Origin of the sequence: Sphingomonas sp. DC5200-1, assembly GCF_049897245.1 — a bacterium.
Lineage (GTDB): Bacteria > Pseudomonadota > Alphaproteobacteria > Sphingomonadales > Sphingomonadaceae > Sphingomonas > Sphingomonas aquatilis.
In genome coordinates, this window is record NZ_JAFCVW010000016.1 from 1 (window position 1) to 50,725 (window position 50,725).

General features: G+C 65.0%; 50 protein-coding genes, 2 tRNA genes and 1 pseudogene. 19 read left to right on the top strand and 34 right to left on the bottom strand.

Translation table 11 applies throughout. The annotated features are described in order from the left end of the window. Positions 1-218 precede the first annotated feature (218 nt). The 7 genes from ACP7A3_RS19590 to ACP7A3_RS19620 form a co-directional block, all read right to left on the bottom strand. On the bottom strand, positions 219-404 hold the full coding sequence (locus ACP7A3_RS19590; protein WP_426256973.1) for a hypothetical protein: 186 nt from the start codon (positions 402-404) through the stop codon (positions 219-221). Beyond that, on the bottom strand, positions 401-970 hold the full coding sequence (locus ACP7A3_RS19595) for a recombinase family protein (protein WP_426256972.1): 570 nt from the start codon (positions 968-970) through the stop codon (positions 401-403). Before ACP7A3_RS19595 ends, ACP7A3_RS19590 begins: the two co-directional genes overlap by 4 nt. Positions 971-1,201: 231 nt before the next feature. Then, complete coding sequence (locus ACP7A3_RS19600; RefSeq protein WP_426256971.1) at positions 1,202-2,833, bottom strand: DUF6119 family protein; 1,632 nt, start codon at positions 2,831-2,833, stop codon at positions 1,202-1,204. 41 nt (positions 2,834-2,874) lie between these two features. Next, positions 2,875-3,618 carry a M48 family metallopeptidase gene (locus ACP7A3_RS19605; RefSeq protein WP_426256970.1) on the bottom strand — a complete coding sequence of 248 codons (744 nt, stop codon included), beginning with the start codon at positions 3,616-3,618 and terminating at the stop codon, positions 2,875-2,877. Next, positions 3,615-6,659 carry a type I restriction endonuclease subunit R gene (locus ACP7A3_RS19610; RefSeq protein WP_426256969.1) on the bottom strand — a complete coding sequence of 1,015 codons (3,045 nt, stop codon included), beginning with the start codon at positions 6,657-6,659 and terminating at the stop codon, positions 3,615-3,617. The genes ACP7A3_RS19605 and ACP7A3_RS19610 overlap by 4 nt, the downstream gene beginning before the upstream one ends. After that, the gene (locus tag ACP7A3_RS19615) at positions 6,656-7,741 is read right to left on the bottom strand and encodes a restriction endonuclease subunit S (RefSeq protein ID WP_426256968.1); all 1,086 of its coding nucleotides are present in this window, start codon (positions 7,739-7,741) and stop codon (positions 6,656-6,658) included. Before ACP7A3_RS19615 ends, ACP7A3_RS19610 begins: the two co-directional genes overlap by 4 nt. Before the next feature lie 10 nt (positions 7,742-7,751). Further along, positions 7,752-9,251 carry an N-6 DNA methylase gene (locus ACP7A3_RS19620; RefSeq protein ID WP_426256967.1) on the bottom strand — a complete coding sequence of 500 codons (1,500 nt, stop codon included), beginning with the start codon at positions 9,249-9,251 and terminating at the stop codon, positions 7,752-7,754. 558 nt (positions 9,252-9,809) lie between these two features. Between ACP7A3_RS19620 and ACP7A3_RS19625 the strand changes: the two genes are divergently transcribed. After that, complete coding sequence (locus ACP7A3_RS19625) at positions 9,810-10,442, top strand: hypothetical protein (RefSeq protein ID WP_426256966.1); 633 nt, start codon at positions 9,810-9,812, stop codon at positions 10,440-10,442. Positions 10,443-10,580: 138 nt separating this feature from the next. On the opposite strand, the gene ACP7A3_RS19630 is transcribed toward ACP7A3_RS19625, so the two are convergent. The 3 genes from ACP7A3_RS19630 to ACP7A3_RS19640 form a co-directional block, all read right to left on the bottom strand. After that, positions 10,581-12,281, bottom strand: coding sequence for a site-specific integrase (locus ACP7A3_RS19630; RefSeq protein ID WP_426256965.1), 1,701 nt, complete (start codon positions 12,279-12,281; stop codon positions 10,581-10,583). A gap of 174 nt (positions 12,282-12,455) precedes the next feature. Continuing rightward, positions 12,456-12,531 (bottom strand) — tRNA-Ala (locus tag ACP7A3_RS19635). A 119-nt stretch (positions 12,532-12,650) separates the two neighbouring features. After that, the gene (locus tag ACP7A3_RS19640; protein WP_017978348.1) at positions 12,651-12,971 is read right to left on the bottom strand and encodes a TIGR02300 family protein; all 321 of its coding nucleotides are present in this window, start codon (positions 12,969-12,971) and stop codon (positions 12,651-12,653) included. A gap of 111 nt (positions 12,972-13,082) precedes the next feature. Here ACP7A3_RS19640 and aroA point away from each other — a divergent pair, with 111 nt between their 5' ends. Both aroA and ACP7A3_RS19650 read left to right on the top strand, forming a co-directional pair. Further along, the gene (gene aroA, locus ACP7A3_RS19645; protein ID WP_426256964.1) at positions 13,083-14,438 is read left to right on the top strand and encodes a 3-phosphoshikimate 1-carboxyvinyltransferase; all 1,356 of its coding nucleotides are present in this window, start codon (positions 13,083-13,085) and stop codon (positions 14,436-14,438) included. After that, on the top strand, positions 14,435-15,064 hold the full coding sequence (locus tag ACP7A3_RS19650; protein ID WP_426256963.1) for a (d)CMP kinase: 630 nt from the start codon (positions 14,435-14,437) through the stop codon (positions 15,062-15,064). The genes aroA and ACP7A3_RS19650 overlap by 4 nt, the downstream gene beginning before the upstream one ends. 26 nt (positions 15,065-15,090) lie before the next feature. On the opposite strand, the gene ACP7A3_RS19655 is transcribed toward ACP7A3_RS19650, so the two are convergent. Beyond that, positions 15,091-17,637: a TonB-dependent receptor gene (locus ACP7A3_RS19655; RefSeq protein ID WP_426256962.1), complete on the bottom strand. Its 2,547-nt coding sequence runs from the start codon at positions 17,635-17,637 to the stop codon at positions 15,091-15,093. Between the two features lie 146 nt (positions 17,638-17,783). Between ACP7A3_RS19655 and ACP7A3_RS19660 the strand changes: the two genes are divergently transcribed. The 6 genes from ACP7A3_RS19660 to ACP7A3_RS19685 all read left to right on the top strand — a co-directional run bounded on the left by ACP7A3_RS19660 (position 17,784) and on the right by ACP7A3_RS19685 (position 23,122). Beyond that, positions 17,784-18,434 (top strand): hypothetical protein, encoded by a 651-nt coding sequence (locus ACP7A3_RS19660; protein ID WP_426256961.1) that lies wholly within the window; start codon positions 17,784-17,786, stop codon positions 18,432-18,434. 464 nt (positions 18,435-18,898) lie between these two features. Continuing rightward, positions 18,899-20,617, top strand: coding sequence for a 30S ribosomal protein S1 (rpsA, locus tag ACP7A3_RS19665; RefSeq protein ID WP_020486448.1), 1,719 nt, complete (start codon positions 18,899-18,901; stop codon positions 20,615-20,617). A 145-nt stretch (positions 20,618-20,762) separates the two neighbouring features. Then, on the top strand, positions 20,763-21,041 hold the full coding sequence (locus ACP7A3_RS19670) for an integration host factor subunit beta (RefSeq protein WP_192929980.1): 279 nt from the start codon (positions 20,763-20,765) through the stop codon (positions 21,039-21,041). A 109-nt stretch (positions 21,042-21,150) separates the two neighbouring features. Beyond that, positions 21,151-21,234 (top strand) — tRNA-Leu (locus tag ACP7A3_RS19675). Between the two features lie 17 nt (positions 21,235-21,251). Beyond that, a complete protein-coding gene (locus ACP7A3_RS19680; RefSeq protein ID WP_426256960.1) occupies positions 21,252-22,679 on the top strand; it encodes an ABC transporter substrate-binding protein in 1,428 nt (475 codons plus the stop codon). Positions 22,680-22,717: 38 nt separating this feature from the next. Beyond that, positions 22,718-23,122, top strand: a complete 405-nt coding sequence (locus ACP7A3_RS19685; protein ID WP_426256959.1) for a DUF4112 domain-containing protein — start codon at positions 22,718-22,720, stop codon at positions 23,120-23,122. A gap of 39 nt (positions 23,123-23,161) precedes the next feature. Here the strand turns inward: ACP7A3_RS19685 and ACP7A3_RS19690 are convergent, their stop codons facing one another. The 3 genes from ACP7A3_RS19690 to nadC form a co-directional block, all read right to left on the bottom strand. Further along, a complete protein-coding gene (locus tag ACP7A3_RS19690; protein WP_426256958.1) occupies positions 23,162-23,875 on the bottom strand; it encodes a ribonuclease T2 family protein in 714 nt (237 codons plus the stop codon). Next, a complete protein-coding gene (locus tag ACP7A3_RS19695; RefSeq protein ID WP_017978339.1) occupies positions 23,872-24,318 on the bottom strand; it encodes a hypothetical protein in 447 nt (148 codons plus the stop codon). The genes ACP7A3_RS19690 and ACP7A3_RS19695 overlap by 4 nt, the downstream gene beginning before the upstream one ends. A 68-nt stretch (positions 24,319-24,386) precedes the next feature. Then, on the bottom strand, positions 24,387-25,232 hold the full coding sequence (nadC, locus tag ACP7A3_RS19700; protein ID WP_426256957.1) for a carboxylating nicotinate-nucleotide diphosphorylase: 846 nt from the start codon (positions 25,230-25,232) through the stop codon (positions 24,387-24,389). A 73-nt stretch (positions 25,233-25,305) separates the two neighbouring features. Here nadC and ACP7A3_RS19705 point away from each other — a divergent pair, with 73 nt between their 5' ends. Then, a complete protein-coding gene (locus ACP7A3_RS19705) occupies positions 25,306-25,455 on the top strand; it encodes a hypothetical protein (RefSeq protein ID WP_167509710.1) in 150 nt (49 codons plus the stop codon). A gap of 4 nt (positions 25,456-25,459) precedes the next feature. Here the strand turns inward: ACP7A3_RS19705 and nadA are convergent, their stop codons facing one another. From nadA to ACP7A3_RS19745, 8 genes are all read right to left on the bottom strand, one after another. Then, complete coding sequence (gene nadA / locus ACP7A3_RS19710; RefSeq protein ID WP_294316079.1) at positions 25,460-26,473, bottom strand: quinolinate synthase NadA; 1,014 nt, start codon at positions 26,471-26,473, stop codon at positions 25,460-25,462. A 45-nt stretch (positions 26,474-26,518) separates the two neighbouring features. After that, positions 26,519-27,253: a DUF4230 domain-containing protein gene (locus ACP7A3_RS19715; protein ID WP_018251083.1), complete on the bottom strand. Its 735-nt coding sequence runs from the start codon at positions 27,251-27,253 to the stop codon at positions 26,519-26,521. Then, entirely contained in the window at positions 27,235-28,092 is an 858-nt protein-coding gene (locus tag ACP7A3_RS19720) for an MBL fold metallo-hydrolase (RefSeq protein ID WP_426256956.1), read from the bottom strand. The genes ACP7A3_RS19715 and ACP7A3_RS19720 overlap by 19 nt, the downstream gene beginning before the upstream one ends. Positions 28,093-28,191: 99 nt before the next feature. After that, positions 28,192-29,841, bottom strand: a complete 1,650-nt coding sequence (locus tag ACP7A3_RS19725; protein WP_426256955.1) for a M56 family metallopeptidase — start codon at positions 29,839-29,841, stop codon at positions 28,192-28,194. Then, positions 29,838-30,206, bottom strand: a complete 369-nt coding sequence (locus ACP7A3_RS19730; RefSeq protein ID WP_017978332.1) for a BlaI/MecI/CopY family transcriptional regulator — start codon at positions 30,204-30,206, stop codon at positions 29,838-29,840. Before ACP7A3_RS19730 ends, ACP7A3_RS19725 begins: the two co-directional genes overlap by 4 nt. A 438-nt stretch (positions 30,207-30,644) precedes the next feature. Further along, on the bottom strand, positions 30,645-30,971 hold the full coding sequence (gene grxD / locus ACP7A3_RS19735; protein ID WP_426256954.1) for a Grx4 family monothiol glutaredoxin: 327 nt from the start codon (positions 30,969-30,971) through the stop codon (positions 30,645-30,647). Between the two features lie 11 nt (positions 30,972-30,982). Next, positions 30,983-31,213 (bottom strand): BolA family protein, encoded by a 231-nt coding sequence (locus tag ACP7A3_RS19740; protein WP_020486447.1) that lies wholly within the window; start codon positions 31,211-31,213, stop codon positions 30,983-30,985. A gap of 8 nt (positions 31,214-31,221) precedes the next feature. After that, on the bottom strand, positions 31,222-31,545 hold the full coding sequence (locus ACP7A3_RS19745; RefSeq protein ID WP_426256953.1) for a DUF1476 domain-containing protein: 324 nt from the start codon (positions 31,543-31,545) through the stop codon (positions 31,222-31,224). A gap of 213 nt (positions 31,546-31,758) precedes the next feature. Between ACP7A3_RS19745 and ACP7A3_RS19750 the strand changes: the two genes are divergently transcribed. Continuing rightward, positions 31,759-31,902, top strand: a complete 144-nt coding sequence (locus ACP7A3_RS19750; RefSeq protein WP_017978328.1) for a hypothetical protein — start codon at positions 31,759-31,761, stop codon at positions 31,900-31,902. Between the two features lie 22 nt (positions 31,903-31,924). Here ACP7A3_RS19750 and ACP7A3_RS19755 read toward each other — a convergent pair whose 3' ends face one another. The 12 genes and pseudogenes from ACP7A3_RS19755 to ACP7A3_RS19810 form a co-directional block, all read right to left on the bottom strand. Next, entirely contained in the window at positions 31,925-32,923 is a 999-nt protein-coding gene (locus ACP7A3_RS19755) for an NADPH:quinone oxidoreductase family protein (protein WP_426256952.1), read from the bottom strand. Beyond that, positions 32,886-33,515, bottom strand: a complete 630-nt coding sequence (gene leuD / locus ACP7A3_RS19760; protein WP_426256951.1) for a 3-isopropylmalate dehydratase small subunit — start codon at positions 33,513-33,515, stop codon at positions 32,886-32,888. The genes ACP7A3_RS19755 and leuD overlap by 38 nt, the downstream gene beginning before the upstream one ends. A 112-nt stretch (positions 33,516-33,627) precedes the next feature. Next, the gene (gene leuC / locus ACP7A3_RS19765) at positions 33,628-35,064 is read right to left on the bottom strand and encodes a 3-isopropylmalate dehydratase large subunit (protein WP_426256950.1); all 1,437 of its coding nucleotides are present in this window, start codon (positions 35,062-35,064) and stop codon (positions 33,628-33,630) included. Between the two features lie 72 nt (positions 35,065-35,136). Next, a pseudogene (locus ACP7A3_RS19770) lies at positions 35,137-35,821 on the bottom strand (glutathione S-transferase family protein). Next, entirely contained in the window at positions 35,818-36,705 is an 888-nt protein-coding gene (locus ACP7A3_RS19775) for an alpha/beta hydrolase (RefSeq protein ID WP_426256949.1), read from the bottom strand. The pseudogene ACP7A3_RS19770 and the gene ACP7A3_RS19775 overlap by 4 nt, the downstream one beginning before the upstream one ends. A gap of 38 nt (positions 36,706-36,743) precedes the next feature. Continuing rightward, entirely contained in the window at positions 36,744-37,385 is a 642-nt protein-coding gene (locus ACP7A3_RS19780; RefSeq protein WP_426256948.1) for a CoA transferase subunit B, read from the bottom strand. Then, on the bottom strand, positions 37,385-37,702 hold the full coding sequence (locus tag ACP7A3_RS19785; RefSeq protein ID WP_020486446.1) for a DUF5076 domain-containing protein: 318 nt from the start codon (positions 37,700-37,702) through the stop codon (positions 37,385-37,387). Before ACP7A3_RS19785 ends, ACP7A3_RS19780 begins: the two co-directional genes overlap by 1 nt. Continuing rightward, positions 37,699-38,643, bottom strand: a complete 945-nt coding sequence (locus ACP7A3_RS19790; RefSeq protein ID WP_426256947.1) for an HAD family acid phosphatase — start codon at positions 38,641-38,643, stop codon at positions 37,699-37,701. Before ACP7A3_RS19790 ends, ACP7A3_RS19785 begins: the two co-directional genes overlap by 4 nt. Then, positions 38,640-39,347 carry a CoA transferase subunit A gene (locus ACP7A3_RS19795; protein ID WP_078462295.1) on the bottom strand — a complete coding sequence of 236 codons (708 nt, stop codon included), beginning with the start codon at positions 39,345-39,347 and terminating at the stop codon, positions 38,640-38,642. Before ACP7A3_RS19795 ends, ACP7A3_RS19790 begins: the two co-directional genes overlap by 4 nt. 184 nt (positions 39,348-39,531) lie before the next feature. Continuing rightward, the gene (gene ppdK / locus ACP7A3_RS19800; protein ID WP_426256946.1) at positions 39,532-42,189 is read right to left on the bottom strand and encodes a pyruvate, phosphate dikinase; all 2,658 of its coding nucleotides are present in this window, start codon (positions 42,187-42,189) and stop codon (positions 39,532-39,534) included. Positions 42,190-42,293: 104 nt separating this feature from the next. After that, positions 42,294-44,657: a glycine--tRNA ligase subunit beta gene (glyS, locus tag ACP7A3_RS19805; protein WP_426256945.1), complete on the bottom strand. Its 2,364-nt coding sequence runs from the start codon at positions 44,655-44,657 to the stop codon at positions 42,294-42,296. 247 nt (positions 44,658-44,904) lie between these two features. After that, positions 44,905-45,774: a glycine--tRNA ligase subunit alpha gene (locus tag ACP7A3_RS19810; protein WP_017978314.1), complete on the bottom strand. Its 870-nt coding sequence runs from the start codon at positions 45,772-45,774 to the stop codon at positions 44,905-44,907. Between the two features lie 96 nt (positions 45,775-45,870). Here ACP7A3_RS19810 and ACP7A3_RS19815 point away from each other — a divergent pair, with 96 nt between their 5' ends. The 8 genes from ACP7A3_RS19815 to ACP7A3_RS19850 all read left to right on the top strand — a co-directional run bounded on the left by ACP7A3_RS19815 (position 45,871) and on the right by ACP7A3_RS19850 (position 50,653). Further along, positions 45,871-46,782 (top strand): TraB/GumN family protein, encoded by a 912-nt coding sequence (locus tag ACP7A3_RS19815; RefSeq protein WP_426256943.1) that lies wholly within the window; start codon positions 45,871-45,873, stop codon positions 46,780-46,782. A gap of 240 nt (positions 46,783-47,022) precedes the next feature. Beyond that, positions 47,023-47,685 (top strand): 50S ribosomal protein L25/general stress protein Ctc, encoded by a 663-nt coding sequence (locus ACP7A3_RS19820; protein WP_017978312.1) that lies wholly within the window; start codon positions 47,023-47,025, stop codon positions 47,683-47,685. Between the two features lie 216 nt (positions 47,686-47,901). After that, complete coding sequence (gene pth / locus ACP7A3_RS19825; protein WP_426256942.1) at positions 47,902-48,471, top strand: aminoacyl-tRNA hydrolase; 570 nt, start codon at positions 47,902-47,904, stop codon at positions 48,469-48,471. After that, the gene (locus ACP7A3_RS19830; RefSeq protein ID WP_017978310.1) at positions 48,468-49,070 is read left to right on the top strand and encodes a TIGR02466 family protein; all 603 of its coding nucleotides are present in this window, start codon (positions 48,468-48,470) and stop codon (positions 49,068-49,070) included. The genes pth and ACP7A3_RS19830 overlap by 4 nt, the downstream gene beginning before the upstream one ends. A gap of 63 nt (positions 49,071-49,133) precedes the next feature. Further along, a complete protein-coding gene (locus ACP7A3_RS19835; protein WP_426256941.1) occupies positions 49,134-49,460 on the top strand; it encodes a 5'-nucleotidase in 327 nt (108 codons plus the stop codon). A 110-nt stretch (positions 49,461-49,570) separates the two neighbouring features. Further along, positions 49,571-49,723, top strand: a complete 153-nt coding sequence (locus ACP7A3_RS19840; RefSeq protein ID WP_426256974.1) for a hypothetical protein — start codon at positions 49,571-49,573, stop codon at positions 49,721-49,723. Between the two features lie 96 nt (positions 49,724-49,819). Next, entirely contained in the window at positions 49,820-50,128 is a 309-nt protein-coding gene (locus ACP7A3_RS19845) for a glycine zipper 2TM domain-containing protein (RefSeq protein ID WP_018251088.1), read from the top strand. 90 nt (positions 50,129-50,218) lie between these two features. Continuing rightward, complete coding sequence (locus tag ACP7A3_RS19850; protein WP_426256940.1) at positions 50,219-50,653, top strand: OsmC family protein; 435 nt, start codon at positions 50,219-50,221, stop codon at positions 50,651-50,653. The last annotated feature ends 72 nt before the right edge of the window (positions 50,654-50,725 follow it).

A 50,725-nucleotide genomic window follows, 5' to 3' on the forward strand; every position in this document is an offset into this window, starting at 1 on the left:
GAACGAAATAACAACAGACGTAGCCAGCACGGCCCTGTCTCCGGGGGGGCGACATCATCTCGGAACGAAGGGGCGCAATCATCTCGGAAACGAGGGGCGGCTTCATCGGAATCGGCACCATGGCGCAAAAGACATCCTGCCCTGCGCCAGGGCTGTCCGGATCACCTTACCGGCAGCGCGCCGCTCGGAAGCGGTGAACCCATTATAGCTGTTGCCGCTCATGACATGAGGGCGACGCGGGCGTCGGCGAGCTGACGCTCCAGCCGGTCGATACCGGCGCGCGAGATCGACAGCGGCGTTAAGCCCTCTGGCGACAAGCCGGGACACTGTCCTTCTATTGCGATGGCGTGCATGTTCTCCAGCGCGGTCGAGTTTCCGGCAAATATCGCCTCGGCAGCGCTCATGCCATCATCTGCCTATCGGACAGGATGCGGTAAACCGAAGCGCGCGAGACATTCAGTTCGTCCGCGATTGCGCTTGCGCCCATCCCCCTGTCGCGCAGCTCGCGCATCTGGGATGCCTTGGCCTGCGCGGTCGGGGCACGCCCTCGATAACGGCCCTCTGCCTTTGCCTTTGCAATGCCCTCGCGCTGGCGCTGGAGCATAATCCCCCTCTCGAACTCCGCAACGGCAGCGAACATGGTGAGCAGCATCCTGCCGCTTGGCGATCTGGTATCCATCTCCGACCCGCCGAAGTCGAGCACGCGAAGCGCGACCCCCTTGCGCTCCAACGTGCCGACGATGGAAAGCAGGTCCGTCGTGGACCGCGCCAGCCGATCAAGGCGGCTGACCACCAGCGCGTCGCCCTCCCGCACAAACTCAAGCGCCAAGTCGAGATGATCGCGTGCGGCGACCGACGACACCTGCTCCGAGAACACCTTGGTGCAACCCGTTGCAACAAGCTGGCGCTGTTGCGCCTGCAATCCGGCAAGCTGCTCAGTCGTGCTGGTCCGGGCGTATCCGATCAACATGGCAATCCTCACTACTTACAGGAGGATAGCCGCCTGTGCGCCGCAGTCCACAGTTACGTCATTGTTTTCTCTAGATTATCACTGACCTCCAGAACCGGAGAGACAGCATCTCACTGGCCCGTTACCGACCCATGTGAGGCAGCGAATAACGTCGGCCGCGGTGTCTCACATGGGCAAGGTCATGCGCGACAGGATATCTGTTTATTCAGGCAGTACTAGGTCCAGCGAACCCTACTGCTTCTCGATCAGATGAAGCTCCACAGGAAATCCCATGCGGCTGATCCGTTCAGCGGCGGCACGCAGTGCGACCTTGCTAAAGAACGGCAGTCCTAGCTGGCCACTGGCCGCGTAGGGATGCCTCATCACGCCGAACACAACGGTGTAATCCGATGGGGTAGGCTTCACACGGCCATCAGGCAGAAGGCTGACAAACCCCTGCTTATTGAACTTCTGCTCGCGCTTTCGTGCTTCCTTCCGAAAACCCTTGCGGAACACATCGTCGGAGACAAATGCTTCGGCTGATACAAGTCCTTGGTTCCAAAGATGGCTCAACGGTGCAGAGGAGTGGCCATCCTTCAAATGGATGATTTGCTTCCCAGTAGAAAGAAAATCACAAGGCTCAAGGGCAGCGTTGCCCGCGCCCTTAGGCGAAACCTTTGTCTGATCCATCGAGATAAGATGCGGTTGCCCCTCTAGCTCCGCAATCAACGCTCGTTCATTCGCGGCAATGGTCACCAGGTGGAAAGCAGGCTTGACCAACGCAGCATAGGCATCTTCGACCTCTTTGTGATAGCTCTTGCTAACGAGATACCACTGCCCGTCGAACAGCACGTATATGTTGTTCCGCAACGTGACTTCATGAATGAAACAACTGTAGATTTTTCTCTTTTGGCTACAGTCCCCTTCACCGTCCGCAATAACCCTGATTTCGTGACTGCCTCTCAACGCCGACATGTCTACAATCTGATTGAAATCGCCTTTCTGTAGCTCCGCGACATAATCCTCGATTGCAAGTTCACCGTAGCCCGTCTTTGCACCGGGCGAGAGGCCAGTTCCGTAGTATCCAATCTCTAATCCCGCATCCGGTGACAGAATGTCAGGTATTGCGAGGTGCAGGTCTGATGGCTTCCCAGCCACAAGCGCAGCGAGGTCTGCGAACGCTAGCCCATCCAGTTCCTCGGCGAGCACACGCTCTCCGACCGGCTGAACATAGTCTATGAAAGCGAAATCCGATTTGTAGTCAGCCGCCTCATACAACTTCAGGGCCTTCTCGCAGTGCTCGCGCAGCTTGTCTGGATCGACCACTGCCCGGAGGTGAAGGGCGTCCTTCCCAGCCAATGCCTTGGCGAACTCGCCGCTAGTTGGCGTCCCGGATGCTAACCGGAGCAGATTGCGAGAAGCGTCGAGATCAAACGCGCTCAAATCACTGTCCCGGCTCGCTTGAACGCGCCGCTGCATAACGGTCGTGTCGAGACTGGCGCTATCCAGCGTGCGCAACTTCGCACGCGAGACGCTATTCAGCACAACACGTAAACCGAACCCACGCTGTATAGCGTCGTCATTCAGCGCATGGTGCCCCTGCCCAAAGCACAGCGCAAATAATCTTCGGCTCTTCGCCTTGCCGACATCGACCAGCATGACGGCAGAGCAGCTCTGCGTGCGGAGATTGACTGATCCCGGCACCGTGTAGTGCGACAGGAACTTGGTCCATTCCGGCGGCGAGGCGGGGCTTTGCCCGACGAACAATCGACCCGTCGTGCTTTCCACCTCTTCGAGATCGTGATCGTCCTTAAGCGCCGTTTCAACAGTCGCGCCTTTTCGTAACAACCGCAGCGCAAGGCTTACCGTCGGCGTTTTGGCCACCGAGACAACTCCCCCCTGTATGTGGGCACGCCGATCAGCAATCAGCCCGTCCTGTCTAGAAATTCTGCCCCGAGTTGATGTTGATGTCTATCTAGCCACTGCTTGGACTGTGTCCAATCTGGCGACACGTGCGAAAGAAAATCCCAGAAAACCTGATCGTGAGAACGGTGCTTCAAATGAGCAAGTTCGTGAATGACGACGTATTCGAGCACTTTGCGCGGTGCGAAGATCAGGTGCCAGTTTATGAGGATGTTACCCTTCGACCCACACGATCCCCACCCGCTGGCGAAATCGGCTACGCGGATCGACTGGGGTTTAAGGCCGAACCGATTGGAGTAGATGGCAGCGACTGCGCGAGCGTCGCGCCGCGCGCGTTGCTTCAGCCATAGCTTGAGTTCGCTTGCGATAAGCGGGTCGGTATCGCGCCCAGCCCATGCCGGCAAATCCACAATGAAGCCGTTGCGATAGGCGATCTCAATCCGCTCGCCATCGCTCCGTCGAACGGTCAGCGGCATGTTGCGCCCGCGATAGGGTATCTTAGAGCCGGTCATGAACCGGGGAACGGCATGACGGGTGGCGGTAAGCCGATCCATTTCTTTCACCGCGTCGAACAGCCACTGCCGCTTGCGGTCCAAAAAGCTCGCAATGGCGTCTTCGTCGTCGGACGTGAGCGCCAATACTTCGACGCGGCCCGGCGTTACCGTAATCCGGCGTTCTGAAGCCGTCGCAGAGCGGCGAAGCTCATAGGGGATTGCCGTTCGACCAACGCGCAGCGCGTGCGTCACTGGCCGTTCCCATAGGCGCTGACCGCGAACTCCTCGATCGCATCGCGGATCGACTTGGTTTCGCCAATGTCGTGCTCTGCGAGGATGCGCCTGACCTGTTGGCGAAGGCTGCGGAGATACTCCGGCATGTGCGTGAACGCGGGTTGGCTCGCCTCGGCGTTCGCATAAACCCCGCCGATGGCAATGGCCGCGTCCTGCAACACGGTGTGATCGGCATCGGGCACAATGGCCTCAATGATACGCAGGATTGAAAACGACCTTTCATCCATGCCAAGTGCGGCGTGCGCGCCCTGTTCAGTCTGGATGTCGCCGGTTAGGCCCTCAAACTCGCGCAGGCCGTTCGCTGCCGCGATCTGCCCGGCCTCGAAACGCCGGATGATTTCCAGCACACGTTCGGAGAACCGGCCATACTGGGCCGGGTTCCGGTCCACCAGTTCGCGCGTCACACGGCGAAGCTCGGCGGACTTGCGGACGAACGCCTCCTGAAGCTCCTCCTCGGACTTTTGCTCCGTCTCGAAATCCTCGGCGAACTCGGGATCGGTCAGGTTGCGCAGCCGGATCGTGGTCGAAAGGCCGGTCACATGGACATGCTGCTCCAGCATGTCCCTGATCTTACCCGAGTAGCTGCGATAATCGAGGCTCTCGTCCTTCGCGATCACTTGGGTCGCGAGGCGCAGGAACGCCGCCGTCCATTTTGCCTCATCCGTGAAGTCGAGGATGGCGGGGTCGGGCGAGAGATCGCCATAGACCTTCACGAATAGCCGGGCGAGCCGCTGAAGATCGAACCAGTCGTCTTCCTGTCCTTCCGTGGCGAGCTTCCCCGCCGCATAGGCGGCAGCTTTCTCGTCCAGCCCTTCAAGCCCCATTGCTCGCTTCTGAACGCGGTAACGCGCGTGCGCTTCCTTCAGATCGTTACGCAGGACGGCAATGTCGCGCAGCACGTTCTCGACATCGTCTGCGCGATAGGATGCCAGCGCCTCATCAAGATGGCCGGTAACGCCGATGTAATCGACAATTCGGCCATGCGGCTTGGTGATCTCGCCGCCATCCGGGCGCTTCACCGAATAGGTGCGGTTCGTCCGGGCAATGGCCTGAAGCAAGCCATGCTCTTTGAGCGGCTTATCGAGATACATGACATGCTCGATCTGCGCGTCGAACCCGGTCAGCAGCTTGTCGCAGACAATCAGAAAACTGGGTTGCTGGCCAAACGCCTTGAACCGCTTCTTCACATCCTTCTCGGCATCCGCGTCGAGATAATGCGCCTCTAGCTCGCCCCGGAGCGCGGCCACATCGGGATTTTCAGAGGGCTTATTGTCCTCTTGGCTTTTGGAATAGACGCAGGCGATCATCGCATCGGCGGCAGTGGTCGCGGCGTCCGCATCGACACCGGATTTGATCGCATCCGCCGCAATCGCCGCCGCCAGTGCCGCGCGGTAGAGCACGACCGCCTCGCGATCCACGACGACGATTTGCGCCTTGAAGCCGTCCGGCTGGCACACCGCCTTGAAATGCTCCCAGATGTCGAGCGCGATCAGCCGGATGCGCTCCGGGTGCTTTGCGATGGTGGCGAGTGTCAGCCCCTTTCGCTTCAGCGCCTCGCGCTTGTCGTCCGGCAGATCGACGAACCAGCGGTCGAACAGAATGTCGATCTCGGCCTCATTGATCGCCCAGTCGGTCTTGCGGCCTTCGTAGAGGATCGGGACGGTCGCACCGTCACGCACCGCATCGTCGATACCATATTTGTCGAGATAGCCTTCGCCCGCGATGCTGAACCGGGCGTAGGTGTCCTTGTCGGTGCTCTTAATCGGCGTGCCGGTAAAACCAAAGAAGAACGCATCCGGCAACGTCGCTTGCAGATAGGCTCCGAGGTCTTTTTCCTGCGTGCGGTGGCACTCATCGACCAGCACGATCCAGTTGGCCGAGTTCGGGATCGCCTCGTTCGACCCGGCGAACTTGAAGATCGTTGATAGCAGGATTTGCCCGTTGCCCCCGCGCTGCACCGCTTCGCGCAGCGCTGCAACCGAGGCACATTGCGATGGGTTCGGCAGGCCACACGCCACGAATGTCTTGCTGATCTGATCGTCGAGGTCGATCCGGTCGGTCAGCACGAGGATGTTGGGGTTGGCAAGCGTCGGCGCGTCCAGCGTCAGATGGGTCTTCAGCTTGAGCGCGAGAAACACCATCGTCAGGCTCTTGCCCGAACCCTGCGTGTGCCAGATCAACCCCTTGCGGTGCTCGCCCTCTGCAACCCGTTGCACCGCCTTGTTGACCGCGCGGAACTGTTGATAGCGGCAGACCTTCTTGATCTTCTTGCCCGTTTCCGGGTCGGTCTCGAACACGACGAAATGCGCGAGCAGGTCGAGCAACCGGGATGGCTCGCACAGGCACCACAAGTCCTTGGCGAGATCGTCAGCGAAGTCGGCCCGCGTTGACGGCCATGCGTCCGGCCACGGCGCATAGAACTGGGAAGGCGCGCCGGTCGCGCCGTAGAAGGTGGCAATGCCATCGGTGACGATGTTGAAGGCGTTCGGCGCGAACAGGCGCGGCACGTCGCGCTCATATTGCTTGATCTGCTCGAACGCCTCTTGGGCTTTGGCCGTGGCCTTCAGCGGTGACTTGGCTTCGATCACCACCAGCGGGATGCCGTTCACGAACAGCACGATGTCGGCGATGCGCGGGCACTGAGCCGCAACGCGGAACTGGCGGACAACGTGGAAGCGGTTGTTGGCCGGGTGCTTGAAGTCGATCAGCGTAATGCAGCGATCCTGCTTCTCGCCCGTGATCCGGCGCGAATAGCCACCGCGCAGCTTCCGCTGCCAATCCTCATTGTCGGAGAGCGTGGCGAGGTCGTTGTAGACGGCCTCGGCATCCGCCTCGCCGATGCCGGTGATCGAGCGCACCGCTTCGATCAGCACCGGCTTGAGGATGACGCGGTTCTCCTCGACCCGCATCGCTAAGGCAGCATCGGGATGGAGTGGCTGGTATCCCAGCGCTTCCAGCGCATCGAGCGCAGGCTTCTCGGCGAGGCGGTATTCGCTCATGCAGGGACCCGCACACGACCGGAGAGCAAGTCAGCCATGAGTGTCTCCTTCGTGCGATGAAGGGTTCCCAGTGAAGTCTGCGCAGCAATGATCTCACCGTCGATGGCGTCAACCATCGCGCTGATCTCGATCATTCTCGCTTGGTTCAAGGCGGGAACCTTGATTGCGGAAAACGTGCTTTTATTGATGATCGGAACGGCCTGCTTCCCGGCGTTTGCCACTATCGTGTCATAGGCTGCGACACTAGCGAGATAGGCGAAGCCAGCGGTTTGAGGCGGGCAGCAGATGGCGTTGATCTGCTGGTTCGTTACGCACCGTTCGCGGGCGATAGCGGTTTTGCCAACTGTCGAACCGATGCACGTCACAAGAACCGAGTTGGCAGGCAGAACGGTAGCGCCGTGACCGCTGTTCGCCACAAGAGCGCGCGCTGCATCTGAAACCGAGATGTTCCCGGCCACCAGATCACCCGGCGTCACGAAGGGCAGATCGCCACCCCACAGGTCAGCTTGCTTTGGAGATGGCGTCCGCCCTGTCACGATCTTTCCGAGATTGGCGATGGTAGTAGTGGCTTCGCAACTCTCGGTCACGTCTCTCGCCAGTTTGCCGATCAGTCCCCGGCAGGAAGTCAAGGCAGCCTCATTCGCTGCAATCGCCTCATCCACCGACCGCAGCACCTCTGCGATCAGCCGCTGCTCGTCGATTTCGGGGAGGGTGATCTCCAATGGAGCCAATGCGCCGATGGTCAGCATGGGCACGGCCTGTTGGGAGGCGATACCGAGAATGTCCGCTGCGCATAGCGCTTGATGGAGATACTCGCTGTCTACTACAGCATGATCGGGTTCCACGGCGATTGTGGTCTGGGTGCAGGTGAACGCATCGAAGTTTGGGCGGCGCGGAAACCCAATCGACCCTCTCGCTCCGATCACGATGTCCCCTCGGCGCAAACGACGACGATTATTGCTTGTGTAGCCCCAAGGGCCTTCGTCCGTGTTGGCGGAGAACACGGGGATGCCATCGCCGGTAAGGTTCTTCGATAGGAGCGTCTCACCCATCGAGAGATCAGCGACATCCGACAGTGCCACCGTGCGCCACTCACTCGACATAGCCGAGCCTTTGCAGGTGGCCGAACATCACGACTTCCGCCTCGTTACGCTGCGCAATCAGCTCTTGCAGTTTGACCACTTCCGCCGCCACATCGACCATCTCAGCATCCGCGCCGGTCTGGACATAGCGGCTGATGTTGAGGCTGTGGCCGTTGGCAGCGATCTCTTCCGCCGGCACGACGCGGGCCAGCTTCTCGATGTCGTTAAAGCCGTGGACGGCATCGGCTAGCGTGCGAATATGTGCATCGGTCAGTAAGTTCTGTGCTCTGCCGGGCGTGTAGGTGGCATCGCCGTTGACGATCAGTACCTTGCCACGCCGGTCTGCGGCCTTCTTCTTGTGGCAAATCAGCAGGGCGGCAGGGATGCCCGCGCCGTAGAACAGGTTCGGGGCCAGCCCCACCACGGCCTCGATCACGTCTGCGGCCAGCATCGCCTCCCTGATGCGGCCCTCGGCCCCACCACGAGATAGAACGCCGTGCGGCACCACCACCGCCAGCACTCCTCCATCCTTGAGGCTCGCCAGCATGTGCTGGACAAAGGCGAGATCGCCATAGCCCTTGGGCGGGCAGCCGTATTTGTCGCGCCCGAATGGATCGCCGTTCTGCCAGACCTCGTAGCCCCACACCTTTTCGGAGAAGGGCGGGTTGGCAAGTACCCGGTCATAGGCTCCGATGCCCTCGACAAACTCGCGCGCCTTGGCATCGTAGCGCTTGGGTGAAAGGATGGTGTCGCCTTTGGCAATGAAGGCGTCATCGACATTGTGGAGGAACAAGTTGATCTCCGCGATGCCCCATGTCGCGAAGTTCTTTTCCTGACCATAGAGGGACAGGCTGCGGGCATCTTCCCCGCGATCCTTCACATACTGGACCGCCTCCAGCAACATGCCCGCCGAGCCGCAGGTCGGATCGTAGATCGACATGCCGGGGCGCGGTTCGAGGATTTCCACCATCAGGCGAACGATGGATCGGGGGGTGTAGAACTCGCCGCCCTTCTTGCCCGCGCCCTCGGCAAACATCTTGATGAGGTAGAGATAGGCGTCGCCAAGCATGTCGGCGGGCACATCGGCATTGCGCAGCCGGTGCTTCTCGAAATGCGCGAGCAGCTTCTCCAGCATTGCGTCGGAAAAGCGATCCTGATTGGCGAAATCCACGTCGCCGAACACGCCGCGCAATCGCAGATTGGCGTCTTCGATGGCGGCGAGCGCGTTGTTCAGTCGCTGGCCGATCTGGGTGGCGTGCTTGCGCACCTCATCCCAGCGGTGCTCGTGCGGAATGTGGAAGCGATGCTCGTCCGGGTCGGCAGCTTCCTCGCGGTCGCCGGTTTCAGCGAGCAGCGCCTCGAACTCCTCGTCCCACACATCGCACAGGCGCTTATAGAACAGCAGCCCGAAGATGTATTGCTTGTAGTCCGCCGCATCCACGGTCCCGCGCAGAATGTCTGCCGCGCCCCAGAGGTGCCGTTCCAGTTCCGATTGTGTGAGCTTGGCCATTCAATCCCCAGTCGCTTTGCCAACTAGTGGCGCATCTGCCATGTTGGCTCAACTCCAGACGTGGAAGAGCGATTGAGACGGAAGCGGCCCCCGACGGTAGAAATCAAACGTCGCTCGAAGCCGCCACGCGCCGCTGCGCTCGATGCAGCGTTGCTAAGCGCGGCATCAGCAAGCGGCCCACAACTCATTCGATTGCCCACGGCACCCGAAACGCTGCCCGCTCATCGATCCCAAGCGAAGGTGGTTGAGAAGGCCACCCCGCTAAATACGATCCTCGCCGACACCCTGCGCTCCGCTGGATTGGCTCCGGGCGATGTGCGGATAGCTGAACCGCCAAAGCCCGCCGTCAGCGCAGATCGAAAGCTGCTCGGCGTGGCATCCGAGGCAAGTCTAGCTTCGCAGGCAAAGATCGCATTGTTGAAAGAGGGCAAACCTCGTCGATCCAAAGCACCCGCGTCACAAAAGCTTCCAGCGCCCACGCCTTCCCCCTCGAAACGGAAGAAGTCAAAGTCTGCGGTCCCATCTCGGACTGCCCACCCATCGCTGCCACGGCGGAGTATGGCCGAAAAGGAACAGGCGGCGACGGCGGCACGCGAGCGGGTTCAAGCCTTCATCATCGGTATCGAAGCACATCCCTTCCACGATCTGCTGACCCAATGGCAGAAGCATGTTGAGCTAATCGGCTACATTCAGAAGACCCGGCAAAACCGGGCGCGTCTGCCCTTCTACCAAGACCTCGTCGATGCAGTCGAACGGGAATGGCAGCGCCGGGGGAGCCTGCGCCCGGAGGACACTGTCTATTTCGACTGGCCATCCACGGACGCCCGAAACGGAGTGGGTGGCCTTGGCGAAATCGGGTGGGTTTCCGAAGGGGTGCTCCGATACCTCGGCTACAGTGTGTCGAAGGCAACAGGGCTGACCATCAACTCGCGGCAATCCCTTCTCCGGCGCATCTTTCACATGATGGTGCCTCCCTTCGAGAAGCCGAGCTACATTCGGGAATGGGGCGAACCAGAAACCTCCGCGCGCCTGCGCAAGATGGCGGAGAGCATCGCTTCCTTCGTCCGGCTGGCAAAGGCGCAGTCTCGATCCGACAAGAGCTTGAGCATCGAGGCATGGGAGGCTGACCTCGCGATGCTTCGAAATGAGTTTTACATCGGCAAGTTCGGCTTTGGATGGCCGGTGACCTAACGACCCTGCAACGACTGCACAGATTTTTTGAAGTAGGCGCCGGGCTAACTACATTTCAGCCCATTGCGCGGCTTTGAATATTAGCCTTGAAGGTCAGCACCATCTTAATGCTGCAACCCGTTGCACAGCAAGAGCATGTTAGTCCGACAGCCGCGAATGGCCGAATAGATGTCTAAGATCAACCGCGTAGGCAACTCGTTCGAGGTATGGTCGCAGCACATCCGCACTCAACCCGGTCCCGTAGCGACGTCCGATTTTCTTCGAACGCGCCCAACCACAAAGCTCGTCCTTGTGATGCTCGGTTACATCAGCCTCGTCGAGCGCAGTTTTGAAAGTATGGCGAAACGAATGGAATGTCAGCTTGGCGCGACGGTCCCCAAGTTCGAAGTGCTTCAGATCGCTTTTGAACCGCTTTGAAAAAGCGGGGCTTTCCGCCTCGTACTTGTCCCGAGGCACTTCCGGGAAAAGCAGTGCGGAAGGATCGGCGCGCCGCCTCTCGATCCACGATAAGAAGCCGATCTGCTGAAGCACCGGGTGCACCGGCACCTCACGCTGTGCGTTTTCGTTTTTCAGCTTCATGTCTGGCGTCAGCACCATAAAGTGAGTTCCAGCCTCTGACACTCGAAAGTGCCCAGGCGTAAGCTGCAATATCTCCCCTGCCCGCAAACCACCAAAAAGCGAGATAAGCGGCGCCCAATATCGGCTCCGACGCATGATGTTCGGCCCCGAACGGGCGAAGCCGTTCTGATCGTCACGGCAGCCGGTATAGATCGGTCGCGTCAAGATGCGGCGCAGCTCGCTAACATCGAACGGCAACTTGGCCATCGAACCATCAGGCTTCGCGGCCAACGGCTTTAGGTCGTCTGCGTAGTCCTTCTCTATGTAATCCTGCTTAGCTGCCCAAGCGACGAACCGCCGTAGCATCGCGAGATACTTCTCGTGCGTCTCCCACTGAAGGACTGGATCGGAAGCACCGCGCTGCGCCGCCAGCTCGCGGATTGTCGCGCCTTCGACAAGGGATTTCCCGAAGTTCGGCGGCAACAAGGCAAACGTATCGCGTAGATCGACGCATTGCTGTCGCCGAACCGATCTTATCGCAGTCTGAGCATCGAAGAACGCCACGATGTGCGCAACCTCTCGCCTATATCGATCTTGGGTCTTTGCGGCGCGAGACCGCTGGAGAAGCTCAGCAAGAAACTGTTCCCCCGCCTGCCCCACTGTCACGTCGGTATCACTAGCCACGACAGAAAAGGGGCCACTAACGGCTGTCGTTGTAAACGCTGACTGGAATAGCACGTCATCGATCTGATCGCTGAAGTCTCCGTCGAAGCGTGCCTTCTCAATCTTGCCTATCTGAAGCATGGCTCGACGCAGATACTCCCTAAGAAGGCTGGCGCGACTGTCATAGGGAGAACGACGGCCTTCCTCCGCCAGAAGCGCAATCTCAACGGCTAGAGCCGGGTGCTCCACATCTTCATCGGCAGGCAGAAAGGCTAACTCACCAATGCGATGCGCCAGCTCTTCCCGGCGGCGAGCAGCCTCATGTTGATCGAACGACTGGGCAAACACCGGAGCTATGTCGAGCTGAACCAGCTCGCGCTGAAAATATGCTCGCGCGATGCGTCCTGCGTCATCAATCGTGAGCAAAGGAAGGTGTGGAGCGTCAGGACGTTTGCGCCTGCGCGTCGAGGAAACAATCCCGCTTGAAGCCGGAATAATCGCGTCGCGGAACCGAGCAGCGATGATCTCGCGTGCCTCTGGTAGCTTCGCCAGCGCCAACTGATAGTCCGCTGTCCCAAGCGACACAATCTCATGGGTCCGGAGGCCGGGACGCATCATGTGCGAGGGCCGCCTCTGGCGGAAATGCCAGTAGCTACTGCCACTGCGCTTCATCAGACCTTGAGGTTTCGGCAACTCTTCCACGCCAGTTGTGTAACACCTTTGCGTCACAGCAAGCCGGAAAAATGCGGTCCCATCAGAGATTTGACGCTATAAGGCCAATCTCGGAACGAATGGTGGAGCCGAGGGGGATCGAACCCCTGACCTCTGCAATGCCATTGCAGCGCTCTCCCAGCTGAGCTACGGCCCCATCGTTCCGGGAGGCGCCCCACTAACCGGGGCGCCCTGGCATGGCAAGCGCCGATTTGCGCCTGCCATGCACTTATCCACAATTATCTGAAAACGTCGTTCGAACTCAGAGCCTGAGTATCAATGATCGTCGTCTTCGGTCGGCGCTTCCACGCCGAGGTCGTCGTCACCGCCGAGGTCCACCTCGTCGTCGGCCGAGGGTTCTTCCTCCTCGCCCAGCGCTTCCAGATCCTCGTCCTCACCCTCGAGATCGCTGTCCGCTTCCTTCGAATCGGGCTTGATCTGCTCGAACGGCAGCGGCTGCTTGGACTTCAGGATCGGCTCCGGGTTCCACGTCGTGCCGCAGTTGATGCAGGTGACGGGATCGTCCTTTTCGAGGTCGTAGAAGCGCGTCGCGCATTTCGGGCACGTACGCTTCGTGCCCCACTCCGGCTTGACCATGCCGTCTGATACCTTTCGGAAATGGGTTTCGCGAGCCAAAGGTCGCCCTTGGCCCGAGGTGGAGCGCGCCTTGCCATAGCGCAAGGGGACTGTCAAAGCCCGCGGCCAGCCATGTCGAACGCCTCCCCTCCCCGCCCGCTCTCCATCGCCGCCGCAGGGCCCCTGCGCGGCACCGTCACCGTGCCCGGCGATAAGTCGATCAGCCACCGCTCGCTGATGTTCTCCAGCCTCGCGGTCGGCGAAAGCCGCATCCAGGGTCTGCTGGAGGGCGAGGACGTGCTCGCCACCGCCGCCGCGATGCGCGCGATGGGCGCGCGGATCGATCGCAGCGACGACGGCATCTGGACCGTCCATGGCGTCGGCGTCGGCGGGCTGCTCCAGCCGCAGACCGCGCTCGACATGGGCAATTCGGGCACCTCGACCCGGCTGCTGATGGGCCTGGTCGCCAGCCATCCGATCACCGCGACCTTCGTCGGCGACGCCAGCCTGTCGAAGCGGCCGATGGCACGCGTCACCGAGCCGCTGGCGCAGATGGGGGCCGATTTCATGGCCAGCCCGGGTGCGCGCCTCCCCCTCACCATGCGCGGCGCCTGCCCGGCAGTGCCGATAACCTATACGCTGCCCGTCGCCTCGGCGCAGGTGAAGTCGGCGGTGCTGCTCGCCGGCCTCAACACCCCCGGCATCACCCGCGTCATCGAACCCGTGCCAACGCGCGACCATAGCGAGCGCATGCTGCGCGGCTTCGGCGCGGAGCTGACCGTCGAGGACACGCCTGACGGCAAGCTGATCGCGATCCATGGCGAGGCGGAATTGAAGCCGCAGGACATCACCGTCCCCGGCGATCCCTCGTCCGCCGGCTTCTGGATGGTCGCGGCGTCGATCGTGCCGGGATCGGACGTGACGATCCGCAACGTGCTGATGAACCCGACGCGCACCGGTCTGCTGACCGCGCTGCGGCTCATGGGCGCGTCGATCGACGAGGTCGACGGCCGCGAGATCGGCGGCGAGCGCGTCGCCGACCTGCGCGTCCGCCACGCGAGCCTGTCGGCGATCGAAGTCCCTGCGGATCTCGCCCCCAGCATGATCGACGAATATCCCATCCTGTTCGTCGCCGCCGCCTTCGCGAGAGGCACGACGGTCGCCCGCGGCGCGCACGAATTGCGCGTCAAGGAATCGGATCGCATCGCCGCCATGGCCGCCGCGCTCGGCCTCGCCGGCGTTAGCGTCACCGAGCACGAGGATGGCCTGTCGATCGAAGGCCGCGACGGCGAACCCCTGCCCGGCACCGGCAATGACCGCGTCGCCTCGCTGCTCGACCACCGCATCGCGATGAGCATGGCGGTCGCCGGCATGCACAGCAGCCGCCCCGTCCGCATCGACGACGCCGCGCCGATCGCGACCAGCTACCCGGCTTTCGTCGACACCGCGACGCGCCTCGGTGCCGCCCCGCAATGGCTCAACGCATGATCATCGCCGTCGACGGACCCGCCGCGAGCGGCAAGGGCACGATCGCCAAGGCGCTCGCCCGCCACTACGGCCTGCCGCATCTCGACACCGGTCTGCTCTACCGTGCGGTCGCGCTGACCGTGCAGCGCATGGAGCTGGACCCGGCCATCGAGGCCGACGCCGTCGCCGCGTGCAATTTCGACGAAGGCCTGCTCGACGACCCCGCGCTGCGCCAGGACGCGATCGGCCAGCTCGCCTCGATCGTGTCGGCCCACCCGCTCGTCCGCGCCGCCTTGCTCCAGCGCCAGAAGCGCTTCGCCCGCCAGCCCGGCGGCGCGGTGCTCGACGGCCGCGACATCGGCACCGTCATCGCGCCCGACGCCGACGCCAAATTGTTCGTGAAAGCCACCCCCCAGGTCCGCGCCCAACGCCGCCACCGCGAGTTACAAGGCCACGGCAGCGACGTGTCCTTCGACAAGGTCCTCGCCGACATCCGCGCCCGCGACGCCCGCGACAGCGCCCGCTCCACCGCCCCGCTGACGATGGCCGCCGACGCCGCACTGCTCGACACGAGCACCCTCACCATCGAGGCGAGCGTGGCGAAGGCGATCGCGCTGGTCGAGGCGCGGCGGGCCGGCCGGGCATAACGCCCGCCGATCCGCCGCACGCCCGCTCAGAACTCGAAGTGCAGGCTGGCGACGACCGTGCGCCCGTTGCCGAAGTTGACCCAGCCGCCATCTCGGATCCGCGCCGCCGTCCCGACATTGCTGTAATAGCGCGTGTCGAGCAGGTTGGTGACGTTGATCTGCAGGTACGTCTTGGGCAGGCCGGCCCAGTCCAGCTTCGCCTGGGCATCCAGGTCGACCAGCGTGTACCCCGCGGAAATGGCGTCATTCTCGTCGGTGATGAAGCGATCGCCGACGTGCTTGGCCGACGCCCCCATCACGACGTACGGCAGCGTCACCTGCGCGCGGCCGCCATATTGCCAGTTCGGCGTATCGACCAGCGACTTGCCCTTGGTGGCGATCAGCACCGCGCCCGTCGCGGCGTTCAGGATATTCTCCTTCAGCTCGGCCTTCAGATACGATCCGAAGCCGTACAGCGACAGCCAGCGCGTCGGGTTGACGATCAGCGTCCCGTCGATCCCCTTGCTGTCGACCCGGCCGACGTTGCGGCTGGCGCTGATCGTGCCGCCACCGTCCAGCGGCACCGTCGTGCTGACGATGCGGTTGTCGTAGCGGATGTACCAGCCGCCCAGCTGCGCCTGCACGATACCGCGCGAATAGCGCAGGCCCGCATCGTAGGAGTCCGTGCGCTCGGGCACCGCCTCCTGATCCTTCAGCGAGATGACCTTGTCGTCATAGGCGTAGATGTCCGTGGTCGGCGCCGAGAAGCCGCGGTTGTAGCTTGCGTACAGGCTCGCCGTCGGCGTCATCTGCCAAACCAAGCCGGCATTGGGCAGGAAGGCGTGATATTCGCGGATGCGCCCCACGTACGGCGCGCCGAACGTCGCGCCGCGGCCGTCCGCCGCGACCTGCTGCGCGCTCTGCGAGGTGCAATAGGCCTCGTTGCTGCTGCCCGGGATCGTGTAGCAGGCGTTGCTCATGTTGCGGCGGAAGAAGGCCGCGCGCAGGCCCAGCGTGATCGACAGATCGTCCGAGAAGGGTCGGCCGCGATATTCGCCCGACAGCTGGTGCAGGATCGAATAGGTCAGCCGGTTGCGCTTGTTCAGCACGTTGCCCGCCGCATCGCGCACCGCGACCGACCCGTCGCGTCCGCCGAAATCGGCGCTCGGATAGCCGTTGACGCCCAGATACGCCGCCTCGCCCGTCTGCGCGGTCCGCGCGCGATCCCAGGTATAGGCGAGCCGCAGCAGGTTGGCGGCGTCGATATCGTACCGCAGGCCCGCGATCGCGATCAGCCGGTGCGTCTGCGTGTTGGAGGGGTAGAAGACGCGGACATAGTCGAGCATGTCGCCATCGCCGTTCAGGTCGCGCCCCGCCGCGATCCCGGCACCGATGCGGCCGATCTGGTTACGAGACACGCCGCGCGAGCCGGCATTGGCGTCGCTCTCGGCAAACACGGTCGAGCCGCCGCCATTGGCCATCGTATAGCTATAGCCGCCGTCCAGCGTGAAGGTCAGCCGATCGGACAGCGTGAACAGGCTGTTGAAGCGCGCATTGCCGGTATCGACCGGGTTGATCCCGACCTGACGCGTGTTGGTGCAGAGCGACCGGTCGTCCTGCACCGTGCCCTTGCCGGGCGTCGCGGAGGCGAGCGTGCAGTCTGCCGTGTTGGTGAACGTCGTCGCCGCGCCCAGCACGCGGTCATATTGCGCGCGGGTCAGGTCGACGCGCAATGGCGTCGCGGTGGTCGCGGTGGCGATCGGCAGCACGCCGCCCAGGATCGTGTTGACCGTGGCGACCGACGCCCCCCCAAAGCCCATGTTGCGATGCTGGTAGAAGAAGCCGGCCAGCGACAGGAAATCCTTGCCCGACCCCAGCGGCTGATAGAGGCGCGCATTATACTGGCTCTTGCGCACGATCGAATAGGGATAGAGCGCGTAGCTCTGGTGGCTTGCCGACACCCAGGCCCGCGTACCGCTGGCGTTGAGGTCGCCGGTGTTGATGAGGCCGAACACGCGGTTCATGTTGCCGCGGCCGTGCGAATAGACCGCGGTCGCGCTCACCTGTTCGGTCGGCATGATCGTGCGATAGTTGACCGTGCCGCCGGAGGCGCTGGCGGTGGGCGTATCGACGTCGGTCGACCCGAAGCTGACGTTGACCGTCTGCACCAGTTCGGGATCGATCTGCTGGCTCGAATAGATGGCGTAATTGCCGGCATCGTTCAGCGGCAGCCCGTCGAAGCTGAAGGCGATGCGCGACGCATCGAACCCGCGAATACGGATACTGCCGCCGTTGCCGCCATAGGGATCGCCCGCGACGTAATTGACGCCCGGCACCATGTTGATCGCATTGAAGATCGACTGCCCCGGAACGGTATGTTCGATATAGTCCCGCGTCACGATCGCGCGCGCCTTGGGCGCATCGACGATCTCGATCCCCGTGGTCGGCAGCTTCTTGCCCGACACGATGATGTCCTCGCCGGCCTTGTCCTCGGCAGCGATCGTTCCGGCCGTTTGCGCCAGCACCAGTTGCGGTGCGACAAGCATCAGGCACGCGCCACCGACCCCGGCGACGCGGATGAATTTGGATGTCATGATGTTCCCCAGACGACCTTATTGGCCTGCTGGGTCCATTATGGACTGTTTACGACGGGACAGTTACACAGGCGCAAATTGGCGGCGATAGTCCGGCATCCGCGACAGCGCCGCTGCGGCGCTGATGATCGCGGAAGAAGCGGCAAATGCGATCGCGCTGGCCGGGGCTAGAACAGCGATCCGCGGCATCGACGGCGATTAATGCCGTGAAAACGCATATTCGCTACCATCAAGTCGAATGCCGCATCGCACGACCGTCGAATTGCGCCGTTCGCCAATCGTATCGGGTGGAGGATCAATTGAATTTCCCCTCATCAGAGAACCAATGGGAGCTGCGGACGGAGAGGGTCGTACCCTGCAAACGTCATCATGCCTACCGCGTCTTGGTCAACAACTTCGACGACCTTTGGTGGCATCGATCGGATCGGTCGGATTGCGCCTTCTACGCCGACATATGGTCCGGTGGACACTTCTCATTGCGAAGCTCTGAACGAGAATTCATGAATGCAGGCACGGTTTTCAACAAGCGGCCGGGATGGTTCTTCAGCATCACCGATGCCATTGCCCACGGCCGTCCGGGAATAGCATCGATGGTTGCACGCTGGTCTATCGTCACCACGCCGCGCAACGATCCGGGCTACTCACAATGCAACCGGTCGACCTACTCCGTCACGATTCGCCATTTTTCGGAAGCGGCTTACCGACGCAACATTTCCCTCGGCATCGAGCGGTCGTTGAAAGACTCCGCAGATCGCTTCGTCAGGCTCTGCGAGGAACGAGCGCTCAAATACAATTAGGACCCATTCCAGTCAGTCCCTTCCGTGTCGGCACCTGTCCTACACACCCCGTTTCTGCTACACCCCCTCCATGACCCGCCCGTCCCCCGCCCCGCCACCTTCGGCCGGGCGCTGCGGACCCCTGGTTTCCGACGATTACGTACCGTCCACTTCGTCCACTTCCGCGGGCCCTCGCGCCCCCGAACGGCGATTCGCGGCTACCCCGCCGCGCCCCCGCCGCGCCTTGCCAAAAGCCCGCATTTCCCCTATGGCGCGCCGGTCCGGCGAGCAGGTGTTCGGCGGGGGACGGCGCGACCGCTTGGCGGACCGCGCCCTTTTCGCATTCAGCGCATCGCATTCCTCCCGCTGCACGCCCGCCCGATGGATGCCGCGACCGGCATGGGGTCGCCGCGGCGTTTTCAGCCAAGACCAGCGGACCCAACCGCTTGGCCGGAAACAGAATAACTCGAGGACACTCTAACCCTATGGCTACCCAGCCCCAACCCACCCGCGACGATTTCGCCGCGATGCTCGATGACATGTTCGGCGGTGCCGACAGCTTCGAGGGCCGTGTCGTTCACGGCACCGTCACCGCGATCGAAAACGACATGGCCGTCATCGACGTCGGCCTGAAGTCGGAAGGCCGCGTGCCGCTGCGCGAATTCGCCGCACCGGGCCAGAAGGCCGATCTGAAGGTCGGTGACGAAGTCGAAGTCTATGTCGACCGCGTCGAGAACATGCATGGCGAAGCGATGCTCAGCCGCGACCGCGCCCGCCGCGAAGCCGCCTGGGACAAGCTGGAGCTGGAATTCAGCAAGACCGCCCGCGTCGAAGGCGTGATCTTCGGCCGCGTCAAGGGCGGCTTCACCGTCGACCTGTCGGGCGCCGTTGCGTTCCTGCCGGGTTCGCAGGTCGATATCCGTCCGGTGCGTGACGTCACGCCGCTGATGGACATCCCGCAGCCGTTCCAGATCCTGAAGATGGACCGCAAGCGCGGCAACATCGTCGTGTCGCGTCGCGCCGTTCTGGAAGAAACCCGCGCCGAGCAGCGTTCGGGCCTCATCCAGAGCCTGGCCGAGGGTCAGATCATCGACGGCGTCGTCAAGAACATCACCGATTACGGTGCGTTCGTCGACCTGGGCGGCATCGACGGCCTGCTGCACGTCACCGACCTCAGCTACAAGCGCGTCAACCACCCGTCGGAAATGATCGCGATCGGCGACACCGTGAAGGTGCAGATCATCCGCATCAACAAGGACACGCAGCGCATCAGCCTCGGCATGAAGCAGCTCGAGTCCGATCCGTGGGATGGCGCGAGCGCGAAGTATCCGGTCGGCGCCAAGCTGTCGGGCCGCGTCACGAACATCACCGAATATGGTGCGTTCGTCGAGCTGGAGCCGGGCATCGAAGGCCTGGTCCACGTTTCGGAAATGTCCTGGACCAAGAAGAACGTCCACCCGGGCAAGATCGTCTCGACCTCGCAGGAAGTCGATGTCGTGGTGCTCGAGGTCGACGAGGACAAGCGTCGCATCAGCCTCGGCCTCAAGCAGGCGCAGAACAATCCGTGGGAAGCGTTCGCCGCCGCCCATCCGATCGGTTCGACCGTCGAGGGCGAAGTCAAGAACGCCACCGAGTTCGGCCTGTTCATCGGCCTGGACAACGACGTCGACGGCATGGTCCACATGTCGGACATCGCCTGGGGCGTGTCGGGTGAGGATGCCCTCAACCTGCACCGCAAGGGCGAGACCGTTCAGGCGATCGTTCTGGACATCGACGCCGAGAAGGAGCGCATCAGCCTCGGCATGAAGCAGCTCGAGCGCGGCGGCCCGGCGGCCGGCGGCATCGCGGCAGCGGGCGACCGTCTGAACAAGAACGCGATCGTCACCGTCACCGTTCTCGAAGTCCGCGATGCGGGCCTCGAAGTACAGCAGGGCGACGATGGCGCGACCGGCTTCATCAAGCGCACCGATCTCGGCCGCGACCGTGACGAACAGCGTCCGGAGCGTTTCCAGGTCGGCCAGAAGTTCGACGCGATGGTCACCGGCTTCGATCGTTCGAAGAAGCCCACCTTCTCGATCAAGGCGATGCAGATCGCCGAAGAGAAGCAGGCGGTTGCTCAGTACGGCTCGTCCGACTCGGGCGCGACGCTCGGCAACATTCTGGGCGAGGCGCTGAAGGCCCGCTCGGACGCCGAAAAGAAGTAAGTAACACTTACCCATGTGTCAGGTCGGGGCAGAAATGTCCTGACCTGACATATTTTTCCTTGGATCGGCTTCGTTGCGGCCCTATACGTCGTGGGCATTGATCTTCATCAATCTCCGCAACCTGGCGCCGGGGGGAGCCCGTACCGTGATCCGATCTGAACTCGTTCAAAAACTCTGCGATCTCAACCCCGAGCTGACGAGCCACGACGTCGAGGCGATCGTGACCACCTTCTTCGATGAGATCACGCAGCGGCTTGCCGCGAACGGCCGCGTCGAACTTCGCGGCTTCGGCGCTTTTTCGACCCGCGCCCGCGATGCCCGCGTCGGTCGCAACCCGCGCACCGGCGAAACCGTCGATGTCGACGCCAAGCGCGTCCCCTATTTCAAGCCCGGCAAGGAAATGCGCGCCCGTCTGAACGTGTGACGTGACGCACCGCGTCGTCGCCCGGCGGACTATCTTCGCTCCGCATGGCGATGAAATGCCGGTCGTGACTTGACGCCCGCACCCACGTGCGCTTGTCGTGCCCCTGTGTGCGGACGTGGCGAAACCGGTAGACGCAGCCGACTTAAAATCGGCTTCCTATGGAGTGCGGGTTCGAGTCCCGCCGTCCGCACCACGGCTTTTGCGCTGGCGTTGACCGCGACGCTGGCCGGTTGCGACCGGCGGCCCGATTCGGGGCCGGTCGTCGCCAGTGCGATCGGCACCGCTCCGCGGCTTGCCGATCCCAGCCGCACGTTGCCCAATACGCCGACCCGGCTGCTGCTCGATGCGACGGCAGAGGGGCTGGTGCGGTTCGACGCCAGCGGCCAGATCGAACCGGGGCTCGCCGAACGCTGGATCGTCATCGATCAAGGCACCAGCTACATCTTCCGCCTCCGCGACGCCCAATGGCCGGATGGCAGCGCGGTCACCGCCGACCAAGTCGTCGCGCAGCTCCGGCGCCAGATCGCCCCCGGCTCGCGCAACCCCCTCGCCCCGTTCCTGACGGCGATCGACGAGATCGTCACGATGACGCCGCAGGTCATCGAAGTGCGGCTGCTGCGCCCCCGCCCCGATTTGCTCAAGCTGTTCGCCCAGCCCGAACTCGCGCTGTGGCGCAGCGGCGGGATCGGCAGTGCGGGCGGCGCGGGACCGATGCGGATCGTCAGCGCCGCCCATCGCAGCCTGCTGCTCCGCCCGGCATTCGACCGGACGCGTGCCGATCCCGAGGATCACCGCACGACCCGCCCCGAAGACGACGTGCGGCTGATCGGCGAACGGGCTGCACGCGCCATCGTCCGCTTCGTCGCCCGCGATTCGGACTACGTCACCGGCGGCACCTTCGCCGACTGGCCGCTGCTGAGCCTCGCACAGGTTGCGCCGGCCAATCTCCGCCTCGATCCCGCCGTCGGCCTGTTCGGCTTCGCCATCGCCTCGCGGGACGGCTTCCTCGCCGATCCGGGCAATCGCGCCGCGCTGAACGGCGCGATCGATCGCGCCGCAGTGACCGCGGCGGTGATGCCGGGCTGGGAGACGGCCGAGCGCATCCTGCCCGAGTCGCTCGATTCGGGGGCGCCGCCAGCGATCCCCGGCTGGGCGCTGCTGTCGCCCGAGCAGCGGATCGCGGACGCTCAGGCGCGGGTCGCGGCGTTTGGTGCGCCTGTGCGGATGCGGATTGCCCTGCCGCCGGGGCCCGGCGCGACCTTAATTTATGGTCAGATGGCCGCGGCGCTCTATGCGATCGGGATCACGCCGGAACGCGTCGCAATGACCGCCCCCGCCGAATTGCGCCTCGTCGATCAGGTGGCCCCCTATGACAGCGCGCGCTGGTATCTCGCCACTGCCTGTGCGCCGTGCGGGGACGAGGCCCGTGCCGCACTGATCGCCGCCCGCGATGCCCCGACGATGGCCGACCGTGCCCGGCTGATCGGCCAGGCCGATGCCGCGCTGGCAGTCGACACCGCCTTCATCCCGATCGCGCGGCCGTTGCGCTGGTCGCTGGTCGCGCTGCGGCTGAGGCAGTGGCGCCCGAACACGCGCGCCTGGCACCCGTTGAACCGGCTGCGCGATGACACCAATTAAGCGGCATGGCACAGACCACGCCCCGCCGGCCCCGTCCCATGGACATGCGTCCGCTGATCGCAACGCTGCCGACCGGGCGCGACCCAGCATCGGTCCGCATCCGCCTGGAAGCGATGGAGCGCGTGATGGAGGGGCTGTTCACGCTGCCCGGCACCAATCGCAAGGTGGGCATGGACGTGTTGCTCGACCTCGTGCCCGTCGTCGGGACGACGATCGCGGCGCTGATCGGGTCGTGGCTGGTCTGGGAAGCGCGCAACCTCGGCATGTCGAAGCTGCAGATGGCGCGGATGTTCGGCAATGTCGGGATCGACTGGGCGCTGGGCCTCATCCCCTTCGTCGGCGCAGTGCCCGACTTCTTCTTCCGATCGAACACGCGCAACCTGCGGATCATCCTCAAGCATCTGGACCGTCATCACCCGGCGACGGCGACGATCATCGGCTGACCGCCGGGCCGGTGCGTACCGGCCCGGACGGCGACGAAATCAGCGCATGCCGCGCCAGATCTTCACGCTGGCGTTAGGTGCCAGTCCGCCCTGGTGCGCCGGACAGCGCTGATAGCGGAACGTCTTGTCGAGGCAGAGCCAGATTTCGTCCAGCCAGCCGCGACGGTTCGCGGTGATCCGCATCATGTCGGCGGTGAGGCCGGGATTGGCATCCGCCACCGCCTGCGCCAGCTTGCCCGCGGTCAGCGGACGGCGGGACAGCGCGTTCATGTCAGGATAGCGCAGCTTCGCGTACAGGCCGGTCGACTGCGCGAAATAGCGCTCCGGCGTATAGCCCGACATGCAGGTGCCGTGCTTCGACCATTCGTGCTGGAGCAGCTGCGCCGACGGCGTCGAGCAGATGTTCTGCTGGATCACCTCTCGCGACAGCAGCGGTGTCGCCTGGCAATATTGCGGCCAGTCCTTGCCCACGCCATCCGGCCACAGGCCGTGCAGCGTGAAGCCGAAGCGATTGCCGTTGCCGCACTGGAAACGGGCCGAGGCGTCGCGCGCATGCTCGTGGCAGAATTGCGGAGCCCAGGTGATCGCCAGCGTATAGCCGCCGATCGGCAGCAGCCGCTGCGGCTGGCGGGCGTCGGCCAGATCGGGGCGCGGCCGATCGATCTGGGTCGGGGCCGAGCAGCGATAGCTTTGCGCCTGAGCCGCGGCCGGCACCGCGATCGCCGTGGCGGCGAGCAGAAGTCGGCCGATCATACGCGCGGCGCCTCGATATCGTCGGGGTCGCGCCCCTCGCCCAGCCATTCCTTGGCGTCCGGCTTGAACAGCATCACTGCGGCGGCGATGTAGAGGATGTTGGCCACGAGCCCGAGCACGACCTGGATGGTGACCGGCACACGCCCCATCGCCAGCATGAACAGCGCCGAGGCTATGCCGAACGCGCCGAGAGCAGCGAATACGACCTGGATCCACTTGGCCACGACGCTGGGCCGGCGGACGATGAAGAACCAGAGCAGTACGGCGATAATCAGGCCGATCACTTGCGTTACCGGCACGATCCAGCTGGCGCCGGCGAGGACCGGATTGGCGGCAATCAGCGCCTGCGAGGTCTTCCAGTTGAGGGCGGTGTTGATCAGGCCGAGGATGACCGAGGCCCAGTAGAATTGTTCGAAACGCGCGATCGACGGTGGTTTGATCATGGGTGCCCCCAAGCAGAACAGATGCGCGGCAGCCTAGCCGCGCAGCGGCGCCGTGCAAGCCGCCACGATCACAGCAGCGCGAAATCCAGCCCGATATCCGCCGCCGGCGCCGACTGGGTCAGCCGCCCCACCGAAATATAGGTCACGCCCGTTTCCGCGATGGCGCGGATCGTGTCGAGACGGACGCCGCCCGACGCCTCGGTCGGCACGCGGCCGCCGATCATCGCCACCGCCTGGCGCAGCATATCGGGGGCCATATTGTCGAGCAGCAGATGCGTCGCACCCCCGTCCAGCGCAGGCGCGATCTGGTCGAGCGAGTCGACCTCGACGATGATCCGCTCGATCCCGGCTGCGACTGCACGCTGCACCGCCGCGGCGATGCCGCCCGCGACCGCGACGTGATTGTCCTTGATCATCGCCGCATCCCACAGACCCATGCGATGGTTCTGCGCCCCGCCAACGCGCGTGGCGTATTTTTCGAGCCGGCGCAGCCCCGGGATCGTCTTGCGCGTATCGAGCAGGGTCGCGCCCGTACCCGCGATCGCATCGACGTACTGACGGGTCAGCGTGGCGATGCCGGACAGATGCTGTACGGTGTTGAGCGCCGAGCGTTCGGCGGTCAGCATCGCACGCGCCGATCCCTCGATCCGCATCAGGTCCGTGCCGGCCGGCACACGATCGCCATCGGCCGCGAGCGGCGTGATCACCGCCTGCGGATCGAGCGCGCGAAAAAAGCCCTCTGCCAGCGCCAGCCCCGCGACCACGATCGGCTCGCGCGTGTCCATCACGCCGGCGAAGCGCGCCTCTGCCGGGATCACCGCGGCAGAGGTGATATCGCCCGCCTCCCCCAAGTCCTCCGCCAGGGTGGCGGCGATGAAGGCGTCGGTGTCGAAGCCGTCCAGACGGAAGCGCATGGCTGGATCATCCTATTGGGGGGCCGAAAGGAAAAAGCGGCGATCACATGTGACGGGGACGGGAGGGCGACAGATGGATGACGATGCTGACGAGGCCGAATTGCGCCGGTTACTTGCGGCTGCTTTGGCCTTGGCCGATACGCTGGAGCTGACGATGGTGGCGATCCACCTCGGTGCCGCGCACGAACTTCTCGGCGCGTCGACCCCGACATCGTCGCGCTGACGCGTCAGTCCCCCGTGACGGGAACCGGCGCCACCGGTGCCGGCCCCAGATCGCCCTTGCCCACGCTGGTCGAGGCGAGCGCCAGCATGGCATCCAGGCTCTTCTTCGCCTTGATCCGCAGCCCTTCCTCGATCTCGATGCGCGGCGTGAGGTCACGCAGGGCGATATACAGCTTTTCCAGTGTGTTGAGCGCCATGTACGGGCAGATGTTGCAGTTGCAATTGCCGTCCGCACCCGGCGCACCGATGAAGCGCTTGGTCGGCATCGCCTTTTCCATCTGGTGAATGATGTGCGGCTCGGTCGCGACGATCAGCGTGTCGCCGGGCATCGCATTGGCATATTCCAGGATGCCGCGCGTCGAACCGACGTAATCGGCGTGATCCAGGATCACCGCGGGGCATTCGGGGTGCGCCGCGACGGGGGCGCCGGGATATTCCGCCTTGAGCTTCAGCAGCTCGGTCTCGCTGAATGCCTCATGCACGATGCACACGCCCGGCCAGAGCAATAGCTCGCGCCCGGTCTTGCGCTGGAGGTAGCCGCCGAGATTGCGGTCGGGGCCGAAGATGATCTTCTGATCGCGCGGCAATTGGGCGAGGATCGTTTCCGCGGATGAGGAGGTGACGATGATGTCGCTGAGCGCCTTCACCTCGGTCGAGCAGTTGATGTACGTCAGCGCGATGTGATCGGGATGCGCGGCGCGGAAGGCAGCGAATTGTTCGGGCGGGCAGCTGTCTTCCAGGCTGCACCCGGCATCCATGTCGGGCAGCACGACCGTCTTGTCGGGGCTGAGGATCTTCGCGGTTTCGGCCATGAAGCGCACGCCGCAAAAGGCGATGACGTCGGCATCGGTCGCCTGTGCCTTGCGGCTGAGGTCGAGGCTGTCACCGACGAAATCGGCCAGGTCCTGCAACTCGGGCTTTTGATAGTAATGCGCGAGGATGACGGCGTTGCGCTCCTTGCGGAGGCGGTCGATCTCGGCGCGCAGGTCCAGCCCTGCCAGATTGGTCGTCAGTTCCATGACACCCCCGTTAGGCGATACCCACGCCGGGCTCAACGCCGGGCCTCACTCTGCGTTGCCAAGAACTTCCTGCAATGACCGGCTGGTGTCCCAACGCTCGCCGGATGGCGTCGGATCGTCGGCAAAGCGCACCTTCACCTGCGCGTCGATCCCGGCCGCGCGCAGCGGCATGGCGAAGCTGGTCTCCACCGCCCGGCGCGTCGCATCGCGAGCGAGCTTCATCGGTGCGGCGTCGCGCGCCTGCCGCACCAGTTCGGCCTGACCGGCCCGCCGGTTGGCCGTATCGAGTCGCGCCTCGGCATCAGTGACGTGCGACAGGATGCCGCCGCTGCCATATTCGCGCAGCTGCGCCAGATCGATCTGCGGCCCGTCGATCTCCACCGGCGGCAGGCGCACCGACAGCGTCTTGGTGCCAGCGTCCCAAATGACGTCGGAGGGCGTCAGCTTGGCGAGGTCCACTTCGTAGCGGACGGTGCCCGGCATGATCAGCGTCTTCTCGGTCGAAAGGCCAAGCTGCGACTGGCGCGAGGTCGATACCGCGACGAAGCGCGCCGCAAAGGCCGACAGCCGGTTCTGTTCGCGCAATCCCTGCAGGCTGGCGCTGGCGACCGTGGTGGGATCGGGCGCGAGCCGCCGTTCGACATATCGCTGGATCGCCCACAGGCCGAGCAGCACGGCGAGCGCCAGCAGGACGATGACGCCCGCGGCCTTGCCCAGGAACGATCCGATCGATCCGCGGGCCGGCGGCGTTGCAGGATCGATCACGCGCGGATCCGCCATGTGTCTCCTTCCTCCTCCACCAGTGCGCGATCGCGCAGGTCGTACAGATGCGCGAGCACTGATCGCTCCGCCGCGCCGAGCAGCCGCGGGTCGAGCCCGACGTACATGCGCGCGGTCATCGCCGGGATGGCCATCGGGGCTTCGCGGAGCAGGCGCAGGATTTGCCCCTCGCGCTGCTTGCGATGGCCGAGCATTCCGCGCACCAGCCGCTGCGGATTGTCCACCGCCTCGCCATGACCGGGATAATAGACGCGATCGTCGCGACCCATCAGCTTGTCGAGGCTCGCCATATAGTCGCCCATATCGCCATCGGGCGGCGAGACGACGCTGGTCGCCCAGCCCATTACATGGTCGCCCGAAAACAGCGCGCCGCTTTCGGGCAGCGCATAGGCGAGATGGTTGGAGGTATGGCCGGGCGTCGCGATAGCGCGCAATGTCCAGCCGTCGCCGCTGACGGTGTCGCCCTCCTCCAGCACGCGATCGGGCGCGTAATCGGCGTCGAAGGCGGCGTCCAAAGGCAGGGCTTCGTCCGCGACATGGTAAGCGCGCGGGCCGACGATGGGTGCGCCGGTGGTCGCGGCGAGCGGTCGGCTGGCGGGGCTGTGATCGCGATGGTGATGCGTGATGACGATCGCCGTCACCGGCCGGCCGGCGACGACATCCAGCAGGGCGGCGATATGCGCGGGATCGTCGGGGCCTGGATCGATGATCGCGAGATCGGTGGTGCCGACGACGTGCGTCTGCGTGCCGCTATAGGTGTAGGGCGAGGCATTGGGCGCGAGCACGCGCGTGACGAGCGGCTCGAGCTGGATCGGGATTCCGGTCGGATGCGCGGGCATTGTCCATCGATGTGGCGTGCGGTGGCCCCGGGCGCAAGCAAAACCTCCCCACGCGGGACCGTGCGCGGGGAGGTTCGAGGCCGGTATCGGATCGGGACGTCAGTCCTTACCGATATCCGCCATCTCGTTGCGCAGCTCGACCAGCGCGTCGTCGATATCCTTCAGGGCGGAGGCACGGTCGGCGGGCGGGATGCTGGCGTTGTTGGCGATGCTGGCGCGCGTCGCGGTGACACTGGCAAGTGCTGTCTGCAGCGCGTCGCGCTTGTAGTGAAGCATCACACCCGCCTTGGCAGTGGCATAGGCACCGGCCGCTGCAGCGGACGCCGATGCCGCCTCGATGCGATTGTTGCACACGATCATCGCGCGCTTGCCGTTCCTGACCGTCTGGATCACGAACTTGCGCGGGTTGCCATCGACGCCGTCGGTGCAGTTGCGCGACGTCACCTCGGGCGTGTTCGCCTGCGCGTCGGCCACCATCTTCTCGATCGCGGCGTCATCGAAATGGCCGTTCATGTCGGAGGTGAAGGTCGCCGTCTTGCCGTCTTTCTCCGTCTTAATCACGACGCGGCGCGCCTTTGCGGGAACGGCGGGAACGGGCGGTGCGGCAGGCGCGTCGGGCGCCTCGAGAGCCGGAGGAGGCGCCGGCACGGCCGCGATCGCCGCCACGTCGGGCGCGGTAGCGGGTGCCGGGTGCGCGGGCGCGACGGGAGGGGCCGGCGGTGCTGGCGGCTGGGCTTGCAGGTCGACGCCGATCGTATCACCCACCTTGCCGCTGATCGCCTTGGCAGCACTGGTGCCCGAGGCGGTGAGGCCAAGGCCGGTAAGGACGACGGCGGACATCAGCACGCCCCCGGTCGCGAGACGCCGACGCGAACGCGGCATGGTGGTCAGCATACGGATCCTCCCTTTCAGATCGTCGATGGTGTGCAGGTGGCAGGCGGCCGACACGGCCCCGCCGTGCGCCGCCTTCACGATGGCGCAGGCATAGGCGTGACGGTCGATGGCGGAGCGGCCTGCGAGCACGCGGGCGTCGTTGGCCAGCTCCTGATCGGCGCGGAAGGCGCGGAAGGCGCGCCAGGCGACGGGATTGAACCAGTGGAGCGCGAGCACCGCCAGGGCGATCCAGTTGGCGATCAGATCGCCGCGCTGGTGGTGGCCGATCTCATGCTCCAGCGCGAGTTCGCGCTCGTCGGCATCGTAGCGATCGGCGAAATCGAGCGGGAAGGCGACGTAGCGGCGGAGCACACCGAAGGCGAGCGGCCCGGGCGCCGCGTCGCTGGCGATGACACGCACGCCGCGCATCTCCTCCACGTGAGCCGCAGTGCCGAGCAGGCGCCGACAGAAGCGCGTATGGCTGGTGAGATGCCATAGCAGGAAGCCGAGCGCGCCCACGCCCCACAGCAGCGCCAGCGTTCCACCGACGATCGGGCCCCAGGCGATCGGCGCACCTTCGGCCATCGGCGCGACGGCGGGCGCGACCGCGGTGGCGCCCTGCCCCACGACCATGATCGTGATCGTCTCGCTCGCCTGGCTGAGCGGGGTGGCTGCCGCCTGCCGCAGGCCGGCCGGCAAGGGCGGCAGTAGCAGGCGGAGCAGTGGCAAGGCCCACAGCGCATAGGCAATCTGCGGTCCGAATGCCTCGCGAACCGGACGGCGGATCAGCAACGCCAGCCCCATCAATAGCGTGGAAGCGGCCAGCGCCTCGATAAGCCAGCCGAGGAACGGCGCGCCGGGCAGCAGCGCGCTCATTGTTTCAGGTCCTTCAGCAGCGCCTCGATCTCGGCGATATCCTGCGCGCTCAACTCATCGCGCTCGGCGAGGTGGGCGACGAGCGGGGTCAGCTTGCCACCGAACAGACGGTCGATCAGCCGCTTCGATTCGCCCGACACGTAATCGTCGCGCGCGACGATCGGGCGGTAGAGATACCGGCGGCCATCCTCCTGGTGCGCGATTGCGGATTTGGCGAGCAGCCGGCCGAGCAGTGTCTTGACCGTATTGGCGCTCCAGCCCCGCGCCGGATCGACCCGCTCCGCCACGTCCTGCGCGGTGAGAGGCGATTCGTCCCACAGGACCTCCATCACCGCATGCTCGGCATCGCTGATTCGTTCGGCCACGGTTACGCTCCTCTATCGACTACAGCTGTGATCGCTCCGATTACGAGCGTAGTCAATAGGGCATGTGGCGGTTCCAAACCGCGAGCGGCGCCGGCGTGTGGCCGTTGTCGAAGAATTTTACAGCTGCGCCAGCGAGCCTCGCAGCGTTAACCACCCAAGTGTAGCCATTCCCGTTGGTTGGTACGATTGGCACGCCGGATGCTTATGTCAGGGCAGCCGAGCGTTCGACGCTTCAGCAGGGTGGGCCAGCCGCGGGACCGTATCACGCACCGGCCCACCCGCACCCGGCCGATTTGCCATGCGAGGCCGATCCTCCCTCAGCGGATCGCCAGACCGCGAGCCAACCAAGCGCACAACAGCCACAAAAAACAGAAAGGCGGACGCCATACGGCGCCCGCCCGATGCCCGATCTCGCCGGGCAGGCATCGAAGCCCGCGCTTACTGCGCGGCGGCTTCGCCCTTCAGCAGCGTCGCCAGTTCGCCGCTTTCGTACATTTCCATCATGATGTCCGACCCGCCGATGAACTCGCCGCCGGCATAGAGCTGCGGGATCGTCGGCCAATCGGAATAGGCCTTGATGCCCTGACGGATGGCCTGGTCCTGCAGCACATCGACGCTTTCGTAGCTGACGCCGAGATGGTCGAGGATCGCCACCGCACGGCTGGAAAAGCCGCACTGCGTGAACAGCGGGCTGCCCTTCATGAACAGCACCACCGCATTGTTCTTAACGACGGCGTCGATGCGGGCGTGGGTATCGTCGGTCATGGTCTCTATCCTCAGGCTGCTGCGGTTTTGAGTTGCAGCGCATGGAGTTCGCCGCCCATCCGGCCGCCGAGCGCCGCGTACACCGCCTGATGCTGCTGGCGCAGCGGCAGGCCCGCGAAGCTCGCCGACACGACGCGTGCGGCATAATGGTCTCCGTCGCCGGCAAGATCGGTGATCTCGACCTCGGCATCGGGAATGGCGGCGCGGATCAGCGCGGCGATATCGTCAGCGGCCATCGGCATCGCGGTGCTTACTCCGGCTGCATCAGCTGGCGACGCGCTTCGATCGCCTTGTCGGCGAGCGCGCGGCGCACGGTGGCATCGTCGGTTTCGACACGCGCGGCGGTGAGGTCGCCCAGCAACTTGCGCACGACGTCTTCATCGCCCGCTTCCTCGAAATCCGCCTGGACGACCGACTTCGCATAGGAGTCCGTTTCCTCCGGCGTCAAACCCATCAGCTCCGCGGCCCACTGGCCCAGCAGACGGTTGCGGCGCGCGGTGATGCGAAACGCCATTTCCTCGGCGCGGGCGAACTGCCCCTCAAATGCCTTTTCCCGATCGTCGAACATCGTCATCGCGGCCATTTCCCCCGGGGCGGTCTGTTTCGGTCTCCACATAGGAGCGGGTGACCGCCCGCGCAACGCACGCGGCTGTGCCGCACGATCAGCTCTCACGACGGGGCGTGCAAAATAAGTAAAACGTAACGCCTACGTTATGGAACCGTTAAGCGGGTTATGAGATATTGAATATAGGGTACGACGCAAAGATCGACCCGCTGGAGAAGGACAATGACCAACGCGCCTCTCACCGCCGGCACGCATTCCGGCACTCACGACCACCGCGCCACGCCGCTGACCGGCGTGATGATCGGCACGGGGATCTCGCTGTTTTTGTGGGCGATGATCCTGGCTGTCGTATTCGCGGTACGCTAACCGCCCCGCCCGGTGGCCGAGGTCAACCGACCTCGACCACCAGTTTGCCGATCGCCCCGCGTGCGGCCATCTTGGCGATCGCATCGCCACCCCGTTCGAACGCAAAGGTTTCCGTGACGCGCGGCGCGATGCGCCCCTCCCGCCACAAACGGAACAGCGTGTCGACATGCGCAGCATTCGCCTGCGGATCGCGTGCGGCGAACGCGCCCCAGAACACGCCGCAGACATCGCAACTCTTCAGCAGCGTGAGATTGAGCGGCAGCTTCGGAATACCCGCCGGGAAACCGACGACCAGATAGCGCCCCTCCCAGGCGATCGAACGCAGAGCCGGCTCGGCATAGTCACCGCCCACCGGATCGTAGATCACATCGAAGCCGCCGCGGCCGCCCGCCGCCTTGAACTGTTCGGCGAGCGCCTTGGACTGCTCCTTGTCGAACGGCGCGCGGCCATAGATGATTGTCTCGTCGGCGCCCGCAGCCTTGGCGGCCGCCGCCTTCTCCTCCGACGACACCGCCGCGACGACCCGCGCACCATAGGCCTTGCCCAGCTCGATCGCCGCGAGGCCGACACCACCCGCCGCGCCAAGCACGAGCAGCGACTGCCCTTCCGCTAGGCGCCCGCGGTCAAGCAGCGCATGGATGGTGGTGGCGTAGGTGAGGATCAGCGCCGCGCCCTCGGCGAAGCTGCGGTCTTCGGGCAAACGGTAGAGGCGCTGCGGCTCGGTGGCGATCTTGCTCGCAAGGCCGCCGTGGCCGATCACGCCCATCACGCGATCGCCGACCTGCCAGTCGGTGACGCCCTCGCCCAGCGCCTCGATGACACCGGCGATCTCACCACCGGGTGCAAACGGGCGCTGCGGCTTGAACTGATATTTGTCCTCGATGATCAGGACGTCGGGATAGTTGATCGCGCAGGCCTTCACCGCGACCAGGACCTGCCCCTTGGCAGGTACTGGATCGGGCGATTCCGTCAGCTCTAGAGTTTCAGGTCCGCCCGGCGCCGTCGACAGCAATGCTCGCATACCCGCTCCTACTCCCGATCCAGGGGCGGCTCTGCTCGACCGCACCTTCGAATTTCGAAATCGCGGTATCTCTTGCCAGTGTCAGACCGACTTCGTCCAGCCCCTCCATCAGGCAACGGCGACGAAACGGGTCGAGTTCGAAGGTGAAGCGATCCTGATACGGGGTCGTGACCGTCATCGTCTCGAGATCGACGGTAATCGGCTGCTCCTTCGCCACCTCGACGAGCCGGTCGACCGCCTCTTGGGGGAGGACGACGGGGACGATGCCGTTCTTGAAGGCGTTGCCCGAAAAGATGTCGGAGAAACTGGGCGCGATGACGGCTTTTACGCCCATGTCGGCGAGCGCCCAGGCGGCGTGTTCGCGGCTCGATCCGCAGCCGAAATTGTCGCCGGCGATCAGGATCGGCGCGCCGGCATAGCGGGGATCGTCGAAGACGTTACCCGGCTGCGCGCGTATCGTTTCGAACGCACCCCGGCCCAGTCCGGAGCGCGTGATGGTCTTGAGCCAATGCGCCGGGATGATGATGTCGGTGTCGATATTCTTGGCACCCCAGGGATAGGCGGTGCCACTGACGGTCGTGACGGGCTGCATCGGCGTCAGCGCTGGGTCGCGGCCGGATGGGTGAGCACACGCGCACCGGCGACATAGGCGGCCACACCGCTCATCATCGCGCCGGCAACGAGCAACACCAGAACCTTCTTCATCATCGTCCTCCCATCACATCGCGCACATCGGCGAGCCGTCCCGTCACCGCGGCAGCAGCCGCCATTGCCGGCGACAACAAATGAGTCCGCGCGCCAGGTCCTTGACGTCCCACGAAATTTCTATTGGAGGTCGAGGCACAGCGCTCGCCCGCCGGCACCTTGTCCGGGTTCATCGCGAGGCACATCGAACAGCCCGGCTCGCGCCATTCGAAGCCCGCCGAGACGAACACGCGGTCGAGGCCCTCCGCCTCCGCCTGTCGCTTGACCAGCCCCGATCCGGGGACGACCATCGCGCGCACGCCATCCGCGACGCGGCGTCCATCCGCCACCGCCGCGGCGGCGCGCAGATCCTCGATCCGGCTGTTGGTGCAGCTGCCGATGAAGACGTGCTGGATCGCGACGTCCTGCATCGCGGTGCCCGGCGTCAGGCCCATATAGTCGAGGCTGCGTCGCGCCGCCTCGCGCTTGGCGGGATCGGCGAAGCTGTCGGGTTCGGGGACAACGCCGGTGATCGGCACGACATCCTCGGGGCTCGTACCCCAGGTGAGCGACGGTGCGATCTCACTGGCCTGCAGGGTGACGCTCTTGTCGTAGCACGCGCCGGCATCGGTCGCGAGGCTGCGCCACCAGGCCACCGCCCGATCCCACTCGTCGCCCTTTGGCGCCATCGGCCGGCCCTTCAGATAGGCGAAGGTCGTGTCGTCCGGCGCGACGAGGCCGGCACGCGCACCGCCCTCAATCGACATATTGGCGAGCGTCATCCGCCCCTCAATCGACATATCGCGCACGACGTCGCCGGTATATTCAAAGACATTGCCGGTGCCGCCCGCCGCGCCGACGCGGCCCATGATCGCGAGGATCACGTCCTTGGGGCTGACGCCATAGCCGAGCGTGCCGTCGACGCGGACCTCCATCGTCTTCGACGGGCTGAGCAGCAGCGTCTGCGTGGCGAGGACATGCTCGACCTCGCTGGTCCCGATCCCGAAGGCGAGCGCGCCGAGCGCCCCGTGCGTCGATGTGTGGCTGTCGCCGCAGACGAGCGTCGTGCCCGGCAGCGTGAAGCCCAGTTCCGGCCCAACGACATGGACGATGCCCTGCTCCGCCGCGGTCGCATCGATATAGTCGACGCCGAACTCCGCGGTGTTGCGGCGGAGCGCGTCGAGCTGCTGCGCGCTTTCGGGATCGGCGATCGGGATCAGGCGCCCGCTGGCATCGACGCGCGGCGTCGTCGGCAGATTGTGGTCGGGCACCGCCAACGTCAGCTCGGGGCGACGGACGCGGCGCCCGGCGGCGCGCAGCCCCTCGAACGCCTGCGGGCTGGTGACCTCGTGGACGAGGTGGCGGTCGATGTAGATCAGGCACGTGCCATCGTCGCGCGTTTCGACGACGTGCGCGTTCCAGATCTTTTCGTACAGGGTCTGTGGTCGGGATGCCATGATGGCGCTCCCGTTAACCGAAACGATGCGTCGGCGAAAGGCTGTGCGACAGATTATTGCCGGACCGATCGCCTATTTACGATGGTCCGCCGTTATCGTCCCGCAGGCGCGAATATCCTGCCTCATGCGCCTGCTCACGCCAGTTCTCTGTCAGCGCCACCGCTTCCCAGCGAAGGACGTCGGGATGCGCCAGGATCGTAGCGACCCAGCGCTGCGCCGCCTTCCCCACGTCGATGCCATAGGTGCGGGCACGGAAGGCGACAGGCGCGTAGAAGGCATCAACCGCGGTGAAGGCACCGCCAGCCAGCCATGGTCCGCCGAAGCGAGCAAGCCCCTCGCCCCAGAGCTCGGCAATCCGCGCGACATCGCGCGCCAGAGCGGCAGAGCCCGGGTTGAGATCGGCACGCACCCCGACGTTCATCGTCCGTTCGTTGCGCAACGCCGCGAACCCGCCATGAATCTCCGCGACCGCGCTCTGCGCCCAGGCGCGCGCATCCTCGTGCGCCGGCCAGATACCATCGTGCCGATCGGCGAGATACATCACGATACCCAGCGAGTCCCAGATCGTTCGGTCACCGTCGATCAGGACGGGCACCTGACCGGTCGGCGAGAAGGCGCGGAACGCCTGCCAATTATCGGCCTGCGCGAAGGGTTCGATCCGATCCTCGAACGGAATGCCAAGCGCCGTCATCAACAGCCAGGGCCGCAGCGACCAGCTGGAATAATTGCGGTTGGCGGTGATCAACGAGTAGCTCATTTCACCCTCCCCGTCCCCAATATCCGATCCAGGAACGCGAGGCTGTCGTGCAGCACCGGGGCCTTGCCGCGGAACGGCACCGAGAGCGCCATGACGACGTCCTCGTGGCTGAGGCCACTATAGTCGCGCAGTTCCACCGGCGAACCCGCTGCCTTCAGCCTCTGCGCCAATGCGATGGCGTTGCGCGGCTTCACCTGCGTGTCGGCGCTGCCCGTCACCAGCAGCATCGGTGGCAATCCGGGGCGGGCATAGCGGATCGGCTGCGTCGCGGGGCCGTCAACTACGCCAGCGAAAGCGTCGATCGATCGTTTCGAATCGAACGGGAAGAAGTCGTACGGGCCGCACAGCCCCACCACCGCCTTGATCGTATCGGGCGCCAGCCCGACGTCGCGCAGCCAGCGTGGGTCGATCGCCAGCATCACCGCATTATAGGCGCCGGCCGAATGGCCCGCGACCGCGATCCGCCCCGCATCGCCGCCATACTCCGCGACATGGTCATGCACCCAGCGCAGCGCATCGGCGCCGTCCTGAACGAAAGCCGGGAAGCGCACGCCCGGGACCTTGCGATAATCGGGCACCACCACGACGAACCCTGCCCTGGCGAAGGCCCGCGCGGCGAAGGCATAGGCGGCGCGGTCGCCATTCACCCAGCCGCCGCCATAGATGAAGATCACGACGGGCCGCCGGCTCGCTGCCCCGGTGGGTCGCCATACGTCGAGCGTCTGCCCGTGCGACCCGAACGGCACGCCGTCCGCGACCCGCTCGACCCCGCGGCCACCGCCCATCACGCCATCGGCTATACTCAGCCATCGCGGCCCGGACACGGTCGCGTAGAGGATGCCGACGATCAGCCCGATCAACCCGATCCCGATCAGCCAGCGCATCGTCCCTCCTCAGGCGTCCTTGCGCAGCGTGCCGATCGTTACAGCGCCACCTGATAGGCGGCCGTCGTCTTCGCCGCGACCTCGTCGGCAGTCACGCCGGGTGCGAGTTCGACCAGCCGGAAGCGCGAATCGTGATCGGGCCGCCGGAAGACGGCGAGGTCGGTGACGATCATGTCGACGACGTTCTTGCCCGTCAGCGGCAGCGTGCAGGCGGGAATGAACTTCGGGCTGCCATCCTTGGCATTGTGATCCATCACGACGATGATCTGCTTGACGCCGGCGACGAGGTCCATCGCGCCGCCCATGCCCTTGATCATCTTGCCGGGGATCATCCAGTTGGCGATGTCGCCGCCCTCGCTGACCTCCATTGCACCCAGAACGGTCAGGTCGATATGCCCGCCGCGGATCATCGCGAAGCTCTGTTCGCTGCCGAAATAGGCGCTTTGCGGCAGCTCGCTGATCGTCTGCTTGCCGGCGTTGATCAGATCGGGATCGACCTCGTCGTCATAGGGGAACGGCCCGATGCCGAGCATGCCGTTCTCGCTCTGCAGCGTCACGGTCATGCCGGCGGGGATGTTGTTCGCGACCAGCGTCGGGATGCCGATTCCGAGGTTGACGTAATAGCCGTCACGCAGTTCCTGCGCGGCGCGCGCCGCCATCTGATTGCGGTCCCAAGCCATTAATGCACATCCCTGTTGGCGGTGATGGAGATCGGATCGGTCGTGGGCGCAGCGCGCTCGGCATCCAGCCCTTCCCAGATGCGCGCGAGCGCTGCCTCCTCGTCGATGTTCACCGCACGGGCATAGGCCCTGGCGGCGTGGCGGACGCAATCGACCATGGCGAGGCCGAAGGCGAACGGATCCGGCCCGATCGGCACCGGATTGACGAAGCAAGTGACGGGGCCGTCCTGCTTGGCCCAGACGCGCAGGAATTCGGCGCTGCCGCCGATCATGTCGGCGTAGCGATCGAGGTTCATCGGAACGGGCTTGTCGCTCATCGCGCGCCCCCGTCGACCCAGCGCTTGTCGGCCGGGAAGACCTCGTCGAAGCCGCCCTTCAACCCGGTGCCGTAGACGGGATTGGGCAGGACGAACCAGCCATTGCCCCACATCTCGCCGATCGCGCCCGCGTCGGTGGCGCGACGACGGTCCGCCGGAGAGGCGATCGCACCGAACAGGTCGCTGAAATCGCCGAGCTGATCGCCCGCCATCGCGACGACGCAATAGCGCTGGGCAATGGCGGCGCGGCGCGCGTCCTTGCCGTTGATGCCCTGGCGCAGGAACAGATTGTCCCCCGGCGTGAAGTCGCCGAGACCGGCGGCCTTCAGCGTGGCGACCGTGCCCGGCGCGGTGGAGGCATCGCGATTGGTGTTGATGATGATCGCGATGTTCGCGGCGCGCAGCGCGGCGAAGGCCTCGATCGCGCCGGGAGCCGCCACGACGGCCTTCGCGCCCGTCCGCTCCCATCGCGCCCATTGAGCGGCATCGAAGGGGGCGGCGGGATCGCGTGCCGCCAGCGCCTCGACGCCGAGATTGAGGATCACGGTTTCGTCCGCGTCGAACACGGCCGCGCGCGGCTTGCCGGCGCAGGCGGTCCAGCTTGGCGTAGCGAGCGTGGCATTGGGCGCGAGGACGACGCTATCGCCTGCCGCCTTGCGATAGGTGGCGTAGGAAACGAGCGCGCGGAACGCCTGCCGGCTGAGCGCCAGTGCTTCGCCCGAGCCGTAAAGGAACTGGAACTGCGGCGGGACGACGGCTGTATCGGCGCCGACGGCAGCGCCCGGCGCAGGCAAAGCCTTCAGCCGGGTGATCTGCACGACCTTGCCGTCGGCGGTGTAGGTCTGCCCCGGCGCGGGCAGCGTCGCCACCCGTTCGCCGCGCCCGCCACAGGCCGTCAGCAGCGCCGTGGTGGCTAGCGCGAGGACCAGGCGGCGCATCATGCGCTCTCCCGCTCGCGGACGGTGCGGAACTCGATCTTCTTGTCGTAAGGGCTGCCGACGATCATCCGCTTCACGTAGATGCCGGGCAGATGGATGTGATCGGGGTCGAGGCTGCCGACCGGCACGACCTCTTCGACCTCGGCGACGCAAATCTTGCCGGCGGTCGCCATCGGCTGATTGAAGTTGCGGGCCGTCTTGCGGAAGATGAGGTTGCCGCTTTCGTCCGCTTTCCAGCCCTTGATGATGCTAAGGTCGGCGCGGATGCCGCGTTCGAGGATGTAATCCTGACCGTCGAAGGTCTTCACCTCCTTGCCCTCGGCCACCAGCGTGCCGACACCGGTTTTGGTGTAGAAGCCGGGGATGCCCGCGCCCCCTGCCCGGCAGCGTTCGGCGAGCGTGCCCTGCGGACAGAACTCCACCTCCAGCTCGCCGGAGAGATACTGGCGTTCGAACTCCTTGTTCTCGCCGACGTAGCTAGAGATCATCTTCTTGACCTGGCGGCTGCGCAGCAGCTTGCCGAGGCCTTCGCCATCGATGCCCGCGTTATTGCTGGCGATCGTCAGATCCTTGACGCCCGAGGCTTGGATCGCGTCAATCAGCCGTTCGGGAATGCCGCACAGGCCGAAGCCGCCTGCACAGATCGTCATGCCGTCATGCAGCAGGCCTTCGAGGGCCGCGGCGGCATCGGGATAGAGCTTCTTCAACGCCTCTCTCCTGTCGTTGCCGCGGCGATAGCGGGGCCGACGGCGCGGGGTCAAGCAAACCTGAATGAGGTTTCAGGTTTGTTGTGGGGGCCGTCACCCCGGCTTGCCCCGGGGTCCCGCTTCTTCCTCTTAGCCAGGGCAAAAGCGGGACCCCGGCTCTTCGGCCGGGGTGGCGTGAACAGGTTTACTTCAGCGCCGCTTGCGCCGCTGCGAGGCGGGCGATCGGCACGCGATAGGGGCTGGCCGAGACGTAATCGAGGCCGACCTTTTCGCAGAAGGCGATGCTCGCCGGGTCGCCGCCGTGTTCGCCGCAGATGCCGAGCTTGATGCCGGGGCGCGTTTTCCGCCCGCGCTCCGCCGCCAATTCGACCAGCTCACCGACGCCATCGACGTCGAGGCTGACGAACGGGTCCTTGGCGTAGATGCCCTTTTCGACATAGGCGCCGAGGAAGCGCGCGGCGTCGTCGCGGCTGACGCCGAGCGTCGTCTGCGTAAGGTCGTTGGTGCCGAAGGAGAAGAATTCGCCCGTTTCGGCGATCTCGCCTGCCTTCAGCGCGGCACGCGGCAATTCGATCATCGTTCCAACAAGATAGTCGATGGTCTTGCCACGTTCTGCGAACACGGCCTGCGCCGCCTGATCGACCACCGCCTTCATCAGATCGAGTTCGCGCTTGGTGGCGACGAGCGGGATCATGACCTCGGGGATCGGCGCGGCGCCGGACTTGTCAGCGACATCGAGCGCGGCTTCGAAGATCGCGCGCGCCTGCGTTTCGTAGATTTCGGGATAGGTGACGCCCAACCGGCAGCCGCGATGGCCGAGCATCGGGTTGAATTCGTGCAGCTCGGCGGCGCGGCGCTTGAGCACCTCCACATCGACGTCGGCCGCTGCGGCGACCTCGGCGAACTCGTTTTCCTCGTGCGGCAGGAATTCATGCAGCGGCGGATCGAGCAGGCGCACCGTCACCGGCAGGCCGGCCATCACCTCGAAGATTGCGGTGAAGTCGCTGCGCTGTGCGGGGAGCAGCTTGGCGAGCGCGGCACGGCGACCGGCTTCGCTGTCGGCGAGGATCATCTGGCGCACAGCGGTGATGCGATCCGCGTCGAAGAACATATGTTCGGTGCGGCACAGGCCGACGCCTTCCGCGCCGAAATCGCGCGCGGTCTGGCAGTCGAGCGGGGTTTCGGCATTGGCGCGCACCTTCAGGCGGCGCACCCCGTCGGCCCATTCCATCAGCGTGCCGAAGTCGCCGGCAAGCTCGGGCTGCACGGTCGCGACCGCGCCGAACATCACCTCGCCACTGGCGCCGTCGATCGTGATGACGTCGCCTTCGCGGATCTCACGCCCCGCGACCTTCATCACCTTGTCCTTGGCCGAGATCGACAGCGATCCGGCGCCCGAGACGCAGGGCCGGCCCATGCCGCGCGCGACGACCGCGGCGTGGCTGGTCATGCCGCCGCGGGCGGTGAGGATGCCCTCCGCGGCGTGCATGCCGTGGATATCCTCCGGGCTGGTTTCGACGCGAACGAGGATGACCTTGTCGCCCGCCGCCTTGCGCTTTTCGGCGGTGTCGGCGTCGAACACGACCGCGCCCGAAGCGGCACCCGGCGAGGCGGGCAGGCCCTTGGCGATCACGTCGCGCGGGGCGTCGGGGTCGAGCGTCGGGTGGAGCAATTGGTCGAGCGCCATCGGATCGACGCGCAGGATCGCCTCTTCCCGCGTGATGAGCCCTTCGCTCGCCATGTCGACCGCGATCTTCAGCGCGGCCTTGGCGGTGCGCTTGCCCGAGCGGGTCTGGAGCATCCAGAGCTTGGCCTGTTCGACCGTGAACTCGATGTCCTGCATGTCGCGGTAATGCTTTTCGAGCCGGTCGAAGACCGCCGCCAGCTCGGCATACACCTCCGGCATCGCCTCTTCCATCGAGGCGGGCTTGGCGCCGGCCTCTTCGCGGGCGGTCCTGGTGAGATATTGCGGCGTGCGGATGCCGGCGACGACGTCCTCACCCTGCGCGTTGATCAGGAATTCGCCGTAATAAGCGTTCGCGCCGGTCGAGGGATCGCGGGTGAAGGCGACGCCGGTGGCGGACGTGTCGCCCATGTTGCCGAAGACCATCGCCTGGACGTTGACCGCGGTGCCCCAGTCGGCGGGGATGTCGTTGAGGCGGCGATAGACCTTGGCGCGTTCCGACTGCCACGATCCGAACACCGCGCCCACCGCGCCCCACAATTGGTCATGCACGTCCTGCGGGAAGGGCTTGCCCCATTCCTTCTCGACCAGGCTCTTATATTCGGCGACCAACGTCTTGAGATCGCTAGCGGTCAGCTCGGTATCGAGCGTGAAGCCGTTGTCTTCCTTGGCGATCTCCAGCGCTTCCTCGAACGCGCCATGGTCGAGTTCGAGCACGACGTCCGCGTACATCTGGATGAAGCGGCGATAGCTGTCCCAAGCGAAGCGTTCGTCGCCGGACTTGATCGCAAGGCCCTCGACGGTCGTGTCGTTGAGACCGAGGTTGAGGACGGTGTCCATCATACCGGGCATCGAGACGCGCGCACCGGAGCGGACGGACACGAGCAAAGGATTTGACGCGTCGCCGAAGCTCTTGCCCGTAACCCCTTCGATATGGGCGATACCCTGCGCCACTTCGTCCCGCAGCGATTGGGGGAATTGCTCGCCCTCTTCGTAATAGCGCGTACACATGGCGGTGCTGATCGTGAAGCCGGGGGGCACGGGCAGGCCGATCGACGCCATTTCGGCAAGGTTCGCGCCCTTGCCGCCGAGCAGGTTCTTGTCGCCCTTTCCGCCGTCCGAAACTCCGCCACCGAAACGGTACACGTATTGGGTCATCGCTGGTCCTTAAGAGCTGACGTGTTGGCCTGATCCCCGGGGAGGAAAGAGCATACCGAACGTTCGGAAGTGGACGATGTGGAATAGGCGTGGGGGTTTGGTTTTTACCCCTCGATTTTCGAAAAGTCGGCGACGGTGTGGACCGCCGCGCGGACGCGGGCGAGCAGCGCGAGGCGCGCGGTGCGCTTCGCCGGATCGGCATCGTTGACGGTCACATTGTCAAAGAACGCATCGATCGGCGCGCGCAGCGATGCGAGGGCCGCCATCGCGCGCTCGAAATCTTCCGCCTCCACCGCAGCCGCGGCGGCGGGTTCGGCCGAGTCGAGCGCGGCGATCAGATCAGCCTCTGCCTTTTCGGGCGTGTAGGACAGCGTTTTCGGATTCCCCTCGGTATCCGGGGTGTACGCTTCCTTCTTGAGGATGTTCGCGGCGCGCTTGTAGCCGGCGAGCAGGTTGGCGCCGTCGTCGGTGATGACGAAAGCTTGCAACGCGTGAACGCGGGCGAGCAGGCGGACGAGGTCGTCCTCGCCGCCGAGCGCGAACACGGCGTCGATCAGGTCGTGACGGACGCCGGCTTCGCGCTGCTGGACCTTGAGGCGGTCGGCGAAGAAGTCAATTGTAATGAGAAAAATGCGTCGCAGCTCACCTCTGACCATGCGACCTTCGATATCAACTCGCGCTGACATTGTACGAGACAAGTCCGCAACGGTTTCATCGTCGAGTACCAAACCGGTCTTGTTATTCACCAGATCAAGGAGTTGATCGGTGCGTATGCCCGCATCGGATTGGTAACGCTGAAAAACATTCCTCAGCGCTTCACCGATCACTGACTGCAAGGAAAGCCTGAGCCCTCCTGCCACAATCAACTGAATGATCCCAATGGCTGATCTGCGAAGGGCGAACGGGTCCTTGGAGCCAGTTGGCAGCATCTCCTGGCTGAAAAAGCTTGTTATGGTATCCAGCTTGTCCGCCAGCGACACCGCGACCGTAACCGGTGCAGTCGGCACGTCGTCGCCCTGCCCGACCGGCTTGTAGTGGTCGCGGATGGCGTCGGCGACTTCGCGGGGTTCGCCTTGGGCGGCGGCGTAATAGCCGCCCATCAGGCCCTGGAGTTCGGGGAATTCGCCGACCATGCCGGTGACGAGGTCCGCCTTGGCGAGGCGTGCGGCGCGTTCGGCCATGTCGGCGAGGGACATTCCCTCTCCCCCTGTGGGAGAGGGAGGGAGCGCCGTAGGCGCGGAAGGGTGAGGGGGAGTTTGGGGCGCGACAGTTGCCGCGTCCCCCTCACCCTTCCCACTCGCTGACGCGAGCGGGCCCCTTCCCTCTCCCACGAGGGGAGAGGGAGATTGGATGATACCCTCTTCGACCAACCACCTTGCCAGCTTGGCGACGCGGTCGACCTTGTCCGCCACCGTGCCGAGCTTTTCGTGGAAGACGATGTTCGAGAGCTTTGCGGCCTGTTCCTCGAGCGGGGTCTTCAAATCGGTGTCGTAGAAGAAGCGCGCGTCCGACAGGCGGGCGGCGAGGACCTTGCGGTTGCCCTCGACGATCTTGGCGCCGCCGTCGGTCGCTTCAATATTGGCGGTGCAGACAAAGGCGTTGGCGAGCGCGCCGTCCGCCGAACGACAGACGAAATACTTCTGGTTCACGCGCGCGGTGAGCTGGATCACCTCGGGCGGCACGCTGAGGAAGTCGGCGTCGAAACGGCCGAGCAGCGGCACGGGCCATTCGGTGAGGCCGGCGTTTTCGGCGACGAGGCCTTCGTCTTCGACGAGGGTCAGGCCCGCATCGGCGGCGAGCGCGGTGGCTTGGGTGCGGATCAGCGCGCAGCGTTCGTCCTGATCGACGATGACGTGGCAGGCGCGCAGCTTTTCGACGTAATCCGCGGCCGAGCCGATGGTGATCTGGCCCGGGTGGTGGAAGCGGTGGCCGTAGGTGGCGACGCCCGAACGGATGCCGGCGATCTCGACCTCCACAAGGGTTTCGCCGAGCAGCGCGACGATACCGTGCAGCGGGCGGACCCAGCGCAGCGATTCGGTCGAGGCGGAGGCAGCGCCCCAGCGCATCGACTTCGGCCAGGGGAAGGCGCGGACGATCGCGGGGATCGCCTCGGCGAGGACGGCGGCGGTGGCGCGGCCGGGCTTTTCGGTGATGGCGTAGAGGACGCCGTCCCGCTCGGTCAGCTGGTCACGCGTCAGGCCCGTCTTACGCAGGAAGCCGGCGAGCGCCTGTTCGGGGGCGTTGGCCTTGGGACCCTTCAGCTCTTCGCTGACCGCCTGCGTTTCGGTCGGCAGGCCACGCGCGATCAGCGCGAGGCGGCGCGGCGTGGCGTAGGTGACGGTTTCGGTGGCGGCGAGGCCGGCCTTGGCGAGTTCGGCAGCGAACAGGCGGGCGAGATCCTCCCGCGTCTTGTCCTGCATGCGCGCGGGGATTTCTTCGGAGCGGAGTTCGAGGAGGAAGTCGGTCATTGGGCGGCGCCGAAGAAGAGGTTTGATTCACGCGAAGACGCGAAGACGCGAAGAGGATTTGGTTCGCGCAGAGGCGCAGAGAGCGCAGAGGTGTTACGCTCGGCGCGGAGCGTCCCTTCAGAACCGCTGCCGCTCGACATGTGCTGGCCGCTCATGCGGCCGGATTGCCGCAGGCGGCTCTGCGTCCTCTGCGCCTCTGCGCGAAACCCCTTCGCGTCTACGCGGCTTAGCGTGAACAACAGGATGCTCACGCCGCCCATCCGTTCTTTTCCATCCAGGCGCCGCAGGCGCCCTTGGCGAGGTCGCGGACGCGGCCGATGTACGCCTGGCGTTCCGCCACCGAGATGACGCCGCGGGCTTGCAGGAGGTTGAAGGTGTGGCTGGCCTTGATCGCCTGTTCGTAGGCGGGGATCGGCAGGCCGGCGGCGAGGCTGTTCTCGCATTCCGCCGCGGCCTTTTTGAAGGCGTCGAAGAGGGTGGCGGTGTCGGCGACCTCGAAGTTCCACGTCGACATCTGCCGCTCGTTTTCGAGGAAGACGTCACCATAGCTGACGCCGTGATCGTTGAAGCGGAGGTCGTAGACGTTGTCGACGTCCTGGATGTACATCGCGAGGCGTTCGAGGCCGTAGGTCAGCTCGCCCGCGACGGGCTTCATGTCGAAGCCGCCCATCTGCTGGAAATAGGTGAACTGCGTCACCTCCATGCCGTCGCACCACACTTCCCAGCCGAGGCCCCAGGCGCCGAGTGTCGGGCTTTCCCAATCGTCCTCGACGAAGCGGATATCGTGTTTGGTCATGTCGACGCCGATCGCGGCGAGCGACCCCAGATACAGGTCCTGCAGGTCGGGCGGCGACGGCTTCAGGATGACCTGATACTGGTAGTAATGCTGCAGGCGATTGGGGTTTTCGCCATAGCGGCCGTCGGTCGGCCGGCGGCAGGGCTGGACGAAGGCGGCGTTCCACGTCTCCGGCCCCAGCGCGCGCAGCGTCGTGGCGGGATGGAAGGTGCCGGCGCCCATTTCCATGTCGTACGGCTGGAGGATCACGCAACCCTTGTCGCTCCAGTAATCGTGGAGCGTCAGGATCATCTTCTGGAAGGAAAGCGGTGTGGCAGCCATGACGCGCCCGGCTTTGGCCGATGGCGCCGCGTCTAGCAAGTGGTGCGGCGCGGCATTAGGTGAAGGTCTGGCCCCACCACCCGGATACGTCCCCGCATGATACGAACCCTTGCCGCCGCCGTGTCCGCGGTCGCTTTGTGCCTGTCGCTGCCGGCCTGTGCGCAGCAACCCGCCCAGGCGCCTGCGCGCGCCGCGAACGATGCCGATCCGGCGCTGTGGGTGGTGAAGGGCAAGCAGACGACCGTCTATCTGTTCGGAACGATCCATGTGTTGAAGCCGGGCCTCACCTGGTTCGACGAGGCGGTCAAAAGCGCATTCGACAAGGCGGACGAGGTGAAGCTGGAGATCGTGATGCCCGATCCCGCCACGATGCAGGGGCTGGTGCAGGCGACCGGCGTCGCGCCCGCCGGCACGCCGCCGCTGACGCAGCGCCTGCCCGAGGGCAAGCGCGCGGCCTTTACCAAGGCGGTGACCGATCTCGGGCTGCCGGCCAATGCGCTCGACCGGTTCAAGCCGTGGCTCGCGGCGACGCAGCTGTCGGTCGCGCCGCTGTCGAAGCTGGGGTACGACAGCGCCAACGGGCCGGAAGAGGTGATCACCGAAGCGGCGAAACAGGCGCACAAGCCGCTGTCGGGGCTGGAGACGCCGCAGCAGCAATTGGGCTTCTTCGGCAGCCTGTCGGATAAGGCGCAGCTCCAGTTCCTGGAAAGCACGGTCGACGAATTGCCGACGCTGGACAAGCAGATGGCATCGATGGTCGACGAATGGGCGCGCGGCGACCCCGAGGCGCTAGCGCGCGAGATGAACGACGAGCTGAAGAGCTCGCCCGAGGTCGCCAAGGTCCTGCTGGTGGATCGCAACCGCAATTGGGCGCAGTGGATCAAGCAGCGGATGACCAAGCCGGGGACCGTCTTCATCGCGGTGGGTGCGGGGCATCTGGCGGGGCCGGATTCGGTGCAGGCACAGCTTGCCAAGCTGGGGCTGAAGGCGGAGCGGGTGAGATATTAAATCCTCCCCGCTTGCGGGGAGGGGGACCAGCGCAGCTGGTGGAGGGGGACCTTCCACAAGCGACACCGTTTGAGGAGAGCCCCCTCCACCGCGCCTGCGGCGCGGTCCCCCTCCCCGTGCCGGGGAGGAATAGTTGCTTTTTCCCGCCCTTCCCGCTATGCGCGCCCGCTTCCGGCCTTGGTCATCCCTGGAGGCGAGGCTGCGGAAAGACACTTTAGCACGTTTCGGAAGGTATTCTGCATGAGCGACACCATTACGCTCGCAGCCGAGACGCGCGACCGGGTTGGCAAGGGAGCCTCCCGGGCGCTGCGTCGTGACGGCCGCGTCCCCGCCGTGATCTACGGCCAGAACAAGGAGCCGGCCTCGGTTCATCTCGAGGAGAAGGCGCTGGTCAAGGCGCTGATGACGGGTCATTTCATGAACTCGGTCATCATGGTCGGCGGTCAGCGCACGCTGGCGAAGGACGTGGCGTTCCACCCGGTCACCGACCGTCCGGTCCATGTCGACTTCCTGCGCATCGGTGAGCATACCACGGTCACCGTCGCGGTGCCGGTCGTGTTCGCGGACGAGGACGAGTGCCGCGGCCTGAAGCAGGGCGGCGTGCTCAACATCACCCGCCACGAGGTCGAGCTGGTCGTCGACGCCGCCGACATCCCCAGCGAGATCACGATTTCGCTGAAGGGCCGCGAGATCGGCGATTCGATCCACATCAGCGACGTCAAGCTGCCCAAGGGCGCGACGCCGGCGATCGAGGACCGCGACTTCGCGATCGCGACGATCGTGCCGCCGACCGTCCCGACCGCCGAGGACGAGGCGCTCGAGGCCGAGGTCGCCGAGACCCAGGCTGCCGAAGCCGCCGCCGAGTCGGATGCCGAGAGCGACGAGGATTCGGCCGAGGGCTGATCCGGATCGATCCGGTTTGCGAAAGGGGCAGGGTGGCGAGCAGCTCCCCTGCCCTTTTTGTTATCACCGTCATTCCCGCGAAGGCGGGAATCCATAATCTCTGACGTCTGCGCTCCTGCCGTGAGGTCAGCCAGTCTGGATTCCCGCCTTCGCGGGAATGACGAATACCGGTAGGAGGGCGCGCCTTCCGCCAACGTTGAGGAAAGACACCGCGCCATGCAGATCTGGGCAGGCCTGGGCAATCCGGGGCCGCAATATGCGATGCACCGGCACAATGTCGGGTTCATGGCGCTCGACCTGATCGCCGACATGCACGGCTTCGGGCCGGTGAAAAAGCAGTTCCAAGGCTGGACGCAGGAAGGGCGGATCGGCAGCCACAAGGTGCTGCTGCTGAAGCCGGCGACCTTCATGAACGAGAGCGGCCGTGCGATCGGCGAGGCGCTGCGCTTCTACAAATTGGGGCCGGACGCGCTGACCGTGTTCCACGACGAGCTCGACCTCGCGCCGTTCAAGGTGAAGGTAAAGCGCGGCGGCGGCACCGCGGGGCATAACGGGCTGCGCTCGACCGACCAGCATCTTGGGCCGGAGTTCCGCCGGGTGCGGATCGGCATCGGCCATCCGGGGCACAAGGATCGCGTCACCGGATATGTGCTGGGGAATTACGCCAAGGCGGAGATGGACCCGCTGTCCGACATGCTGGGCGCGATCGGGGCGGAGGCGCTGTGGCTGGCCGATGGCGACGACGTGCGGTTCATGAACGATATCGCGATGAGGTTGGCACAATGACGGTCCGTACGCTGTTCGCGACGCGCTTCTACGAAGGCGAGCTGGGCGATGCCGGGCTGATCGAGGAACTGGAGGAGGCGTGCCTCGATCTGGCGCGCGAGGATCGCGCCGGCGTCGCCTGGTCGAAGGCGCATGGCTATCGCGGCTATACCTCCTATGCGTCGCTGAACGACCTGCCCGCGCGCGACCCGCGCTTTGCCGACCTGGTCAAGCTGCTGAACAAGCATGTCGCGCGCTTTGCGGAGGCGTGCGCGTTCGACCTGGGCGGGCGCAAGCTGAAGCTCGACAGCCTGTGGGTCAACGTCCTGAAGCCCGGCGGCACGCATTCGGGACATATCCACCCGCACAGTGCGGTAAGCGGCACGATCTATATCGCCACCCCGGCGGGCGCCGGTGCGCTGAAGCTGGAAGACCCGCGGCTGCCGATGATGATGGCAGCCCCGACGCGCCGCGCCGATGCGGGCGAGGATCACGCGACGTTCGTCTATGCCGAGCCGAAGCCGGGCAGCGTCTTCCTGTGGGAAAGCTGGCTGCGGCACGAGGTGGTGCCCAATGCCGCCAAGGGCGAGCGGATCAGCATCAGCTTCAACTATCGGTAACGCCGGCCATCGCTTTGCCGTAATCGACGGTCAGCTTTCCCTGAAATCGGGAGAGCGGACCCCATGCGGCTGGCGATGATGATGGCGATGCAGGCGGTCGCAGGGCCGCCGCTGCCGGCGGACATGCGGCCGGTGAAGCCCGCCCCTGCCCCGGATGCGCCCAAGGCCATGTGCGGCGAGCCCAACGCCGACGGCTCGATCGTGATCTGCGGACGGCCGGTCGATGCCAACCGGCTGCGCCCCATCGACGAGACGCACTACGCCGAAAAGCCGATCCGCGCGCGGACGACGATCGGCAAGGTCGGGGTATCGGGCGAGGCGGAACAGGGCAGCCTGCCCAACGGCATGAGCAGCCCGCGCGCGATGGTGAAGTTCAAGGTGCCGTTTTGATCGTGCTTGCTGGGTAGCCCGCACCCTGTTCGTCACCCCGGCTCAAGGCCGGGGTGACGGGCTGGGAGGGGTATAGCGCGACAAGCCGTCGTTCACCTGTCGATGCTATCTTGCGCCTCATGTCCATCACCAAACGCCAGATCGGCCTGGCCGCCGTCATCCTGCTCGCACCCGGCGGGTTCATCCTGGGGGCGGCGTTGCTGGCCAACCGCTATCGCAAACCTGCGGCCGAGGCGAAGACGGAAACCCCGCCGAAATCCTGAATGGTTTCCTGAACGGAACGTTGTGCCCAGTTCATGCAACCGTCATTATAGCCCGACGTTATCGAAACCACAGTCAAACGATGACGGGAGATTCAGATGCGTAAGTTGATGCTGGCGATGGGGTGTGCCGCGATGGTCGTACCGGCGACGATGGTCGTGCCGGTCTCGCAGGCGGGCGCACAGCGCTACAAGTATCGCGAATGGCGCGACAACCGCGGTCGCCTGCGCTGCCGCAAGCCCGATGGCACGACGGGTGCCGTCGTCGGCGCGGTCGGTGGCGCGCTGCTGGGCCGCACGATCGACACCCGCGGCGACCGGACACTGGGCACGCTGGGCGGCGCCGTCGCCGGCGGCCTGCTGGGCCGCGAGATCGAGCGCAGCGGTGGCAACCGTCGCTGCCGCTAAGCTTCGGATAAATTAGACCGGAACGGGCGCTGTGGGGCAACCTGCGGCGCCCGTTCTGCGTATGGCCTCGTGAAACACGAGGAGACGTATATGACGACCCGCAGCGCATCGGCCCGGTACGAGGGCCTAGGCAAGGACGGCAAGGGCCATATCTCGACCCAGTCGGGCCTGCTGACCGACGCCCAATATGGCTTCAACACGCGGTTCGAGGACGGCCCCGGCACCAATCCCGAAGAGCTGATCGCCGCGGCCCACGCCGGCTGCTTCACGATGGCGCTCGCGTTCGCGCTGGCCGGCGCCGGCAAGACGCAGGGCAATCTGGAGACCAAGGCGAAGGTGACGCTGGAAAAGGATGGCGACGGATTCACCATCACGCGGTCCGACCTGACGCTGACGGGCCATGTCGACGGCATGGAGCGCGACGAATTCGAGCGGATCGCCAATGAGGCGAAGGCGGGCTGCCCGGTGTCAAAGGTGCTCGAGACTGTTGAAAAACGCGTGCTTGCGACGACGAGGAAGGCGTGATTCACTCCTGCCAGGCGGCGGGAGTATGGACATGATGGGTCGGCAGGTGGCGCAAGGCGCGCTGTTCTACGG

What these genes read in the sequence shown, in the direction of transcription:
- ACP7A3_RS19590 (WP_426256973.1), bottom strand. Translation starts at nt 404, where the DNA reads ATGAGCGCTGCCGAGGCGATATTTGCCGGAAACTCGACCGCGCTGGAG.
- ACP7A3_RS19595 (WP_426256972.1), bottom strand. Translation starts at nt 970, where the DNA reads ATGTTGATCGGATACGCCCGGACCAGCACGACTGAGCAGCTTGCCGGA.
- ACP7A3_RS19610 (WP_426256969.1), bottom strand. Translation starts at nt 6,659, where the DNA reads ATGAGCGAATACCGCCTCGCCGAGAAGCCTGCGCTCGATGCGCTGGAA.
- ACP7A3_RS19620 (WP_426256967.1), bottom strand. Translation starts at nt 9,251, where the DNA reads ATGGCCAAGCTCACACAATCGGAACTGGAACGGCACCTCTGGGGCGCG.
- ACP7A3_RS19625 (WP_426256966.1), top strand. Translation starts at nt 9,810, where the DNA reads ATGGCCGAAAAGGAACAGGCGGCGACGGCGGCACGCGAGCGGGTTCAA.
- ACP7A3_RS19630 (WP_426256965.1), bottom strand. Translation starts at nt 12,281, where the DNA reads ATGATGCGTCCCGGCCTCCGGACCCATGAGATTGTGTCGCTTGGGACA.
- ACP7A3_RS19640 (WP_017978348.1), bottom strand. Translation starts at nt 12,971, where the DNA reads ATGGTCAAGCCGGAGTGGGGCACGAAGCGTACGTGCCCGAAATGCGCG.
- aroA (WP_426256964.1), top strand. Translation starts at nt 13,083, where the DNA reads ATGTCGAACGCCTCCCCTCCCCGCCCGCTCTCCATCGCCGCCGCAGGG.
- ACP7A3_RS19650 (WP_426256963.1), top strand. Translation starts at nt 14,435, where the DNA reads ATGATCATCGCCGTCGACGGACCCGCCGCGAGCGGCAAGGGCACGATC.
- ACP7A3_RS19655 (WP_426256962.1), bottom strand. Translation starts at nt 17,637, where the DNA reads ATGACATCCAAATTCATCCGCGTCGCCGGGGTCGGTGGCGCGTGCCTG.
- ACP7A3_RS19660 (WP_426256961.1), top strand. Translation starts at nt 17,784, where the DNA reads ATGCGATCGCGCTGGCCGGGGCTAGAACAGCGATCCGCGGCATCGACG.
- rpsA (WP_020486448.1), top strand. Translation starts at nt 18,899, where the DNA reads ATGGCTACCCAGCCCCAACCCACCCGCGACGATTTCGCCGCGATGCTC.
- ACP7A3_RS19685 (WP_426256959.1), top strand. Translation starts at nt 22,718, where the DNA reads ATGGACATGCGTCCGCTGATCGCAACGCTGCCGACCGGGCGCGACCCA.
- ACP7A3_RS19690 (WP_426256958.1), bottom strand. Translation starts at nt 23,875, where the DNA reads ATGATCGGCCGACTTCTGCTCGCCGCCACGGCGATCGCGGTGCCGGCC.
- ACP7A3_RS19695 (WP_017978339.1), bottom strand. Translation starts at nt 24,318, where the DNA reads ATGATCAAACCACCGTCGATCGCGCGTTTCGAACAATTCTACTGGGCC.
- nadC (WP_426256957.1), bottom strand. Translation starts at nt 25,232, where the DNA reads ATGCGCTTCCGTCTGGACGGCTTCGACACCGACGCCTTCATCGCCGCC.
- ACP7A3_RS19705 (WP_167509710.1), top strand. Translation starts at nt 25,306, where the DNA reads ATGGATGACGATGCTGACGAGGCCGAATTGCGCCGGTTACTTGCGGCT.
- nadA (WP_294316079.1), bottom strand. Translation starts at nt 26,473, where the DNA reads ATGGAACTGACGACCAATCTGGCAGGGCTGGACCTGCGCGCCGAGATC.
- ACP7A3_RS19715 (WP_018251083.1), bottom strand. Translation starts at nt 27,253, where the DNA reads ATGGCGGATCCGCGCGTGATCGATCCTGCAACGCCGCCGGCCCGCGGA.
- ACP7A3_RS19720 (WP_426256956.1), bottom strand. Translation starts at nt 28,092, where the DNA reads ATGCCCGCGCATCCGACCGGAATCCCGATCCAGCTCGAGCCGCTCGTC.
- ACP7A3_RS19725 (WP_426256955.1), bottom strand. Translation starts at nt 29,841, where the DNA reads ATGAGCGCGCTGCTGCCCGGCGCGCCGTTCCTCGGCTGGCTTATCGAG.
- grxD (WP_426256954.1), bottom strand. Translation starts at nt 30,971, where the DNA reads ATGACCGACGATACCCACGCCCGCATCGACGCCGTCGTTAAGAACAAT.
- ACP7A3_RS19740 (WP_020486447.1), bottom strand. Translation starts at nt 31,213, where the DNA reads ATGCCGATGGCCGCTGACGATATCGCCGCGCTGATCCGCGCCGCCATT.
- ACP7A3_RS19745 (WP_426256953.1), bottom strand. Translation starts at nt 31,545, where the DNA reads ATGACGATGTTCGACGATCGGGAAAAGGCATTTGAGGGGCAGTTCGCC.
- ACP7A3_RS19750 (WP_017978328.1), top strand. Translation starts at nt 31,759, where the DNA reads ATGACCAACGCGCCTCTCACCGCCGGCACGCATTCCGGCACTCACGAC.
- ACP7A3_RS19755 (WP_426256952.1), bottom strand. Translation starts at nt 32,923, where the DNA reads ATGCGAGCATTGCTGTCGACGGCGCCGGGCGGACCTGAAACTCTAGAG.
- leuD (WP_426256951.1), bottom strand. Translation starts at nt 33,515, where the DNA reads ATGCAGCCCGTCACGACCGTCAGTGGCACCGCCTATCCCTGGGGTGCC.
- leuC (WP_426256950.1), bottom strand. Translation starts at nt 35,064, where the DNA reads ATGGCATCCCGACCACAGACCCTGTACGAAAAGATCTGGAACGCGCAC.
- ACP7A3_RS19775 (WP_426256949.1), bottom strand. Translation starts at nt 36,705, where the DNA reads ATGCGCTGGCTGATCGGGATCGGGTTGATCGGGCTGATCGTCGGCATC.
- ACP7A3_RS19780 (WP_426256948.1), bottom strand. Translation starts at nt 37,385, where the DNA reads ATGGCTTGGGACCGCAATCAGATGGCGGCGCGCGCCGCGCAGGAACTG.
- ACP7A3_RS19785 (WP_020486446.1), bottom strand. Translation starts at nt 37,702, where the DNA reads ATGAGCGACAAGCCCGTTCCGATGAACCTCGATCGCTACGCCGACATG.
- ACP7A3_RS19790 (WP_426256947.1), bottom strand. Translation starts at nt 38,643, where the DNA reads ATGATGCGCCGCCTGGTCCTCGCGCTAGCCACCACGGCGCTGCTGACG.
- ppdK (WP_426256946.1), bottom strand. Translation starts at nt 42,189, where the DNA reads ATGACCCAATACGTGTACCGTTTCGGTGGCGGAGTTTCGGACGGCGGA.
- glyS (WP_426256945.1), bottom strand. Translation starts at nt 44,657, where the DNA reads ATGACCGACTTCCTCCTCGAACTCCGCTCCGAAGAAATCCCCGCGCGC.
- ACP7A3_RS19810 (WP_017978314.1), bottom strand. Translation starts at nt 45,774, where the DNA reads ATGGCTGCCACACCGCTTTCCTTCCAGAAGATGATCCTGACGCTCCAC.
- ACP7A3_RS19815 (WP_426256943.1), top strand. Translation starts at nt 45,871, where the DNA reads ATGATACGAACCCTTGCCGCCGCCGTGTCCGCGGTCGCTTTGTGCCTG.
- ACP7A3_RS19820 (WP_017978312.1), top strand. Translation starts at nt 47,023, where the DNA reads ATGAGCGACACCATTACGCTCGCAGCCGAGACGCGCGACCGGGTTGGC.
- pth (WP_426256942.1), top strand. Translation starts at nt 47,902, where the DNA reads ATGCAGATCTGGGCAGGCCTGGGCAATCCGGGGCCGCAATATGCGATG.
- ACP7A3_RS19830 (WP_017978310.1), top strand. Translation starts at nt 48,468, where the DNA reads ATGACGGTCCGTACGCTGTTCGCGACGCGCTTCTACGAAGGCGAGCTG.
- ACP7A3_RS19835 (WP_426256941.1), top strand. Translation starts at nt 49,134, where the DNA reads ATGCGGCTGGCGATGATGATGGCGATGCAGGCGGTCGCAGGGCCGCCG.
- ACP7A3_RS19845 (WP_018251088.1), top strand. Translation starts at nt 49,820, where the DNA reads ATGCGTAAGTTGATGCTGGCGATGGGGTGTGCCGCGATGGTCGTACCG.
- ACP7A3_RS19850 (WP_426256940.1), top strand. Translation starts at nt 50,219, where the DNA reads ATGACGACCCGCAGCGCATCGGCCCGGTACGAGGGCCTAGGCAAGGAC.